Source organism: Glycomyces endophyticus (genome assembly GCF_039531525.1).
Taxonomy (GTDB): Bacteria; Actinomycetota; Actinomycetes; order Mycobacteriales; family Micromonosporaceae; genus Glycomyces; species Glycomyces endophyticus.
In genome coordinates this window covers 112,946-169,024 of record NZ_BAAAQF010000009.1, presented here as the reverse complement: position 1 = coordinate 169,024, position 56,079 = coordinate 112,946, and the positions used below count along the sequence as shown (strand labels likewise).

The window sequence follows — 56,079 nt, the reverse complement described above, 5'->3', positions numbered from 1 at the left end:
CGTCGGCGCCGATCACCTTGGCGACTCCGCTGACGTCGCGGGCGCTGGGATCGGATATCGCGATCACGGTTCCGGATTGGTGAAGCTGGTCGAGGTGTCGCGCGACGTTCGGATTCGTGGGATCGCATACGAATACGATGTCGCAGGTTCCATGCGCAGCAGTGGCTATGTCCACGGGTCCGGCAGCGCCGACGTCGTAGACGACCATGAGTTGATGTTTCATTATGAGTACGCCTTGGGGTTGTTTGGGGCAGCCCAATGGCCGGGATGCGGCGCGGCCGTCAGAACGGCACGCCGATCGCAGGGTCGAGCAATCGTCGGTGTGGGGTTTCCATTTGAGTGCGGGTGCTAAGTGGAAGCTGTCGCGTTCCGAGATAACGGTAGCGCAACAGTCAATCACCCTAGGTGCAAGTCGATAACAACGGTATATACAAACGATAACGAAACGATATACGAAGATCACAGAAAATGATCTTGGAAAGCAATACCAAATACACCGAAGTGCATTCAGTGAATGCGTTGCGATCGCACTCGAATTGCACTTGCAATGCAGAGTGGCAAATGAGTGCAAAGAAATATTCGACGGTATAAGTCCAATATGCGAGAAATATCCATCACTATATTTCTGACTATATGGCGTGATATACGGAAGTGCCCCGTGTTGCCGAGGTGTCGCAGTGGGCCGGGAAATGCGATAGCTTCGCTCCGACGGCTCGACGAGAGGGGACCGCACCGATGCGCGGATATCCACTGCCGCAGGGGAAGCGGTTCCGATGAGGCGGCGCCTGCTGCTCGTCGGCATGGGCCGGGTCGGCCGGCCCTACGCCAGGGCCGCCCGCGAACTGGGCCTCGACCTGGCGGTGCTCGACCACCCCGCGTCCCTCGCGTTCGCCAAGGCGCGCGGCGTCCTCGACGACGACCAGACCGGGTACCCGGTCGTCGGCACGTCGACGGCCGCCTGGTGCTCGGCGCTGCCGGAGGTGCTCGCGGCCGGGCCCGTGCACGGCGTCGTCGCCTTCGGCGAGTCGCACGTGACCGCCGCGGCCCTCATCGCCGACGAGCTCGGCCTCCCCGGCCCCGGCCTGCGGGCCGCCGCGGTCTCGCAGGACAAGGCGCTCCAGCGGAGCCTCTTCGCCCGCCACGGCGTCCGCCAGCCCGCCGCGCTCGCCCCGCCCGACCTCGACGCGGCCGCCGCGTGGGCCGCCTCCCGCTACCCCGTGATCGCCAAGCCCGCCGGCGGCACCGGCAGCCGCGGCGTGCGCCTGGTCGCCGACGAGGCCGCGCTCCGCGCCTGGCACGGCGACCGCCCCGGCGAGCCGTTCCTCGTCGAGCAGTACCTGCAGGGCCCCGAGTACAGCCTCGAATGCGTCGTCCGCGCCGGCGCCCTCGTCTTCGCCGAGCCGACCCGCAAGACCACCACCGACCCGCCGTACTACGTCGAACTCGGCCACACCGTCCCCGCGGGCCTCCCCGACCCCGGCCCGGCCCGCGACCTCGCCGCGGCCGTCGCCCGCGCCATGGGCATGCGCGACGGCCTCATGCACCTCGAGTTCCGCCAGGAGGACACCGGGCCGCACCTGATGGAGGTGGCCGTGCGGACCCCCGGCGATCACATCCTCGAACTCCACGCCCTCGCGCACGGCACCGACCTGTTCGCCGCCGCGATCGCCGTCGCCCTCGGCGACGACCCCGCGATCCGCCGGACCCGCTCCGGCGCCGCCGCGGTCCGCTTCCCCGCGGCCGCACCGGGCACCGTCACCCGCATTGAAGGCCTCCCGGCCCTCCGCCGCCTCCCCGAGACCGTCGACGTCCAGATCGACGTCAGCCCCGGCGACCGCGTCCACCCCGTCACGTCCTCCCGCGACCGCGTCGCGACCGTCCTCCTCAGCGCCGCCGACCCCGAGTCCCTCGACCGCGCCGCCAAGACCGCGGCCGACCTCCTCCGCATCCGCACCGACGCATAAGCCCCCGGAACAGCAAGAAAGCCCCGGCTCCCGCCGAGGCTTTGCTGTGCGTATCTACTGGTACTCCCGAGCGGATTCGAACCGCCGTTTCCGCCTTGAGAGGGCGGCGTCCTAGGCCCCTGGACGACGGGAGCTTGCCTTGTCTTCGCGGCTTGCCGCGGCAACGACGACAACTTTACACGGTGCCGGTGGGGGGTGCGCAAGCGGGATGAGGCTTGTGATGCGGGCTACTGGATCGGGTGGTGAACGGCGGGCCGGACCTGGCGCCGACACCTTCTCAGGTGAACCCCCGTGCGCCCGGCCCGGCCCGCCGAGCGACTGTAACGCGCCGCGCTCACCGGCGCGGCGTGATTCTCACTGGTTGCTCGTGTCCGCCTGTCCGGAGAGGCCGTCGAGCCAGGTGCTGTCGACGCCGTCGTGGTAGTTCACGAGCTTCGCGGTGTACGCGGTGTCGCCGACCTTCGCGGTGACGGAGGCGATGACGCCGACGGTGGTCACGCATACCTCGAACGATCCGACGGGCGCGTCGGCCGCGCCCTGGACGTCGGCGCAGTCGGCGAGCTCGCCGGCGAGGGTGGTGTCCGAGAACTCGGCCGCCGCGGCGCTGTCGGCGGCCGCGGCCGCGAGCCAGGCCGCGACGTCGTCGTCGGTCGGCAGCAGGCCGTCGAGCTTCTGCCCGAGCCAGACCGCGAGCTCGGCCGCGTCCTCGCCCGACCACAGGGCCGGGCGGTCGCCGACGACGACCGCGGCAGTGCCGGCCTCCGGGTCGACGGCCACCAGGAGCGGGTCGTCCGAGCCGTCGAGGAGGTACTCGGCGGTGTAGGCGTGGCCTTCGCCGTCGACCAGGCGCTCGCTCAGCTCGGTGAGCGCGGCCTGGTCCTCCGAGGCCTCTTCCCCGGCGCCGCCGCCGAGGGAGCAGCCGGCGAGCGCGAGCAGCGCCGCCGCGCCGAGCACGGCGCAGCGCCGAAGGGGGTTCTGCACGATCATGGGGCTCCACTTCCATAGTGCTGGGCGTCGGGGATGCCCGGGCGCGTTCGGCGGAGCCCGCGGGCCGCGACTCGCCCGGCGGCATCTGGGGGGCGCGCCTAGCACAGGTGTCTGATCTGAGGTCGGACTCCACCTTATAGCGCCCGGTCCAACCCTCATGTAACACGAGCGGGGGGCGCGAGCGCCATCGCGTTTTCGCGGCTCGGAGGCACTGCCGCCGGGGCCGGGGCGTAGGCTGAACAGCTGTGGCCGACGCAGCGTCGGGTCGGCCGAAATCCTTCGGACACGGCCCCGTAATCGGGCCGATCGTCAAATTCGGCTATTTCAGGAGTGACAGTGGCTGCGATTGAAGACATCCGCGCGAGGGAGATCCTCGACTCCCGCGGGAACCCGACGGTCGAAGTGGAGATCCTGCTCGACGACGACACGCTCCAGCGGGCGGCCGTGCCGTCCGGTGCGTCCACTGGCGCGTTCGAGGCGATCGAGCTGCGCGACGGCGACAAGGGCCGCTACCTCGGCAAGGGCGTCGAGAAGGCCGTCGACAACGTCAACGGCCCGATCCGCGACGCGCTGATCGGCATCGAGGCCTCCGAGCAGCGCCTCGTCGACCAGGCCCTCCTCGACGCGGACGGCACCCCGGACAAGTCCAACCTCGGCGCGAACGCCATCCTCGGCGCCTCGCTCGCCGCGGCCAAGGCCGCCGCAGACTCGGCCGAGCTGCCCCTGTACCGCTACGTGGGCGGCCCGAACGCGCACCTCCTGCCGGTGCCGATGATGAACATCCTCAACGGCGGCTCCCACGCGGACTCGAACGTCGACGTCCAGGAGTTCATGATCGCCCCGATCGGCGCGCCGACGTTCAAGGAGGCCCTGCGCTGGGGCGCCGAGACGTACCACGCGCTCAAGTCGGTCCTCAAGGACCGCGGCCTGTCCACCGGCCTCGGCGACGAGGGCGGCTTCGCGCCGAACCTCGACTCGAACCGCGCCGCGCTCGACCTCATCGCGGTCGCCGTCGAGAAGGCCGGCTACAAGCTCGGCACCGACATCGCCTTCGCGATGGACGTCGCCGCCACCGAGTTCTTCACCGACGGCGCCTACCTCTTCGAGGGCCAGAAGAAGACCGGCGACGAGATGAGCGCCTACTACGAGGAGCTCATCGGCGCCTACCCGTTCGTGTCGATCGAGGACCCGCTGTCCGAGGACGACTGGGCCGGCTGGTCCTCGCTCACCGCGGCCGTCGGCTCGCGCCTCCAGATCGTCGGCGACGACCTGTTCGTCACCAACCCCGAGCGCATCCGCCGGGGCATCGACGAGAAGGCCGCCAACGGCCTCCTCGTCAAGGTGAACCAGATCGGCTCGCTCACCGAGACCACCGACGCCGTCGAGATGGCCCACCGCGCGGGCTTCGGCTGCATGATGAGCCACCGCTCCGGTGAGACCGAGGACACCACGATCGCCGACCTGGCCGTCGCGATGACCTGCGGCCAGATCAAGACCGGCGCCCCGGCCCGCTCGGACCGCGTCGCCAAGTACAACCAGCTGCTGCGCATCGAGGAGGACCTCGGGGACGCCGCCCGCTACGCCGGCGCCTCGGCGTTCCCGAAGTTCGGCAAGTAGGCACCGGACGCGGCCGGCTCGGTTTCGGGGCGCACCGCATCGGCCTCTGGGCTGAGGGCCCCCGGTCGCAACCGTAGCCGGTCGCACCTGAAGGGGACCTGAAGCGAAGCGGCCGGATCAGGGCGCGGCCGATCCGCCTCTGGGCTGAGGGCCCCCGGTTGCAACCGTAGCCGGGCGGTCTTGAAGGGAAGCTGAAGCCGCTCGTGAATCGAAGGCCCCCACGCCGTCCGGCGCGGGGGCCTTCGAACGCCTCGGTCCGGGGGGCGATCGACTAGGCTGGGCCCGTGAACGCGAGCCGCCGACCCAGCCGCCCCGGAGGACGATCCACCGGTCCCGGCCGCACCCGCGCCGCGAGGCGCCCCGCGCCCGGCGCCGCCGGCAGGGCCGAGGTCAAGCGGGTCCGCTACCGGCCCGCCCGCAAGGTCTCCCGCCGCGCCGCCGTCCTCGCCCTCGTCCTCTCCGCGCTCGCCCTCGCGTACGCCTACCCGCTGCGCACCTACGTCGAGCAGCGCATCGAGATCAACCGCCTCGAGACCGAGCAGTCCGCCCAGCAGGACCGCATCGAGGAGCTCGAGGCCGAGCGCCTCAAATGGGACGACCCCGAGTACGTCGAGGCCCAGATCCGCTCCAGCCTCCTGCTCGTGCCCCCCGGCGAGGACCTCGTCATCGTCATCGACGAGGACGACCCCAAGCACACCGGTGGCGAGGACGACGAAACCGGGGCCGACCAGGCCTGGTACGAGGAGCTGGCCGCTACCTTTGAAGACGCCGACCAGCTCGACCCAGAGGAAACCGAGGAACCAGCGGAGTGATCCAGTGAAGCCGGAAGCGTGGCCCCAAGCGCCTCAAGAAGTCACCGAGGCCGACGCGGCCGCCGTCTCCGCCCAGCTCGGACGCCCCATCCGCGGCGCGCACGCCGTCGCCTGGCGCTGCCCCTGCGGGCAGCCCGCGGTGATCGAGACCGAGCCGCGCCTGCCCGACGGCACGCCGTTCCCCACCACGTACTACCTGACCTGCCCCAAGGCCGCCTCCGCCATCGGGCGCCTCGAAGGCGGCGGGGTCATGAAGGACATGAACGAGCGCCTCGGCGCCGACCCCGACCTGGCCGAGCACCACCGGCGCGCGCACGAGGACTACCTCGCCCGCCGCGCCCGCCTCGGCGACGTCCCCGAGATCGCCGGCGTCTCCGCCGGCGGGCTCCCCGACCGCGTCAAGTGCCTCCACGCCCTCGTCGGCCACGCCCTGGCCGCCGGCCCCGGCGTCAGCCCCATGGGCGACGAGGCCCTCGACCTGCTGCCCGAGTGGTGGCGGAACTCCAGCTGCGCCCACCGGGAGGACGGCGAATGATCACCCGACGCGTCGCAGGCATCGACTGCGGCACCAACTCCATCCGACTCCTCATCGCCGATGTCGGCGAGGACGGGCGCCTCCGCGACGTCCTGCGCCGCATGGAGGTCGTGCGCCTCGGCGAGGGCGTCGACCGCACCGGCCGCCTCTCCGAGGCCGCCCTCGAGCGCACCCGCGTCGCCCTCGCCGGCTACACCGCCGAGATCCGCGAGCACGCCGTCGAGTCGGTCCGCATGGTCGCCACCTCCGCCAGCCGCGACGCCGCCAACGCCGCCGACTTCACCGCCATGGTCGAGGCCACGCTGGGCCGCGCCCCCGAGGTCATCACCGGCGACGAGGAGGCCCGGCTGTCCTTCACCGGCGCCGTCGCCACCCTCCCCGCCCACGCCGGCCAGCGCCTCCTCATCGACATCGGCGGCGGCTCCACCGAGTTCGTGCGCGGCACCGGCGCGCTGGTCGCCGCCGCGATCTCCGTCGACGTCGGCTGCGTCCGCATGACCGAGCGCCACCTCCGCTCCGACCCGCCGCGGCCCGAGGAGATCGACGCCGCGGTCGCCGACGTCACCGGCGTCGCCGGCGGCGAGCTCGCCGTCGCCGACCCCGACCGCGCCGCGACCGAGCTGGTGGCCGTCGCCGGGACCGCGACAACGATCGCCGGGATCGCGCTGGGCCTGCCGGCCTACGACCCGGAGGCGATCGACGGCACGCGGCTCACGTACGAGCAGGTCGCGAAGACCACCGCCGACCTCGCCGCGGCCGACCACGCCGCGCGCCTGGCGATCCCGGTGATGCACCCGGGCCGGGCCGACGTCATCGTCGGCGGCGCGCTGGTGCTGCGGACCGTCATGGAGCGCAGCGGGATCGACGCGGTCCTCATCAGCGAGCACGACATCCTCGACGGCATCGCACTGTCCGCTTAGGGGCGGCCGTGCGGCGCCCCTGCCGATACTCTGTTGCGCATACGGCGAGGGCCCCGCGACCACTGGTCGCGGGGCCCTCGCCGTATGCGCTTACGCCGCTTGCGGATCCTTCGCCCGGGTATTGGCGGCGGCCCTCCACAGCTCGGCCGCGAGCCACAGGGCGGCGACGGTCACCAGTGCGCCCCAGGCGATCCGGCCCGCGTGGGGGAGGAAGAACTGCGGCAGGAAGGTCACCATGAGGGCGGCGAACGGCACGCCGCTCCAGCGGTTGAGCGTGCCCGAGCGCCACACCGCGACCGCGGCGGCCACGGCGGCGACCGCGATGAGCGCGAGGCCGATCGCGAAGACGGACATGGCGATCGCGTCGAGGCGGAAGGCGTCGCCGACCTCGGTCATGGTCGCGTCGCCGTCGGCCACGGCCCGCTCGCCGATCGCTCTGAGCCCGTAGACTTCGGCGCCGTAGTACGAGATCGTCAGCCCCGATCCGATGTATCCGATGGTGGCGGCCAGGAACGCGGTCCCCTCGTTGCGGGTGCCTTCGAGGTGGCCGCGCAGGGCCCCGTAGGCGAGGGGGACGAGGATGAGCGCGACGATCGCGGCGAGGTGGGCGACGGCCCATCCGGTGGTCGTCCAGGACTCGGCGCCTTCGAGCGTGGTCTGGTCGGCGCGAGGCGCGACCGCCTCGTAGAGGACGAAGAGGACGCCGGCGAGGCCGAACGCGATGGCGCCGGCACGGGCGCGGGAGTCGGGGGCGTGGGGGACTGGCACGGGTGCTCCTTGTGGGTCCGCCGCTCATCGTTGTGAGCGGCGCTCTCTGTTGCGAGCAATGATTGCATATGGTCCCGGATCGCGCAAGAGCGGTGCTCTCGTTTCTGTACACTGGCCTCATGAACGCGCCGAGAACCGCCAGAGCACGCGCCCGAGCCGAACTCACCAAGGAGATCCTGGCCTCCTCCCGCCGCCAGCTCGGCGAGGTCGGCGCCTCGGGCCTGTCCCTCCGCTCGGTCGCCCGCGACCTCGGCATGGCCTCCTCGGCCGTGTACCGCTACTTCGCGAGCCGCGACGAGCTCCTGACCGCCCTCCTCATCGAGTGCTACAACGAGGTCGGCGAGGCCGCCGAGCGGTCCGACCGCCCCAAGGCCGTCCCCGAGATCCGCTGGCTCGGCGTCTGGCGCGGCGTCCGGAACTGGTCGCTCGCCAACCGCCACGAGTACGCGCTCCTGTTCGGCACGCCCGTGCCCGGCTACGCCGCCCCGCATCTCACCACCGAGATCGCCGCCCGCATGCCGCTCACCCTGGCGCGCGTCGTCGCCGACGCCAAGCACGACCGCGGCCTGCGGCCCCGCACCGGCCCGGTCTGCGACCCCACCGCCATCGAGCCCGCCATGCTCGTCCTCCTGGAGGACGGCGCGTTCACCGCCGAGGACGCCGCGCGGCTCATCCTCGCCTGGAACCGCCTCGTCGGGATCATCGGCTACGAGCTGCACGGCCACCTCGCTAACGTGACCGCCGACGACGACGCGTTCTTCGAGTACTGCGCCCGCGCCGAGGGCGCGAACCTCGGCCTCGAATTCGACTGAGCGTGAACGGCACGAAACCGTGAGAGACGGAGGCGGCGCTCGCGCGTCATGTCAGTGAGGACCACTCACCGCAACGACAAGGAGCACTCCGATGCGACGCCACCCCCTCCGACGCCACCTCGCCACCGCCACCGCCGCGCTCGCGGGCCTCGCGGCCTGCGGCACCGGCGACCCGTCCGACCCCGCCACCTCGGCCACCGCAGAGCCGACCGCCTCGGCCAGCGCGACGGCCGAGCCGACCCCGACCGAATCGGCCACCGAGTCCGGCACCGACCCCCGCCTGGAGGTCCTGGTCGGCACCTGGGAGGCCGACGAGGAGGAGGTCGGCCCCCACGGCTCGACCCTCGTCATCGCCGAGGACGGCACCGCCGAGCTCACCTCGTTCGCCAACCAGCACGGCCCCTACGTCGGCGCCGTCACCCTCGGCGACGCCGACCCGCACCGCTTCGAGGGCACCGAGCCCGAGACCGGCGAGGACATCGTCCTCGAACTCGCCTACGACGCCGAGGCCGACACCCTCGCGGTGACGTACCCCGACGGCGCGGTCTACGTCCACGCCCGCGCATGACCCCGGACGCGCGAAAGGCCGCCCGGTCGCCCGGGCGGCCCGACGCCGAAGTCTCAGAAGTAGTACAGGCCCAAAGCGATCGCGGCCACCACCAGGACCGCGGCGACCGCGGCGAGGACCCACGGCCAGCGCCGCCGCGACCGGTGCTCCGACACGTCCCCGACCACCACGGTGACGTTGTCGGGGCCGCCGCCCTCCAGGGCCAGGCGCACCAGCTCGTCGGCGGCCCCCTGCGGGTCGGCGAAGTCGCGCAGCACGTGCTCGATCACGGCGTCGTCCACGACGTCGCTGAGCCCGTCGGAGCACAGCATGTAGCGGTCGCCGATCTGCGCGGGGCGGGTCTCGAAGTGCGCCGGCGCGGGATTGGCCTGGAGCACGCGTGTGACGACCGACTTGTAGGGGTGGTCCTGGGCCTCCGCGGGGGTGATGGCGCCCTCGTCGACCAGGTGCTGCACGTACGAGTCGTCCACCGTGACCTGCACGAAGTCCTCGCCGCGCACCTGGTACGCCCGGGAGTCGCCGATGTGGACGATGTCGACCGCGTCGTCGCCGAGCCACAGGCCCGTCAGGGTCGTCGCCATGCCCTCGGACTCGGGGTTCTCGGCCACGGCGGCCCGGATGCGGTCGCGGGCGGCCTCCACGACCTCGCCCAGCTCCGCGTGGGCGTCGGCGGGGGAGCGCCGCGCGAGGCGGGTCACCTCGGCGATCGTCACCCCGCTGGCGACCTCGCCCGCGGCGGCGCCGCCCACGCCGTCGGCGACCGCGAGCAGCCGCCGCGACGCGAGGTGCGAGTCCTCGTTCAGGTCGCGGACTTTGCCCACGTCGGTGGCGGCGCCGTAGCGCCAGCGCAATTCGGTCACAGGCGATCACCACTGATTCGGCACTGAGTTTCGGCAGTCTGTTCAAAGCTTGGCCGTACGAGGGACATGGGCGCAAGTGTAGTGGTCCCGCACTCACAGCACGCGACCGTTGAACCCCGGCGGGGGAACCCGGACGGCCCGATGGTGTATCCCCCGTTCGTGCCACGCTGCCATCCCGCCGCTGAGCTGCGGTGACGCCCCGATTACAGTGGATTCAGCCCGCCTCGCCACCACCCCCGGGAGCAGCCATGAAGACGGTTCTGGCCGACCGCTACGTCCTGGAGCACGAGATCGCGCGCGGCGCGGTCGGCGTCGTCTGGCGGGCGTTCGACCGGATCACGGGCGAATGGGTGGCCGTCAAGGTCCTCCGCGAGGAACTGCGCGGCGAGTCGGAGATCTTCGAGTCCTTCCGGGCCGAGGCCGAGATCCTCCGCACGATCGACCACCCCGGGGTGGTCGCCGTCAAGGACTTCATCGTCACCGAGGCGCTGTGCGCGGTCGTCCTGGAGTTCATCGACGGCCTGGACCTGCGCGAGCACCTGCGCGTCCACGGGCCGCTGCCGGCCGCCGAGGCCGCCCTGCGGTGCGCGAGCGCCGCCGAGACCCTCGCGGCGATCCACCGCTCGGGCTACCGCCACTCCGACGTCAAGCCCGGCAACCTCATGCTCGACGGCCCCGAGGGCGTCAAGTTCGTCGACTTCGGCATCGCCCGCGCCGCCGCCTCCCGCACCGCCCCCTCCCACGGCACCCCCGAGTACATCGCCCCCGAGGTCGCCTCCGGCGACTCCGCGAGCACCGGCGTCGACAACTACGCGCTCGGCCTCGTCCTCTACGAGTCCCTGACCGCCCACAGCGCCTACCGCGGCGGCTCCATCACCGACGTCGTCGAGCGCCACCTCACCCGCATCCCCGTCAAGCCCGCCGCCGTCGACCGCGACCTGTGGCAGGTCGTCGAGACGCTCCTCGCGCTCGACCCGCGCGCCCGCGGCGACCTCGACGCGATCGCCGCCGAGCTCCGCCGCCTCGCCCCGCGCCTCTCCCGGCAGGCCACCGCGCCGATCGAACCCCAACTGCGCGAACGGGACTCGAGCAAGTCCTTCGACTACATGCCGGTGACGCCCCACGCTCCGGAGGTGCAGGGGATCGCCGCGCTCATGGCCGCCGAGTCCGAGCCCGGCGACGCCCCGCGGCGCGGCCGCTTCCTCGTCGCCGCGCTGGCGCTGGTCGCCCTCGCGGCCGCGGCGGTCTGGGCCGTCGCGGCACTGACGGGCCCGGAAGTCCCGAATGCGGAGGATGCGGGTGATCCGTCCGAAGAGGCCGGAACGTCCGCTCCTGTCGAGACCTCCGCGGAGCCAACGGCATCCGCGCCGAGTGAGTCGGCGTCCCCGGGGGAGGAGTCCGCCAGTCCTGAAGGGGCGGAGGCGGAGAGCCCCGACCCCGGGGAGGAATCAACTGATTTGTCCGGATCGGACGGCTCCACCGGAGGCTCCACTGAGGGCGGTTCGGACGACGACTCGCCCGGATCGGACCTCATCGGTTCGCCCATGCCGACAAGTGAAATCGGCCGCGACAGTCGATAATGATCCGTGCGCGGCGGGTGACCCCGCTTCACCCGAACCGATGAGGGCGATGGGGATCACACGATTGGAATTCTCCGATCATGCGTTGCAATACCGTATCGCCCGCCGACGGAATCACAAGGCTTGCAGTGCTTTCCGTGGTCACGCAGGTCGAGTCATCGGTCGGGGTCTATCGACACATTGGAGCTGTCCACTTGTCAGGGCGGCATCCACATGGCATCCTGTCGGGCATGGCAGGAAAAGAACTCAACGCGACCTCAGCAGCATTGCTGGGCTTGCTGCACGAAGGACCGATGACCGGCGGACAACTCATGGCGGAGGCGACCCGTCGCCTCGGTCCGTACTGGACCATGACGCGCTCGCAGGTCTACCGTGAACTCCCGGCCCTCGCCGAAGGCGGCCTCGTCCGCGTCGGCAAGCCCGGGCCCCGCGCCTCGGTGCCCTACACGATCAGCGCCAACGGCAAGCGGGCGTTCACCCGCTGGCTCAACGAGCCGGCCCGGATCGGCCAGCTGCGCGACCCCGTCGCGCTGCGCACGGCCTTCCTCGACTACCTCTCGAAGGACACCGCCGACGAGATGTTCTCCGACGCGGTCGAGCAGCACCAGGAGGCCTTGGCAGAGGCCCGTGCCGCCGCGAAGGACTACGCCGACGAGGACCCGAACGCGGCGATCGCGATGGAGTTCGCGATCGGATACCACCGCTCGGCCCTCAGCTGGCTGAAGAAGCGGTAGCGGAGTACACCCGGCGCCGGAGCCGGACGCACGACATCAAGCACGGAACGGGACGCGGCCCTGAGGGGCTCGCGTCCCGTTTCGTATGAGCCCGAATACAGGCGTACCCTGATCTGTTGTGACCAGTGTCGATGTTTCAGCCGATCTCCGCGAACTCAAGGCGACGCTCGCCAGCGTCGAGGCCGTCCTCGACCTCCCCGCGCTGCGGCGCGAGCTGTCCGAGCTCGAGGCCGCGGCCGCCGACCCCGGGCTGTGGGACGACCCCGATCACGCCCAGAAGCTCACCTCCCGCCTCTCCGCCGTGCAGGCCGAGCTCAAGAAGCTCGCCTCGCTGCACGAGCGCATGGACGACGTCGAGGTCCTGTTCGAGCTCGCCGAGGCCGAGCACGACCCGAGCGCGGCGGCCGAGGCCGGCGCCGAGCTCGACTCGATCCGCAAGGCCGTCGACGAGCTCGAGGTCAGGACCCTGCTCTCGGGCGAGTACGACGAGCGCGACTGCGTCGTGACCGTGCGGTCCGGCGCCGGGGGCGCCGACGCCTGCGACTTCGCCGAGCAGCTCATGCGCATGTACCTGCGCTGGTCGGAGCCGCACGGCTTCGGCACCGAGGTGTACGACGTCTCCTACGCCGAGGAGGCCGGCATCCGCTCGGCCACCTTCGCCGTCAAGGGCCCGTACGCCTACGGCCACCTCTCGGTCGAGCAGGGCACGCACCGGGTCGTCCGCATCTCGAAGTACGACAACCAGGGGCGCCGCCAGACCGGGTTCGCCGCGGTCGAGGTCGTCCCGGCCCTCGAGCAGACCGACGAGATCGAGGACATCCCCGAGGACGAGATCCGCGTGGACGTCTACCGCTCCTCCGGCCCCGGCGGCCAGGGCGTCAACACCACCGACTCGGCGGTGCGCCTGACCCACCTCCCGACCGGGATCGTCGTCTCCTGCCAGAACGAGCGCTCGCAGCTCCAGAACAAGGCCACCGCCATGGCCGTCCTCAAGGCCAAGCTCCTCCAGCGCACGCGCGACGAGGAGCGGGCCAAGGTCGACGAGCTGCGCGGCTCGGCCACCGCCTCGTGGGGCGACCAGATGCGCTCCTACGTCGAGCACCCGTACCAGATGGTCAAGGACCTGCGCACGGGTTTCGAGACCGCCGACGTCAAGGGCGTCTACGACGGCAACATCGACGGCTTCCTCGAGGCCGGCATCCGCTGGCGCAAGAGCGGCGAGAAGTCGGCCGGCTAGCACCGGATCGTAGGTCCTGCTTCCTATAGGATCTACGATCCGCTGTGGACCCCTCGTGGCCGCCCCGTGACCCTTCGCGGCCCTCGCATGGGCCTCCTGACCACATGTGCTTCCCCCGTTCGGGCGAAATCGCGTCGTTACCCTCGAACGGTCGTGACATATGGGGTCGAAACCATGGAATATGCCACGCTTGTACTGGAGCCGCCGCCACGGCTGCGAGAATCGGCGGATAGACTCCGCCTCGTGATTCAGCTTGAGGGTGTAACCAAGCACTACCCCCGGTCGAACCGCCCCTCGGTGGAGGACATGAACGTCTTCATCGACAAGGGGGAGTTCGTGTTCTTCATCGGCCCCACCGGTGCGGGGAAGTCGACGATCATCAAGCTCCTGCTGCGGGAAGAGGTCCCGGACAAGGGCAAGATCTCCGTCGGCGACGTCGACGTGACCCGCCTGCGCCGCTGGAAGACACCCGCCTACCGGCGCAGCATCGGCTGCGTGTTCCAGGACTTCCGGCTCCTGCCGAACCGCACCGCCGCCGAGAACGTCGCGTTCGCGCTCGAGGTCATCGGCAAGCCCAAGTCCGTCGCCCGCCGCGTCGTGCCCGAGGTCCTCGAGCTCGTCGGCCTCGGCGGCAAGGAGCACCGGTACCCGCACGAGCTCTCCGGCGGCGAGCAGCAGCGCGTGGCCGTGGCCCGCGCGTTCGTCAACCGCCCCCTGCTCCTGCTGGCGGACGAGCCCACCGGCAACCTGGACCCCGACACCTCGATCGAGATCATGCGGCTCCTCGACCGGATCAGCCGGACCGGCACCACCATCCTCATGGTCACCCACGACTCCAACATCGTGAACCAGATGCGTCGCCGCGTCATCGAGATCGAGAACGGCCAGATCGTCCGCGACCAGGCTCGCGGCGTCTACGGCTGAGCGAAAGGCAGAACCAGAGCTAATGCGCGCGAAGTACGTGATGTCCGAGGTCTTCCTCGGACTGTGGCGCAACATCTCCATGACCGTCGCCATGATCATCACCATGGCCGTCTCGCTGACGATGCTCGGCGCGGGCCTGCTGCTGTACAACCAGGTCGACGTCATCGAGGAGTACTACCAGACCAACCTCGAGGTCGTGGTCTACCTCGACCGCAACATCGACGAGGCGACGACCGAGCAGCTCCGGGCCGAGCTCGAGGCCAGCGGCTACGCCGCCCAGGTCCAGTTCGAGTCCCAGGACGAGGCCTACGAGCGCTTCAAGGACACCTTCGAGGAGTCCGAGGACCTCGTCGCGTCCGTCGACCCGACCGTCCTCCCGGCGGCCTTCCGCATCAAGATGAACGACATCAACGACGCGGACAAGCTCATCGCCGACTTCAGCGAGCGCCCCGGCGTCTACCAGGTCACCAACCAGCGCGACATCCTCCAGCAGGTGTTCGACATCCTCGGCGGGGCCCAGCGCCTCACCCTGATCGTCGCGCTCGTGCAGGGCGTCGCCGCCCTCATGCTGGTCGCCAACACGATCCAGGTCGCCGCCTACTCGCGGCGGCGCGAGGTCGCGATCATGAAGCTCGTGGGCGCGCCGAACTGGTTCGTCCAGGCGCCGTTCGTCCTCGAGGCCGTCTTCGCCGGCGTCATCGGCGCGATCTTCGCGTTCGCGACGCTCATCGCCGCGAAGTTCCTGGTCATCGACGGCGAGTTCAAGGACCTCTTCAGCCTGATGCCGCCGATCAGCATGCAGTCGATCCTGCTGCTCCTGCCGATCCTCACCGGCATCTCGGCCGTGATCTCCGCGATCACCGCCTGGATCACCCTGCGGTTCAACATCAAGGTCTAGCGATGTCACCCGTTCGGGGCGGCGTGTCCCGAACGTCCTGAAGATCCGTCGCAGATGGACTAGATTCAGGCGCTATGAGGCGCATCGGTTGGCTGCTCGCGGCCCTGCTCATCGCAGGGACCGCGAGCAGTCCCGCGTTCGGGGTCTCCCAGTCCGAGCTCGACGAGGTCGAGCGCGAGAAGGCCGAGATGGCCGCCGAGCTGGAGGACGCCTCCGCCGAGGTCCGCGCCGCCGGCGACGTCCTCGCCGAGACCCGGGCCCGCCTCCCCGACGCCCAGTACGAGGTCGACGTGGCCCAGGGCCGCGTCGCGGCGGCCGAGTCCGAGGCCGCCCAGGCCCAGCGCGAAGCGGACGCCGCCCGCGAGGCCCTCGCCGCCGCCGAGGCCGCGTACACCGAGGCCGCCGCCGTCGTCGAGGAGGCCCGCGAGTCGCGCGCCGCCATGTTCAACGCCACCGCGCGCGGCGCCGAACTGCTCACCGTCGACGCGATCCTCGCCTCCGACGAACCCGCCGAGGCCATCGACGGCCTCACCTACCTCGAGTTCCTCATGGAGGGCAAGGACCAGGCCGTCGAGGAGGTGACCCTCGCCCGCCGCGAGGCCGCCAACGCCGAGAACGTCGCCGCCGCCGCCCAGGCGGAGGCCGAGGCCGCCGAGGCCGCCGCCGCGCAGGCCCTCGCCGAGGCCCAGGTCCGCGCCGCCGAGGCCGCGGCCGCCCAGCTCGCCGTCCAGCAGCTCGAGTCCGACCAGGCGGCCGCGCTCGCGGTCGCCGAGGACTCCCGCGACGAGGCACAGTCCGACTACGACGACCTCGAGGCCGAGTCCGAGCGGCTCGCCGACGCGCTCCGCCGCGAGGACGATGACGACGACCGCGACTCCGGCGGGAGCTCGTCCTCCTCCGGCGGCGGTGGCGGCGGCAGCGGGTGGGTCGTGCCGGTCGACGGCTGGAAGTCCTCGGACTACGGCTGGCGGATGCACCCGATCTTCGGGTACGCGCGCCTCCACGGCGGCACCGACTTCGCGGCCGGCTCGGGCACCACGATCCACGCCGCGGCCTCGGGCAAGGTCGTCTACGCGGGCTGGAGCTCCGGCTACGGCAAGCTCACCTGCATCGCGCACGGCGGCGGCGTCACCTCCTGCTACGCCCACCAGTCGAGCATCTGGGTCGACTACGGCGAGCGCGTCGACCGCGACGAGGAGATCGGCGCGGTCGGCACCACCGGCGACAGCACCGGCCCGCACCTCCACTTCGAGGTCCGCGTCCACGGCGAGCGCGTCAACCCCGTGCGGTACCTGCCCTCCTGCCTGTGCCGATAAGGTTTCGACATACAGATGTTCGATCGTTAAGCTTGCGTGGTGCCCAAGAAGAAGCAGGAGAAGGTCAAGCACTCGGGATCCGAGCGCTCGGTGGTCACCACCAACCGGAAGGCCCGCCACGACTACGAGATCCTGGACACCTACGAGGCCGGCATGGTCCTGTCCGGGACCGAGGTCAAGGCGCTCCGACAGGGCCGGGGGAACATCGTCGACGCGTACGCCGAGATCCACGACGGCGAGGCGCGCGTCCACAACTTCCACATCCCCGAGTACGACTACGGGACGTGGACGAACCATCCGCCGCGGCGCATCCGCAAGCTCCTGCTCCACCGCTCGGAGCTGGACAAGCTCGCCCCGAAGCTCGACGAGGCCGGTCTGACGCTGGTCCCGCTCTCGGTGTACTTCCTGAACGGGTACGCCAAGATGGAGCTCGGGCTCGGCCGCGGCCGCAAGAACTACGACAAGCGGCAGGCGATCGCCAAGCGCGAGGCCGACCGCGAGATCGAGCGGGCCGCCGGCGCCGCCGCCAAGCGCGGCCGCCAGGTCTAGGGAATATCGGTTCGCCTCCGCTCGTTGCAGCGGGGTAGAATTCCACAGCACAACTGAACAGGGTGATGAACACTCACTCGACGTTGCACCTGGCACCCATCCAGGGGCTGATCGGTTTCGACTCCGTACGTTGACGTGAGGGAAGCGGGTCGAGGAAGCCAACGCCGTCTCGTAAACCGATGTTGGAAACCAACAAGTGCCAACGCAAAGCAACGCACTGACTTCGCCCTCGCTGCCTAAGCGAGTGTGAAGTTTGCCGCTCCAGGGGCGCATCCGCCCTGGACCAGCGGCATCATCTGAGGATGCTGTGGCCGACGTCTTGATCGCTGGGACGTCGTCCGAGACTTTCGGCGATTAGAGCCCGTCCCACCGACTCGTCCGTGTGATCGGCGGGGCTCGATAAAAGGCACAGCGGACTGCACCCGGAGAAGTCTCACGAAGGCCGCGGAGGACCAGGGTTCGATTCCCTGCAGCTCCACAAGCGACAGGCCGGGACGCGCGAGCGTCCCGGCCTTCGTCGTGTCCGGCGCCCGCCGTTCCGGCGCGTTGTCGGATCGTATGTCCGTAAGATCACACTATGCACACGTTGTTGGTGATCCTGCACGTGCTGGCGGTGGTGATCTGCGTCGGCCCGGCCATGCTGCTGCCCTGGCTCGGCGAGCGCGGCCTGCGCGAGCGCGACGGCGACCGCGTGCACCAGGCGGGCCGCCGCACGATGCTCTTCAACGCCCTGACGCTCGTCGCGGCCCTGTTCGGGGTGCTCGCGACGACCACCAGCGACCGGTACTCGTTCGCCGACGCCTGGCTCATCATCGCCGCGACGCTGTACGTCGTCGCGGTCGTCAACGGCGCGGCCGTCATCCCCGGCGTGCTCGCCCGCATCGGCAAGGAGCTCCAGGACGGCCACGGCGTGATGGACGGCGAGCTGCTGGAGCAGCACCGCGGCCGCCTGCTGGCGCTGTCGGGCCTGAACCTGGTCTTCTACACCGCGGTGGTCGTCCTCATGGCCTGGCGGCCCGGGGCCTGAGCTAGTTCATCGCCGGGTCGGCCGGGTAGTGCGCGACCGCCGAGAGCATGCCGCCCTGGCGGCGCCACACCATCGACCACAGGTCCTCGGGGCTGGCCGAGAACGGGTCCGCCGGGAGCGCGTCGAAGACCATCCAGGCGCCCGCGTCGATCTCCGACTCGAGCTGGCCGGGGGCCCATCCGGCGTACCCGGTGAAGACGCGCATGCCCTCCAGCAGCGGCGCCACCTCGTCGGGGTCGCGGGACAGGTCGAGGGTGCCGAGGCGCCCGAGCACGGGCCGGAAGGCCTCGGAGAAGGGCGCGTCGGCCTTGCGCCAGCCGAGCCCGATGGCGGCGTCCGGCTGGACCGGCCCGCCCTCGAACAGCACGGCCGGGTGCCCGGCGAGCACGGCCCACTGGTCGAGGTAGTGGGCGACCTTGCGCTCGGTGGCGCGGTTGAGGACCACGCCGAGCACGCCGTCGGACTCGTGCCCGACACCGATGACGACGGTGCGGTCGAAGTTGGGGTCCTGGAGCGTAGGCGTGGCGACGAGGAGACTGCCGACGAACGACTTCGTCCGAGCCGGCGAGGTTTCGCGACTGACCATGGGGCCACCTCCGTTCTGCGCCCGCCTCCGCGTGAGAGTGCTGTCGGGGCCCTGGGTGCGGCCCGGTTTTCTCCCGCACGGTATCCCGCGGGAGCGCGCTTGCAGCAAGGTTCTCGCACTTTCCGGAGAAATACACCGTGGTGTCGGGAGCCCGACAGTTGTTTCCTCACTGAGGGTGTTCGCGACGGGACGATCCGGTGTCCCGCAGGGTGTCCAGAGACGCGCGATGGGCCCCAGGTTCCCCTGGGGCCCATGTGCATCGGCGTCTGCGGCTAGCGGAGTCCGGCGAAGAGGTCGTCCTCGGGCAGGCGGGTCTCGATCCGGGACTCGACGAGCTCGTAGTCCTCGGTCGGCCACGCCTTCTCCTGGATCGCGCGCGGCACGGCGAACCAGAACCCGTCGGGGTCGACCTGGGTCGCGTGGGCCTTCAGGGCCGCGTCGCGGATCTCGAAGTACTCGGCGCACTCGACGCGGGTGGTCACCCGCTCGCCCTTGTCGCGGGTCCAGTCGCCGGCGTCCATCCACTCCCGGTACGGGGAGTCCAGGCCGGCGTCGACCATCGCGTAGTGCAGGGCCTCGATGCGCGCCTTGCCGAACGAGTGGTTGTAGTAGAGCTTGAGCGGCTGCCACGGCACGCCGCGGTCGACGTACTGCGAGGGGTCCCCGGCGGCGTCGAAGGCCGCGACGGAGATCTCGTGAGTCTTGACGTGGTCGGGGTGCGGGTAGCCGCCCTCCTCGTCGTAGGTGGTCACCACGTGGGGCCTGAACGAGCGCATGATCTCCACCAGCGGCGCGGCGGCCTCCGCGGTGGGCACCAGGTAGAAGGCGTCCGCGGGGAGCTCGATGCCGGAGTCGGGGAGCCACCCGTCGGGCAGGCCCGAGTCGGTGAAGCCGAGCCAGTGCTGCTCGACCCCGAGGATCTCGCGGGCGCGGGCCATCTCCTCGCTGCGGACGCGGGCCAGGTTCGCCTGGACCTCGGGCCGGTCCATCTTCGGGTTGAGGACGTCGCCGCGCTCGCCTCCGGTGCACGTGACCACCAGGACCTCGATGCCTTCGCGCACATAGCGCGCCATCATCCCGGCGCCCTTGCTCGACTCGTCGTCGGGGTGGGCGTGCACGCACATCAGACGCAGTGTGCTTCGATTCGTCACAGCAGTCGACCTCGCTGGCTGGTAGACAGGGATCCAGGGCGCTCGGACCGACTCGCGCGCAGCGGTAGTTGTCGGCTCCGGCATTCTGTGCAACGATACTCGATAATCAATGCTTCCCGGTTTCTCCCGGAATCCGGACTCCCGGCGGCGAAGCCGCTGATCGCGAAGGAAAGCCGCGCAGATGACTGAGACGCAGACCACGGACGGGCGCGTGCCGGAAGCACCTTCGGGTGCCGCCGACGTGTCCTTCCCCGACGGTCGCTACGGTCGCCGCCGCGAGCCCTCGCGCCGCCGCCCCGCGGTGACCGCGGTCTTCACCGCCGGCGTCATCGCGGCCGGCGTCGTCACCGCGTGGCTCCTCACCGAGTCGTACGGGCAGGACGAGGTCTCCGAGCGCCTGCTCGCGTTCGACGACTCGGTGCCCGGCCAGGTCGAGGTCGTGTTCGAGGTCTACAAGCCGGCCGGCGAGGGCGCCACGTGCGCCGTCCGGTCCCGCGACCTCGCCGGCGCCGAGATCGGCTACGCCGAGGTGGAGGTCCCGGCAGACGCGTCCACGCACGTGGAGATGACCTACGTCCTCCCGGTGGAGGGCGACGTCAACACCGGTGAAGTACTGAGGTGCTGGCAGGCGGACTGATCGCAGACTCACGGCCCGTCGCACCGCATTCCGGTCGGCGGGCCTTTCGCTATCCGGGGCATGCGCGTGACGCGCGGCGGGACTCCACACTACGGATCGCACTAATCGGAGGATTGAGAACACATGGCTACCGACGCTAACCAGGGCACATGGCTGACCCAGGAGGCCTTCGACCGCCTCAAGAGCGAGCTGGACGAGCTCGTCGCGAACCGGCCGCTCATGGCCGCTGAGATCAACGCCCGCCGCGAGGAGGGCGACCTCAAGGAGAACGGCGGCTACCACGCCGCGCGCGACGAGCAGGGCAAGCAGGAGGGGCGCATCCGCCAGCTCCAGGACCTGCTGCGCAACGCGAAGGTCGGCGAGGCGAAGGAGAGCGACGAGATCCAGATCGGCACCGTCGTCACCATCGCCTTCGACGGCGACCCCGACGACACCGAGAAGTTCCTCCTCGGCTCGCGCGAGATCGCGGCGACCACCGACCTCACGGTGTACAGCCCCGACTCGGCGCTGGGCGCGGCGATCCTCGGGCACAAGATCGGCGACACCGTCGCCTACAAGACCCCCAAGGGCCTCGACATCTCCGTGAAGATCGTCGAAGCCGAGAAGTTCCTCGGATAGCGGACGCGCGGGAAGGGGGCCCTCCGAGGAGGGCCCCCTTCGCCGTGTCTAGGCGCGCTGCGTCCAGCCGACGTCGATCCGCTTGCCGTACTTGTCGAAGTAGTGCAGGGCGTCCATGTGGACGGCCACGGTGATCGGCTGCCCGGCGGACACCGGGATGTGCGGGGGGAGCCGGAACACGAGGTCCGCGGGCTTGCGGATCGGCCCGTTGTCGGTCTCGCGGCGCTCGGCCGGCGCCTGCCCGAAGCCGGAGAACAGGCCGCCGAGGCGGCGGCGCGGCTTCGAGCCGCTGCGCGCCAGGTCGGGCTTGTCGCCGATGCCGTCGGGGACGACCGCGGTCGCGCCGATGTCGAGGAACACGAGGGTCTCGTGGCCGTGGTGCTCGTAGAACCGGACGCGGCCCTGGATCGACTGGCCCGGGTGGCCTTCGGCGACCGGCGCGAGCGCCTCGGCGCGCATGCCGACGACGATGTTCTCCCCGTGGTAGCGGGCGACGGCCCGGCCGCGCAGGTCGTGCCAGGGCAGGCGCAGCTCCTGGTCGCCGAAGTCGAGCGCCACGTACCGGTCGAGGAACACGTTCACGCGGGCCTCGAGGAGGTTCATGCGCGGGGTGCCGAGGAACGCCGCGACGTACATGGTCGCGGGCCGCTCGTAGACCTCGTCGGGGGTGCCGACGTCCTGGAGGACGCCCTTGCGCATGACGGCGACCCGGTCGGCCATGGTCAGGGCCTCGGTCTGGTCGTGCGTCACGTACAGGGTCGTGGCGTCGTGGCGGCGCACCAGTGAGGAGATCTCCGTGCGCAGCTCGGCGCGCAGGCCCACGTCGAGGTTGGACAGCGGCTCGTCCATGAGGAACAGCTTCGGGCGCCGCACCAGGGCGCGGCCCATGGCGACGCGCTGCTGCTGGCCGCCGGAGAGCTGGCTGGGCTTGCGGTCGACGAGGTCGGAGATGCCGAGGGCGCCGGCCATGTCGCCGACGGCGTCGGGCACCGACTGGGCGCCGTTGCTCCTGCCGAGCTTCAGGGGGAACCCGATGTTGTCGCCGACGGACATGTGCGGGTAGAGCGCGAAGGTCTGGAAGATCATCGCGGCGTTGCGCTCGCGCGGGGGCAGGTCGTTCGCGTACTCGCCGTCAAGGAGGATCTCGCCGTCCGAGGGCGTCTCGAGTCCGGCGACCATGCGGAGCACGGTGGACTTGCCGCAGCCGGAGGGGCCGAGCAGGACGAGGAACTCGCCGTGGTTGACCTCCATGCTGAGCGAGTCCACGGCCAGGGTGTCGCCGGGGAACACCTTCGAGACGTTCTTCAGCGTGACAGCAGTCACCGTTGACTCCAGGGGTTCGAGGGTATGGACGGGTGGTCGGGCGGCGGCGCTGGGCGGACGTTGCCGGGCGGTGACTCGCGAGCTTCGCCATGGTTACGGGCTGACTGCTCGTAGCTTAAGCCTTCCGGTCTCCTTGAGTAACGGGGGTCACCCGCTGTTTCGAATAGCGCAGTCGCGCGGGGTGAACGCCGGTTCACAGGGTGCCACCTGCGGTTTCAGCTAATCGGGAGAGTCGCCCAATGGGCATCGGAATCGACATTTCGGTCGGTGGCAATCGTTTTCGGGGCGTTTTGGCGACACCCCGCACCGGCGTGCGGCCGCCCTCCCCGCGGCGGGCACTACGATCGAGGCGTGACGGAGCTCGTGACCCTTTCCGACGTCCGCAGAGCCGCGGACGCGCTCGCCGGCATCGTCCGGCGCACCCCGCTGGAACCCTCGCGCGACCCCGTCCTCGACGGCGTCCACCTCAAGTGCGAGAACCTCCAGCGCGCCGGGTCCTTCAAGATCCGCGGCGCCTACATGCGCGTCTCCGGCCTCAGCGAGGCCGAGCGCCGGCACGGCGTCGTCGCCGCCTCCGCCGGCAACCACGCCCAGGGCGTCGCCCTCGCCGCCTCCACCCTCGGCATCCGCTCCACCGTGTTCATGCCCGAGTCCGCGCCCCTCCCGAAGGTCGCCGCCACCAAGGGCTACGGCGCCGAGGTCATCCTCGGCGGCCTCACCGTCGACGACGCCCTCGAATCGGCGCACCGCTTCGCCGACGAGACCGGCGCGACCCTCATCCACCCCTTCGACCACCACGACATCGTCGCGGGCCAGGGCACCATCGCCCTCGAGATCCTCGAGCAGCTCCCCGAGACCGCCACCATCGTCACCTCCGTCGGCGGCGGCGGCCTCATCGCCGGCATCGCCGCCGCGGCCAAGCAGCTCAAGCCCGGCATCCGCCTCGTCGGCGTCCAGGCCGAGGGCGCCGCCTCCTACCCCGACTCCCTCACCGCCGGGAAGCCCGTCAAGCTCGAGAAGATGCACACCATCGCCGACGGCATCGCCGTCGGCCGCCCCGGCGACGTCCCCTTCGCCCACGTCGCCACCCTCGTCGACGAGATCGTCACCGTGACCGAGGAGGACATCAGCCGCGCGCTCCTCTCCCTCCTCGAGCGCAACAAGCTCGTCGTCGAGCCCGCCGGCGCCACCGCCTACGCCGCGCTCCTCAACTACTCCGTGGACTACGAGGGCCCCGCCGTCGCCGTCCTCTCCGGCGGCAACATCGACCCGCTCCTGCTGATGCGCCTCATCGAACACGGCCTCGGCGCCTCCGGCCGCTTCATGCGCGCCAGCCTCCGCTGCGCCGACCGCCCCGGCGCCCTCGCCTCCGTGCTCCGGCTCGTCGGCCGCTACGGCGGCAACATCGTCGACGTCTACCACCAGCGCTCCGACCCCCGCCTCAGCGTCGGCGAGGTCTCCGTCGACCTCTCGATCGAGACGCGCGGTTCCGAACACACGACCGAAATCGTTGCGGCCCTGCGCGACGCGGGATACTTCGTGTCGGTGGAGGGTCCTAGCATCTGAGGCATGACCAAAACGCTTGACGAACTCATGGAGCCCGGCTGGGCCAAGGCCCTCGCCCCCGTCGCCGACGACGTGACCAAGATGGGGGAGTTCCTCCGCACCGAAGTCGCCGAGGGCCGCAAGTACCTCCCCGCCGCCGAGCACATCCTCCGCGCCTTCCAGCAGCCCTTCGACGACGTCAAGGTGATCATCGTCGGCCAGGACCCCTACCCCACCCCCGGGCACGCCATCGGCCTGTCCTTCGCCGTCGCCCCCGACGTGCGCCCCCTCCCCAAGAGCCTCGTCAACATCTTCAACGAGTACCGCGACGACCTCGGCCACCCGCTCCCCGCGAACGGCGACCTCACCCCCTGGGCCGAGCAGGGCGTCCTCCTGCTCAACCGCTCCCTCAGCGTCGCCCCCGGCACCCCCGCCTCCCACCGCGGCAAGGGCTGGGAGCCCGTCACCGAGCAGGCCATCAAGGCCCTCGCCGAACGCGGCGGCCCCGCCGTCGCCGTCCTCTGGGGCGCCGACGCCCGCAAGCTCAAGGACCTCCTCGGCCCGATCCCCTCGATCGAGTCCGCCCACCCCTCCCCGCTCAGCGCCCGCCGCGGCTTCTTCGGCTCCAAGCCGTTCAGCCGCGTCAACGCGCTCCTCGCCGAGCAGGGCGGTGAGCCGGTCGACTGGCGGCTCCCGGCGCTGAACGAGTCCTGAGCGGCCGGGATACGCTCGGGTCGTGGGAATCGAGATCCTGGCACAAGAGTTCGGGCCGGAACGCGACCAGGCGATGGCCGGGCCGCTCGGGCTGTTCGTGACCGTCTTCCTCGTCGTCGTGACGATCTTCCTCATCCGGGGGATGAACAAGCACGTCAGGCGGCTCAACGAGCGCGTCGCGCGCGAAGCGGCCGCTGAGGCCGCCGCCGCGGCCGACGACGACAAGCCGCGCGCCTAGGCCCGACCGTGCCCCGAAAGAACCGCCGCCGGGACCAGCCCCGGCGGCCGACCTCCGGCGCCCAGGACCCGAGCCTCGTGGACGGTCCCGGGGGACCCGTCCGCGTCCGCCGCATCACCGGCGAGGGCGCCGAGAAGATCTACCGGTGCCCCGGCTGCGACCTCGAGATCCAGCCGGGCACACCGCATGTCGTCGCCTGGGCTGACGACGGCGACGGCGACGACCGCCGCCACTGGCACACCGGCTGCTGGAACGCCCGCGACCGCAGGCGCCCCGGCCGCTGGCGCTGAGGCCCGCCGGCCCCGCGAGTGCTGCGACACAGCGGGTGGTGCCGCACCCCCGCCACCGGGGATAATTCCGGCGTGGCTGTCATCAGATCCGCGAGCATGCTCCCCGCACGACGCGAGGCGCTCACGCTCCACACCGCCGACGGGCTCGAACTCGTCGGCGAACTCGCCCTGCCCGCCGACCGCGAGCCGGAGGCGACCATCGTGTGCGTCCACCCGCTGCCCACCCACGGCGGCATGATGGACTCGCATATCTTCCGCAAGGCCGCCTGGCGGCTCCCCGCGCTGGCGAACACGGCCGTGCTGCGCTTCAACACGCGCGGCACCGAGTCGCAGCAGGGGACGAGCCAGGGCGCCTTCGACCACGGCGTGGGCGAGCGCTTCGACCTCGCCGCCGCGGTCGAGTACGCCGAGTTCGCGGAGCTGCCGCGGGTGTGGCTGGTCGGCTGGTCCTTCGGCACCGACCTGACCCTCAAGTACGGCCTGGAGCCGGGCGTCGAGGGCGCGGTCCTCCTCTCCCCGCCGCTCCGGTACTCCAAAGAGGAGGATCTGGAGCGCTGGGCCGACGACGGCCGCCCGCTCCTGGCGCTCATCCCCGAGCAGGACGACTACCTCCAGTACCCCGAGGCGAAGCGCCGCTTCGCCGCGGTGCCGCAGGCCGAGGTCGAGGAGATCGCCGGCGGCGGGCACCTGTGGGTCGGCAAGGCCGAGGAGGCGCTGGACCGCATCGTGTCCCGGATCCTCCCGCAGTACGCCCCGCTGCCGACCACTTGGGACGGTCCGATGGAGCGCGGCGACACCTCCGCCTACGCGAACAAGACCGTCGCGGCATTCGGCGGATTCCTTCCCAAACCGGAACGGGAATAGCGGAGTGCGCAATTCCTGAAGCCGCCTTCAGGCGGCTTCAGGTCCCCTTCAGCATGCGCGCCGCACCATTGCCTCCACGCCCGGCGAACGGCCGGCGAAGCGGAGGAGGCGACGATGAGCACCTGTGAACACCACCGGAACCCGAAGCGGCGGCACCGGTCCGGCGCGGCGACCGCCCGGCCCGCCGGGGGCGCCCCGGTCGCGGCCGGCGATCCGGGCGCGGTCCGCGGGCCGGGCGCGGCCGCGGTGCGCCGGGCAGGCATCGCGCATCGCCCGCGACCTGCGGATCGAGCGGGGCGTGGGAGCGCCGTTCCGAGCCGAGTCGAATGCGCGCACCGCTTGCGGGCGACGGCCTTCGGGGCTCACGCGCAGTCGAGGAACTCGCGGATGCTCGTGGGCATGGCGCTGTCGGTGCAGCCGAACACGGCCACGAGCTCGTCGCCCTCGATGCGCCAGACGCGGCGCTCGGTCGAGCCCTCGCCGTCGCCGCCCGAGCCCCCCTGATAGTCCACTGTGGCGGCCACGTAGCCGCCGCCGTCGGCGCACCAGCTCTCGATGATCTCGCCGTCCTCCAGCTGCTCGCTGATGCGGCCGCCGAGCACGGCCGGGTCGGTGCAGACGGTGCCGGTGCTCTCGGGGTTGGTCGCGGCGTAGGTGGCGAGGGCGGCGCCGCCGAGGAGCGCTCCCGTGAGGGCGATGCCGGCCGTCGCGGTGGCGATCGACCGCAGCCGCGGGCGCAGTCCGACCCGCTCGCGGCCGGGGCGGTAGGGCGCGAGCTCGGTGGAGCTCGCGACGCTGACGGGGCGGAGCCCGCGGCGGGGGAGGAGGCCGGCGGCCACCGACTCGGGGCGCGGGCCGGGGGCGAGCGGGGCGCCGAGGGGGATGCGGGTGAGGTGCTCGCGGAAGACGTCGGCGGTGGGGCGGCGCCGGGGGTCGGCGCTGAGGGCGGCGCCGATGAGGTCGGTGAGGTCGGCGTCGACGCCGGGCACGTGCGGCACGGGGGCGGCGCGCAGCAGCGGGTCGGCCGCGTCCTCGCGGGCGTGGCGCACCCACGGCAGCCGCCCGCCGAGGGCGGCGTAGAGCACGGTGGCGAGGGCGTACACGTCGCCGGCCGGGCTGGCCGCCACCTCGCCCGCCACGGCGGCGTCGAGGTGCTCAGGGGCGGTGTAGGGGGAGGGGGGGAGGGGGGCGGCCAGGACGGGGGCGGTGACGTCGTAGGCGGTGAGCTGGAGGTGGTGCCCCGAGCCCGCCAGGATGTGCGAGGGCTGGATGGCGCCGTGGATGAGGCCCCCGCGGTGGTAGACCGTGACGGCGTCGCTCAGGGCCACGCCGAGGGCGCGCACCTGCCCGGGGGGCATGGGCCCCTGCTCGGCCAGGTGGTCGGCGAGGGTGCGCCTGGCGGTGCCCACCGCCAGGTACGGGCGTCCGTTCTCGGTGAGGCCGACGGCGGCGCAGGGGGACAGATGGGGATGGGCGGGGAGGCCGGTGAGCTTCGCGGCCCATTCGAGGAAGACTTCGCGCCGGGAGCCGTCGACCCGCTCGTGCGCGACGGTCACGCACAGGAGGTCGGTGGGGTCGGCCGCGACGGTGCCGCTGAACACGCTGCACACCGCGTCCCGGTGCAGTAAACGGTGGACGGCTGCGGGTCCGACGGTCGTCGTGCTCGACATCCTCACCTCCTCAGGGGGTCATCTGATCGGTGTCGTGATTTGGCACTAAATGTGAGGCTATCCCATCCGATCGGTCGAGCGGTAGTCGGCCGTAGGGATGTGGCACGAACAGGTGACCAAGCCGGTACTCATGGTCATATTCTGAAGGCTCGCCGGAGTCCGATGTGCCCTGTGGGGATCGAGTGTCGGAATTCGGTGAACTGGAAAAGCAACGATTCGGACACGAGACGCATTCGCTGTTGACGGTTGTGGAAAAACGTTGAACTATCGAATCCGTCTTGACCCCAGGGCGACGTCGGTCATGCCCCGGCAGCGCCCGGTACGAAGGAGTACTAACAGATGAACGTCAACCGACGCCACCTGCTTACCGGAACCGTCGGCGCGGCCGCCGTGGCTCTCACCGCGTCCGCTTGCGCCTCCGAGGACGGAGACTCGGGCTCCGGCGGCGGCAAGAAGGTCGGCATCGCGATGCCCACGAAGACCTCCGAGCGCTGGATCTTCGACGGTGACAACCTGAAGGCCTCGTTCGAGGAGCAGGGTTACGAGGTGACCCTCCAGTACGCGAACGACGTGGCCGCCGACCAGGTCTCCCAGATCGAGACCATGATTGGCCAGGGCGTCAACGTGCTGGTCATCGCCGCGATCGACAACAAGTCCCTGAACGGTGTCCTGGCCCAGGCGAAGGAGTCGGACATCACCGTCATCGCCTACGACCGCCTGATCCTGGACACGCCGGACGTCGACTACTACACCAGCTTCGACAACACCAAGGTCGGCACCCTGCAGGGCACCTACCTCGTCGAGAAGCTCGGCCTGGACGCCGGCGAGGCCGGTCCGTTCAACATCGAGCTCTTCGCCGGCGCGTTGACCGATAACAACACCAAGTACTTCTTCAACGGTGCGATGGAGGTCCTCCAGCCCTACATCGACGGCGGCCAGCTCGTCGTCCTCTCGGGCCAGACCGACCTGGAGCAGGTCGCCACCGAGAACTGGGACGGCGCCGTCGCCCAGGACCGCATGGAGACCATCCTGACCTCGTTCTACACCGGCGGTCAGCAGGTCCAGGCCGTGCTCGCGCCCTACGACGGCATCAGCCGCGGCATCATCGCCGCGCTGGACGGCCAGGGCTACACCACGATGCCGCCCGTGACCGGCCAGGACGCCGAGGTCGACTCGGTGAAGTACATCATCGACGGCAAGCAGGCGATGACGGTCTACAAGGACACCCGCGCCCTCGCCGACGTCACCGTCGACATGGTCGTCGCCGTGATCGACGGCAAGGAGCCGGAGATCAACGACGACAGCACCTACGACAACGGCGACCACGTCGTCCCGGCGCACCTGCTGGAGCCCGTGAGCGTCGACGTCACGAACTACCAGGCCGAGCTCATCGACTCGGGCTACATCGACGAAGCCGACCTGGCCTAGTCGACCCGCGAGACCCTTCTCTCGGGGGCGCCCCGTCCGCCTCGGGCGCCCCCGAACCTCTCCCCAGAGCAGTCCATTCAGTCAAATAGGACGAATCCATGTCTGAAGACATCCTCCGAATGCGGGGGATCACCAAGCGGTTCCCGGGCGTGCTCGCACTGTCCGGGGTCGAATTGGGGGTCAAGCGGGGCACGATCCACGCGCTCGTCGGCGAGAACGGCGCCGGCAAGTCGACCCTGATGAAGGTCCTGTCGGGCGTGTACGCCCACGGGGACTTCGAGGGCGAGATCGAGTTCGACGGCAGGCCCGCCGAGTTCCGCAACATCCGCGACTCCGAGGCCGCCGGCGTGGTGATCATCCACCAGGAGCTGGCCCTCGTCGGCGAACTCTCGATCGCCGAGAACATCTTCCTCGGCAACGAGCAGAAGAAGCGCGGCGTCATCTCCTGGGACCGCACCAACGCCGAGGCCGTGCGCCTCATGGCCCAGGTCGGCCTCCAGGACAACCCGGCGACGCTGGTCGAGAAGATCGGCGTCGGCAAGCAGCAGCTCGTCGAGATCGCGAAGGCGCTCTCGAAGGACGTCAAGCTGCTGATCCTCGACGAGCCCACCGCGGCCCTGAACGACACCGACTCCGAGAACCTCCTCGACCTGCTGCGCCAGCTGCGGGAAGAGGGCGTCACCAGCATCATCATCTCCCACAAGCTGGGCGAGGTGCTGGCGGTGGCTGACCAGATCACCGTGCTGCGCGACGGCAAGTCGATCGAGACGCTCGACACCGTCGGCGACGGCGTCACCCAGGACCGGCTCATCAAGGCCATGGTCGGCCGCGACCTCGAGCACCTGTTCCCGCCGCACGAGCCGAAGATCGGGAAGGTCTTCTTCGAGGTGAAGGACTGGACGGTCCACCACCCGGAGCAGCGCCACCGCGTCATCGTCAACGGCGCGTCCCTGAACGTCGCCCGCGGCGAGATCGTCGGCCTCGCGGGGATCATGGGCGCCGGGCGCACCGAGTTCGCGATGAGCGTGTTCGGCCGCAGCTGGGGGTCCAACATCTCCGGCACGGTCGAGCTCGACGGGAAGCCGCTCGCCCTGCGGAACGTCCCCGACGCGATCGAAGCCGGCCTGGCCTACGCCACCGAGGACCGCAAGCACTACGGCCTGCACCTCGACTACGACCTCCGCGAGAACTTCACCCTCCCCGGCCTCGGCAAGCTGTCGAAGCGCGGGGTCGTCGACCAGGACAAGGTCAACCTGGTGTCCGAGCGGCTCCGCAAGGACTTCGGAGTGAAGGCCCCGTCGGTCTACCAGCTCGCCGGGAACCTCTCCGGCGGCAACCAGCAGAAGATCGTGCTCGGCAAGTGGGTGTTCACCGAACCCGAGCTGCTCATCCTCGACGAGCCGACGCGAGGCATCGACGTCGGCGCGAAGTACGAGATCTACGAGCTGATCCACAAGCTGGTCGACCAGGGCAAGGGGGTCCTCATGATCTCCTCCGAACTGCCCGAGCTGCTCGGCATGTGCGACCGCATCTACGCGATGAGCGCCGGGCACATCACCGGTCAGGTCGACCGCGAACATGCCACACAGGAAGAGCTGATGCGCCTCATGACCCTTGAGACCGCCAGCGGGGGAGAAGAGCAACGCCAATGAGCACCGTCCAGAACAAGCCGCGCCCGAGCCTGCTCGACGCGCTGCGCAACATCAACCTGCGCGCCTACGGCATGATCATCGCGCTCGTGCTGATCATGATCCTGTTCCAGGTGCTCGACGTGGCACTGCAGAACCAGAACTTCATCACCGCGCAGAACCTCACCAACGCGATCCTCCAGAACTCGTACATCCTGATCCTCGCGATCGGCATGATGCTGGTGATCGTCAACGGGCACATCGACCTGTCGGTCGGCTCCGTGCTCGCGTTCTGCGGGGCCGTCTCCGCGATCGCGCTCTCGCACTGGGACCTGCCCTGGTACCTCGCGGTGCTCGTCGCCGTCGGCCTCGGCGCCCTCATCGGCGTCTGGCAGGGCTTCTGGATCGCGTACGTGCGCATCCCGGCGTTCATCGTGACGCTCGCGGGCATGCTCATCTTCCGCGGCCTGACCCTGAAGGTGCTCGACGCCGAGACCATCGGCACCTCCGGCACGTTCAACAGCCTGGCCTCGGGCTACGACGTCCTCGGCGCGGACCTGCGCCTCCCGACGCTCGTGCTCGGCATCCTCGGCGCGGCCCTGTTCGTGTTCTTCCAGGTGCGCGGGCGCGCCCGCCAGGCGAAGGCCGGCATCGTCGGCTCCTCGCAGGCGGCGTGGCTCGTCAAGACCGTCCTGGTCGCCGCGGTCATCGTCGTCGCCGCGTACACGTTCTACTCGTACAAGGGCCTGCCGATCATCGGCTGGATCCTGCTGGCGCTGGTCATGCTGTTCACGTTCATCGCGAACCGCACCGTCTTCGGCCGCCACATCTACGCGGGCGGCGGCAACGAGAAGGCCGCGCTGCTCTCCGGTGTGAAGACCAAGCAGACCACGTTCTGGGTCTTCGTCATCATGGGCGCGCTGTCCGGCCTGGCCGGCGTCATCGTGACCGCCCGTCTGCACTCGGCGACCCCGGGCGCCGGCGAGGCGCTCGAGCTCAGCGCCATCGCCTCGTCGTTCATCGGCGGCGCGTCGGTCACCGGCGGCGTCGGCACCATCATCGGCGCCGTCATCGGCGGCCTGGTCATGGGCATCATGAACCAGGGCATGACCGTCCTGGGCATCGCGACCGACACCGTCCAGGTCGTCCTGGGCCTCGTCGTCCTCGCGGCGGTCCTGTTCGACGTCTGGAACAAGAAGCGCTCGACCGGCGGCGGCAACGTCCCGCTCGTGGGGATCACCCCGGGCGGCTCGGGCGAGGCCAAGCGGGCGGCGACACCGGACTCCGGCAAGGAGCCCGAGAAGGCGTCCACCAGTTAGGGGCCCGCGAGGCCCCCGGCCGCGGCGGCGCTCGCGCGCCGCGCACNGGCCCGCCCGGCGAACGCCGGGCGGGCCCTTCCCTGGAACGACGCGGGCCCCGCACCGACACCGGTGCGGGGCCCGCTCACTGCGTCGCTACGAGGACGAGACCTTCTCGGCCGCCTCGCTGCTGCTGGCCTGCTTGCCGCCGTTCTGCGGGCGCTTGCGGGCGTTCGCGGGCTTGTTCACCGCGGCGTCCGCGGCCGGCTCGGCGCCCTCGGCGCGGCCCGCGCGGGCCTCTTCGAGGAGCTTCTTCGCCTGGGCGCGCGCGGTGGAGAGGATGGCCTCGGAGTCGCGCCGCGCGGTCTGCTTGGCGGACTTGGAGAGCTCCTCGGCGCGGCGCTTGGCGGTCTCGGCCTTCTTCTCGGCCTCGGCCACGTACGTGTCGCGGTCGGTGCGGATCTGCTCGGCGTCGAGGTCGGCCTTCGCGAGGATCTCCTCGGCCTTGGCCTTGGCCTCGGCGAGCAGGCGCTCGCGCTCGGCCTCGATCTCGGCCAGTTCGGCGCGGGCCCGCTCGACGTCGGCCTCGGCCTCGACCTTGGCGCGGTCGGCGTGCTCGCGGAGGCGGGACGCCTCGGCGGCCGCGTCGGCGGTGATCTGCTCGGCCTCGGCCGCGGCCCGCCCGCGGAGGCGCTCGGTCTCCTCGGCGGTCTCCTCGGTGAGCCGGCGCGCGGCGGTCTCGGCGGCCTCGCGCTCCTGGCGGCCCGCCGTGGCGGCGTCGTCGCGCAGGCGCTGCGTCTCGCGCTCGGTCTCCTCGGTGAGGCGCAGGGCCTCGGCCTCGGCGGTCTCGCGCTGCGCGCGGGCGGCCTCGTCGGCCTCCGCGGCGAGCGCGGCGATCTTCGCTTCGGTCTCGGCGGTGAGCCGCTGCGCCTCGGCCTCGGCCTCCTCCAGGCGCCGCTGGGCGTCCTGGCGGAGCCGCTTGGCCTCGTCGGCGGCCTCGGTGCGGGTCAGAGTCGCGTTGTCGGCGGCCTCGGCGCGCAGGCGCGTGGCCTCGTTCTCGGCCTCGGTGCGGACGGTCTGCGCGAACGTCTCGGTCTCCTGCTTGAACCGCTCGAGGTTCTCGACGGCCTTGGTGCGCAGGTCCCGCAGCTCGGCCTCGTGCTCGGCGTGCTTGCGCTCGGCCTCGGCCTCCGCCTCGGCGGCGATCCGGTCGGCCTTCTCGCGGGCCTCGGCGACGGCCTGCTCGGCGTTGACGGTCGCGTCGTCCTTGAGCTGCTGGGCCTCGGCGCGCAGGCGCTCGACGTGGGCGACCAGCTGCCGGGTCTGCTCGTCGGCGGCGGCGCGCTTGTTCTCGGCGTCCTGCTCGGCCTCGGCCACGAGCGACGCGGCCCGCTCCTTCGCCTGGTCCACCATGGTCTGGGCCTCGCGGGCCCGCTTGTTGATCTCGGCGTCGATGATCGCGCGCCGGTCGGCCTCGGCCTTCTCGGCGGCGGCCCGGCGCGCCTTCAGCGTGGTCTCGAAGTCCTTGCGGGCCTGCTCGATCTGCGCTTCGGCGTCGCGCAGGCGCTGGTCGGCACGCTGGTGCAGGTGCTGGGTCTGCGCATGCGCGTTGGACTTGATCTCCTCGGCCTGCTCCTCGGCGAGGGTGAGCATGTGCTCGATGCGCACGCCGAGGTGCCGGTAGGAGGCGTTGTCGCCCGCGGCGGAGCGCCGTCGCAGCTCCTGGATCTGGGCCTGCAGCTGCTGGATCTGGACCACGAGCCGGTCGATCTGCGCGAGCGCCTCGGCGCGTTCTCCGGCGAGCGTGTCCATCTGGAGCTGCATCTGCTGGAGGTACCGGTCCACCTGCCGCTTGTCGTAGCCGCGCAGGGCGGTCTCGAACCCCCGGTCGATGGGTCCGCCCTCATCGAAGCCGGTCAGGAGTTCGGAATCGTCGAGTCTGTCTTCACGCGCCATGCCCTCATCCTCACGTAAGCCGCGTCCCGCCACCTCCGGATAGGGACCGGATGTGACGGGACGCGGCCGAGCTGTGGTTCCTCCACCGTCGACCTACGCCTACGATCATTCTTCACTGTCGTAGGTTTCGACGGTAACGCGGATTCGCCAGGTTTACTTGTTCGTCGGGTTTTTCTACTTGTCGCCGTCCTGCTGCCCGAGCGCCCCGCCGAGGGCGCCGCTGACCAGACCGCTGAGGTTCCGCAGGGTCTCCTGCACCTGGTCACGCTTCGCGGTGAGCTCGGACACCTTGGTCTCGGCGTCCTTGGTGACCCGCTCCGCGTCGGACTTGGCGTCGGCGAGCAGGCGCTCGGCCTCGGACTTGGCGTCGCTGACGAGCTTGTTCGCGTCCTTCTTCGCCTTGGACGTGGTGTCCTCGGCGTACTTGTCGGCCTCGGAGCGCTTCTCCTCGCCGCGGGTCTCCGCGGACTTCGCGCGCTCCTCGGCGTCGCGGGCGCGGTTCTCGGCGTCGGACACGAGCTTCTGGGTCTCGGCGACCGCGCGGGTGTGGCGGTCGGACTCCTCGCGCTCGGCCTTCTCCTTGCGCTCGGCCAGTTCGAGGTCGAGGGCCTGGAGGTCCTTGTCGCGCTTCTCCTTCGCCTCGGCGAAGAGCTTCGCGGCCTCGGCGCGCTTCTCCTCCGCCTCGCGGGCGGCCTTGGCGCGCAGCTGGGTGATCTCGCGGTCCGCCGTGGCGCGGAGGGTCGCGACCTCGCGCTCGACGGAGGCCTTGAGCTCGGCGACCTCGTGGCCGGTCGCGGTGCGCAGCTGCTTGGTCTCGCGCTCGGCGTCGGCGCGCAGGGTCTCGCATTCGCGGCGGGCGTTGGTCCGCAGCTCCGCGACCTCGCGCTCCACCTGGGTGCGGAGGGCGTTGGCCTCGCGCTCGGCGTTCTGCTTCAGGCTGCCGGCCTCGCCGCGGGCGGCGTCGGTGATCTCGCGCGACTCCAGGCGGGCGGCCGAGAGGATGCCCTCGGTCTCGCGCTTCGCCTCGGCGCGGTGCTCGTTGGCCTGCTCCTCGGCCAGCCGCAGGATCTGCTCGACGCGGGTCCCCAGACCGGACAGGGTCGGGCGCGTGTTCTCCTCGAGCTGCTTCTGCTGCTCGGCGAGGCGCTGCTCGAGACCCTGGATGCGCTGCTCGGCCTGGCGCAGGCGACGCTGCGCGTCGGTCATCCGCTGCTCGGCCTCGGTCCGCTGCGACTCGGTCTGCTTCTGCTTCGCCAGGTTCTTCTGGATGAACTCATCCACCTGGTGCCGGTCGTAACCCCGCAACTGCACGGGGAATTCCGGCACCGATTGGTCGTTGTCGAAAAAGGTACTGCTGGAGGGCTGCTGCGACATGGACCAATACTTGCAGACGCGAATGGGAATGTCGACAGCAAGGTCAGGGGTTTGTGGAGGTCGAACCACCCGCAACACTAGCCGCAAATCGGGCGAATCCCTTGGAACGACACGGAAGTGGAACGGGGTAAACTTTCGGTAATCTCCAGGTATCACCCGAATGGCGTCGCCTATCCGACACTCCCGGTGAACCGCGCCCCTGACCTGCGAAGCGCCCTAAGCGGGTTCGACGAGCTCGACCAGCACGCCCCCCGCGTCCTTCGGGTGCACGAAGTTGATCCGCGACCCCGCGGTGCCCTCCCGCGCCTCGTCGTAGAGGAGCCGCGCGCCCCTCGCCCGGAGCGCGTCCGCGGCGGCGTCGACGTCCTCGACGATGAACGCCAGCTGCTGGAGGCCGGGGCCCTTGGTCCCCAGGAACCTCGCGATCGTCGACTCCGGGGTCAGCGGGGCGAGCAGCTGCACCTGCGCGCCGCCCTCGGGCCACGCGACCATCACCTCGACGACGCCCTGCGCCTCGTTGACCTCGCGGTGCACCGCCTTCCCGCCGAGTGCGCCCTCGTACCACTCCAGGGCCGCGTCGAGGTCGGGCACCGCGATGCCGATGTGATCGATGCGCCGCAATCCGATTCCGTCCGTGAACGTCATACGATCGAGCCTATCGAGCGAATCGACCAACGGAGGTCCGCCATGAACGACCACTCGGCCCTTGACGACACGACCGTCATCCTCGCCGCCGCCCGGACACCCATCGGGCGCTTCAACGGGGCCCTCGCCGACACCCCGGCCACCGACCTGGCCGGGACCGCGATCCGAGCCGCCATCGAACGCGCGGGCGTCAGCCCCGACCTGGTCGACCAGGTCCTCCTCGGACAGGTCCTGTCCGCGGGGTGCGGCCAGAACCCCGCGCGCCAGGCCGCCGTGGCCGCCGGGCTCCCCATGCGCGTGCCCGCGCTGGCGATCAACAAGGTGTGCCTGTCGGGCCTCACCGCCGTCGGATTCGCCGACCAGCTCATCCGCGGCGGCGCCGCGGACGTGGTCGTCGCCGGCGGCATGGAGTCGATGAGCCGCGCCCCGCACCTGCTGCCCGGCTCGCGCCGCGGCTTCAAGTACGGCGACGCCGTCCTCCTCGACCACCTCGCCCACGACGGCCTCACCGACGCCTACGACGGCATCTCCATGGGCGAGTCCACCGAGCGCCACCTCAAGGGCCGCTCGCTCACCCGCGAGCAGCAGGACGCCTTCGCCGCCGACTCGCACCGGAAGGCCGCCAAGGCCGCCGAGCGCCTCGCCGAGGAGATCACCCCCGTCGAGACCCGCCGCGGCTACGTCGACGCCGACGAGGGGGTCCGCCCCGAGTCGACCCCCGAGAGCCTCGCGCAGCTGCGCCCGGCCTTCACCGAGAACGGCACCATCACCGCCGCCTCCGCCTCCCAGATCTCCGACGGCGCCGCCGCGCTCGTGCTCACCCGCCGGTCGCTCGCCGAGGCCAACGGCTGGGCCTGGACCGCCGAGATCCTCGCGTACGCCGCCGTCGCCGGCCCCGACAACTCCCTCCTGGACCAGCCCGCCAACGCGATCGCGAAGGCCCTCGCCCTCGCCGGCGCCACCGCCGCCGACCTCGACGTGGTCGAGATGAACGAGGCCTTCGCCGCCGTCGTCCTCGCCTCCGCCGAGACCCTCGGCGTCGACCTCGACCGCGTCAACCCCGACGGCGGCGCGATCGCCCTCGGCCACCCGATCGGCGCCTCCGGCGCCCGCCTCGCCCAGACCCTCGCCCGCCAGCTCGCCCCCGGCGCGCTCGGCGCCGCCGGCCTGTGCGGCGGCGGCGGGCAGGGCGACGCCATCGTCCTCAAGGGAGCCTGATGGCGCCGCTCGACCGCCCCCTGGAGGACACCGTCGCGGCGGCCCGGGCGGGCGACCGCCGGGCCACCGCCCGCCTCCTCACCGTCGTGGAGAACAGCACCGCCGACGCCCCCGCGCTCGCCGCCCTCGTGAAGGGCGGCGACGCGCAGGTCGTCGGCGTCACCGGCTCGCCCGGCGTCGGCAAGTCCACGCTCGTCTCCGCCCTCATCGCCGCCTGGCGCTCCCAGGGCCTGCGCGTCGGCGTGCTCGCCGTCGACCCGTCGAGCCCGTTCTCCGGCGGCGCGATCCTCGGCGACCGCGTCCGCATGGCCGACCACGCCCTCGATCCCGAGGTCTACATCCGCTCGATCGCCACCCGCGGCCACCTCGGCGGCCTCGCCGCCACGACCGGCGCGGGCGTGCGCCTCCTCGAAGGGCTCGGCTTCGACGTCGTCATCGTCGAGACCGTCGGCGTCGGCCAGGCCGAGGTCGAGATCGCCTCGCTCGCCGACACCACCCTCCTGCTGCTCGCCCCCGGCATGGGCGACGGCATCCAGGCGGTCAAGGCCGGCGTCGTCGAGATCGCCGACGTGTACGTCGTCAACAAGGCCGACCGGCCCGGCGCCGACGGCACCGTCCGCGACCTGCGCGCCATGATGAGCCTCGTGCGCCGCGACCCCGGCGAGTGGCGCCAGCCCGTCTGCACCACCATCGCCTCCGAGGCGAAGGGGATCGACGACCTCGTCGCCGCCGTCGCCAAGCACCACGACTGGCTCGCCGAGGGCGACCGCCTCGCCGACCAGCGGCGCCGCCGCGCCGCCGCCGAGATCCGCGCCCGGGTCGACGCGGCCCTGCGCGAGCGGTACAAGGTGACGGAGGCGCTGGCCGAGGCCGTCGCGAGCGGCGAGACCGACGTGGCGTCGGCGGCGCGGAGCGTTCTCGGCGACACCGGCTAAACCTCTTCGCCTTCCCACCGCGCGGCTTCGTAGACTGGAGCGGTGACAGACGCAGCTGAGCAGACACCGGCCCCGGAAACCCACCTGCCGAAGACGTACGCGCCCGTAGAGGTAGAGGCGCGACGCTACGCGAAGTGGGTAGCCGACGGCCGGTTCAAGGCTGCCGACGACTCCGACCGCGAGCCCTACGCGATCGTGATCCCCCCGCCGAACGTGACGGGGCAGCTCCACCTCGGGCACGCGCTCGACCACACCCTCATCGACACGCTGGTGCGGCGCGAGCGCATGCGCGGCAAGGAGGCCCTGTTCCTCCCCGGCACCGACCACGCCGGCATCTCCACCCAGAACGTGGTGGAGCGCCAGCTCGCCGACAAGGAGGGCCTGTCCCGCCACGACCTCGGCCGCGACGCGTTCGTGGACAAGGTGTGGGAGTGGAAGGACGTCTACCACGAGCGCATCACCTCGCAGATGAAGAAGATCGGCGACGGCGTCGACTGGGACCGCGAGCGGTTCACCCTCGACGACGGGCTCTCGGCCGCCGTCCAGACCATGTTCAAGCGCATGTACGACGACGGCATGATCTACCGCGCCGAGCGCATCATCAACTGGTGCCCGCGCTGCATGACCGCGCTCTCGGACATCGAGGTGGAGCACCAGGAGGACGCGGGCGAGCTCGTGTCGATGCGCTACGGGGACGGCGACGCGTCGATCGTGGTCGCCACGACCCGGCTGGAGACGATGCTCGGCGACACCGCCGTGGCCGTCCACCCCGACGACGAGCGCTACCGGCACCTCCTCGGCACCACCGTCGAGGTGCCGTTCACGGGCCGCCGCATCCCGATCGTGGCCGACTCGCACGTCGACCCCGAGTTCGGGACCGGCGCCGTCAAGGTGACGCCCGCGCACGACCCGAACGACTTCGCGATCGGCCAGCGCCACGGCCTGGAGTCGATCCTCATCATGGACGAGCGCGGCGTGATCACCGCGCACGGCCCGTTCCAGGGGCTCGACCGGTTCGAGGCCCGCTCGGCGATCGCCGCCGCGCTGCGCGCCGAGGGCCGCATCACGGCCGAGAAGCGCCCGTACATGCACGCGGTCGGGCACTGCGAGCGCTGCGACACCACGGTGGAGCCGCGCCTGTCGAAGCAGTGGTTCGTGAAGGTGGAGCGCCTCGCGAAGTCCGCGGGCGACGCGGTGCGCTCGGGCGAGACGAAGATCCACCCGCCGGAGATGGAGAAGCGGTTCTTCTCGTGGGTCGACAACCTGCTCGACTGGTGCATCTCGCGCCAGCTGTGGTGGGGGCACCGGATCCCGATCTGGTACGGCCCGAACGGCGAAGAGGTGTGCGTGGGCCCGGGGGAGACCGCCCCCGAAGGCTACGTGCAGGACCCCGACGTGCTCGACACGTGGTTCTCCTCGGGCCTGTGGCCGTTCTCGACGTTCGGCTGGCCCGAGGACACGAAGTCCCTGGAGAAGTTCTATCCGACGGCGGTGCTCGTCACCGGCTGGGACATCATCTTCTTCTGGGTGGTCCGGATGATGATGTTCGGGACGTACGCCATGGGGAGGGCCCCGTTCGCGGAGGTGTTCCTGCACGGCCTCATCCGCGACAAGCACGGCAAGAAGATGTCGAAGTCCTCCGGGAACGGCATCGACCCGTTGGAGGTCGTGGACCAGTACGGGGCCGACGCGCTGCGGTTCATGCTCGCGCGCGACGCGAACCCGGGCGCGGACTCGATCGCCTCGATCGAGCTGGCCGAGCTGTCGCGGAACTTCTGCAACAAGCTGTGGAACGGGACCCGGTTCGCGCTCATGAGCGGCGCCACGGTCGAGGGCGAGCTGCCCACCGACCTGTCGCTGATCGACCGGTGGGTCCTGTCGCGCCTGTCGGCGACGATCACCGCCGTCGACGGCCTGTTCGAGCAGTACGAGTTCGCGAAGGCGATGGACGCGCTCTACCACTTCGCGAAGGACGACGTCTTCGACTGGTACCTGGAGCTGACCAAGCCCGTGCTCGCCGCGGGCGGCCGGCGGGCCGACGACACCCGCCGCGTCATCGGCCACGTCTTCGACCAGCTGCTGCGCCTGCTGCACCCGGTGATCCCGTTCGTGACCGAGGAGCTGTGGCTGACGCTCACCGGCACCGAGGAGCAGGGCGGCTCGCTCACCGTCGCGGCCTGGCCGGTCGCGGCCGGCACCGACGAGGAGGCCGAGCGGGCCGTGGCCGCGCTCCAGCACCTCGTCACCGAGGTGCGGCGCTTCCGCTCCGACCAGGACCTCAAGCAGAGCCTGCCGCTCCCGGCCCGCCTCACGGGCCTCGACGCGGTGGGCCTCGCCGACGAGGAGCCGTTCATCCGCGGGCTCGTCAAGCTGGAGCCGGCCGGGGAGGGCTTCGCGCCGACCGCCGAGCTCGCCGTGTCCGACCAGTTGACGGTCGCGCTCGACACGTCCGGCTCGATCGACGTCGACGCCGAGCGGGCCCGCCTCGACAAGGCCCTCAAGGCCGCCGAGAAGGAGCTCGAGGGGACCGTGAAGAAGCTCGGCAACGAGGCGTTCCTGGCGAAGGCGCCCGACGCCGTGGTCGACAAGATCAAGGCGCGCAAGGCGACCGCCGAGGCCGACATCGCGCGCGTCACCGCGCAGCTCGCACGACTCGCGTAGCAGGGGCCGGGGCCGCACGCGGCCCCGGCCACCTCATTCTCACTGGGGGACAACCACATTGAACGCCGAACTGGCGCAGGTCGAAGCGGCGCTCGAGTCCCGCGGGTTCTCCCGCTGGGACTTCACGCTCGACCGCATCAAGCAGCTGCTCGACCTCATGGGGGACCCGCAGCGCTCCTTCCGGGCCGTCCACATCACCGGGACGAACGGCAAGACGTCGACCACCCGCATGATCGAGCGGCTCGTGCGCGGCCACGGCCTGCGCACCGGCATGTTCACCTCGCCGCACCTGAACGACGTCACCGAGCGGATCTGCATCGACGGCGAGCCGATCAGCCCCGAGCGGCTCGCCCAGCAGTACTACGAGATCGCGCCGCTGGCCGAGCTCGTCGACCGGGAGGCCACCGAGTCGCTCACCTACTTCGAGATGACCGTGGCGCTCGCCATGGGCGCGTTCGCGGACACGCCCGTCGACGTCGGGATCGTCGAGGTCGGCCTCGGCGGCGAGACCGACTCCACGAACGTCCTCGGCGCCGAGGTCGCGGTCGTCACCCCGATCGGCATCGACCACACGAAGTGGCTCGGCGAGACCATCGCCGAGATCGCGACCATGAAGGCCGGGATCGTCCACGAGGGCTCGACGCTCGTCACCTCGGTCCAGGAGCGCTCCGCGATGGAGCCGCTGCTGCGCCGCGCGCAGTCGGTGGGCGCGAAGCTCGTGCCCGAGGGCCGCGGCTTCGAGGTCACCTCCCGCGAGGTCGCCGTCGGCGGCCAGCTCGTCACCGTCGAGACCCGCGCCGCCCGCTACCAGGACCTGTTCCTGCCGCTCCACGGCGAGTACCAGGCGCACAACGCGGCGCTGGCGCTCGCGGCCGTCGAGGTGCTCATGGGCGCGGGCGAGCCGAAGGCCCTCGACGCGGAGGTCGTGGGGCAGGCGTTCGCGGAGTTCACCTCCCCGGGCCGCCTGGAGGTCGTGCGCAGCGAGCCCGCGGTCATCCTCGACGCCGCGCACAACCCCGCGGGCGTGGAGGCCATGACGAAGGCCGTCGAGGAGGGCTTCAACTTCCGCAAGCTCGTCGGCGTCGTCGGGATGCTCGCCGACAAGGAGGTCGACCACATGCTCGAACTCCTCGAGGGCGTCCTCGACGAGATCGTGATCACGAAGTCGTCGTCGGACCGGGCGATGCCCGCGGCGACGCTCGCGAAGCTCGCCGTCGAGGTCTTCGGCGAGGAGCGGGTCCACGTGCACCCGCACCTGCGCGACGCGATCGCCCGCGGCATCGAGCTCGCCGAGGAGGCCGACGACCTGTACGAGTCCGGCGGCGGCGTCCTCGTCACCGGCTCGGTGTTCACCGTCGCCGACGCCCGCCGCATCCTGGTCGGCCGCCGTGGCTGAGCACGAGACCCCCGAAGAGGCCGAAGCCCCCTGGGAGGAGCCGGACGAGTCCCGCTCGGGCCTGCGCGACCCGGCCCGCGCCGCGCGCAGCCTCGCGGCGATGGCCCTCGCGTTCGAGGCGCTGGCGCTGCTGCTGGCGATCGTTCCGATGCGGATGATCCTCGACGACCCCGCGCCCGCGACGATCGCGATCGGCGTCCTGGTGCTCGCGTCGATCGTCCTGGCGGGCATGGCGAAGCGCCCGTGGATCTGGCCCGCCGGGGCGGTGCTCCAGGCCGCGGTGATCGCGTGCTGGCCGATCCACTGGTCCCTCGGCGTCGCCGGGATCGTGTTCGCGCTCGTGTGGCTCTACTGCTGGTACGTCAAGCACCAGCTGTCCCGGCCCCCGAGGCGGTGACCGTGGAACTCGAGACCGAGCGCCTGCTCCTGCGGCCCCTCGCGGCCGCCGACGCGGCGGCCCTCGCCCCGATCAACGCCGACCCGGAGATCATGCGGTACATCGGGACCGGCGATCCGCGCACGCCCGAGCAGACCGAGGCGCTGTGCGCGAAGGCCGCCGCGCACTGGGACGAGCACGGCTGGGGCGCGTTCGCGGTGTGCGAGCGCGCGACCGGCGAGCTCGTCGGGCTCGGCGTCCTCGCGACCCCGTCGTTCCTGCCGGAGATCCTGCCCGCCACCGAGGTCGGCTGGCGCGTCGCGCGCAGCCGCTGGGGCCGCGGGTACGCGCCCGAGGCCGCGCGCGCCGTCATCGGCTTCGCGTTCGGCGAGCTCGGCCTCGACCGGGTCGTCTCCTGCATCCACGCCGAGAACGCCGCGTCGGTGCGCGTCGCCGAGAAGCTGGGCATGGTCCTCGAACGCGAGACCGTGGTCCCGCGCCTCGAGGTCCCCTGCCGCGTCTACGAGCGCAAGGCCTGAGCGCTCAGTCGCTTCCCGCGTCCATGCCGCTGGTGATCCCGGGGTTGTGGGTCCCGGCGGCGTGCCAGCCGGCGGGGATCGGGGCGGGGTTCGCGCTGTCGAACTCGTCGTCGTCGCGCAGGCGGCGGCGCATGCGCCGGTCGCGCGCACCGGTGATGACGGCGGCGGTGACCACCGCGCCGACGAGGACGCCGGCGAAGATCATCTCGACCATGGGGACTCCTCATGCCAGGGGCGGTCCGCGGGCTCCGGTCCGCCGTCCTACTGGTAAGACGCTTCAGGAGCCGTCCGCGGACGCTCCGTGACTGTCGGGTAGCCGACACAACGCGTTCTACGAGGCCGGTTGCGTCACTTGGGCATGCAATAGTGAAGCTGTCCGTTTCGGTCCCCGAGCGTACGGCGGTGGTCCCTGTGAAGATGCAGCCTCGGCAACAGCTCCTCGACATCTGGCGGGCGCAGATCGCCTACAGCTGGCGGCCCGCCGGGGACGGCTCCCGCCGCGGCGAGTGGCACTGGGGCGGGCGCAACCCCTCCGACGCCGTCGGCGACGCCCAGCAGCTCCTGTGCCTGCTCTACCCCGCCCAGGAACTCCCCGACCTGCGCTACGCCGACCCCGACGCCACCAGCGACGCCGTCCTCGAAGCCCTCGCCGGCCTCGGCGACGCCGTCGAGATCCCCATCCGGATCATGCGGCTCGTCAAGGACTACATGGAGCGGCACGTCGACGCCGGCGGCGTCCCCGTCTACTCCGGCGGCGCCAACATGCACCGCGTCGACAAGTCCGTCAAGGCCACCGCCGAGCAGCGCGCCATCGACGTCACCGAGGGCTTCGCGCTCGCGATCCCCCTCAGCCTCACCGCGCTCACCTTCCTCGCCGACTTCGCGCCCACCGTCGACCGCATGGGCCGCTCCGACCTCGTCGAGGAGCTCCGCCACGTCGAGCAGGTCGTCCACCGCCGCCTCCTCGGCGCGATCACCGGCCTCCTCCGCTCCTTCGCCGTCTCCACCTTCGACGCCGACGACGACTTCGGCCGCCAGCTCATCGCCCTCATCAACGTCGACGGCCAGCCCGACCGCAAGATCGTGCGCCGCTTCAGGGACGAGGCCGCGGAGATCATCGCGACCCTGCGCACCATCACCGTCGGCTCCGGCGGCACCGCCGGCGTCGAGGCCCCCACCAAGCTCTTCGAGATCGGCTGGTCCTGGTCCGTCGTCGAGAAGGCCCCCGACATCCCCGAGGTCTCCGACACCTCCACCCAGCGCATCGGCCGCGCCGAGGACGCCCCCTACCTGTACTTCACCGTGGTCGCGCTCGAAGCCATCGCGACCCTCTTCTCCGACCGCGTCATGCGCCGCAACCTCCTCACCGAGGAGGAGCGCCGCCTCGCCCAGTCCCTCCAGATCCGCCTCGACGTCACCCGCCGCTACTGGGCCATGGTCGCCTCCTTCGGCGGCGGCTCCAAGTGGCCCCTCGAAGACGTACCCTGGCGCACCACCGACGGCCTCGAGTACGACTACTACAGCCTCCTCGTCTGCGCCGTCGCCACCGAGACCTTCGGCTCCCAGCGCGGCGGCGACGACGACCTCATCCGCCTCGCGAACGTCCTCGTCGAACTCGCCAACCGCGGCCGCATCACCCGCCGCCCCCTCGTCGGCGACCGCGCCATCGAGATGCACTACCCCGGCGTGACGGCCGAACTCGCCGGCATCGAGAAGCTCGACGGCCCGGCCATGATCTGGAACATGGTCGACTTCGCGCCCCTGCTCCTCAAGCGCATCTACGACGCCGCCGGCCTCCTCGTGACCATCGAGGCCCGCGCCGACCTCCTCCAGGTCGCCGACCTCGTGTGGGACCACCTGGCGCGCAGGCGCATCCGCGACGGCGGCGCCTCCCGCCTGTGGGACCAGCCGCAGCAGGTCTACACCGAGCTCGACAAGGCCTTCACCGACCCGTCCTGGCACTTCACCATCCGCGTCGTCGAGGCCATGGTGCTCGCCGCCCAGTTCGCCGGGTCCGAGCCCGCCCGCTCGCGGAGCCTGGAGGAGCTGGCGCACGAACTGCTCGTGGAGGCCGAGCACATCTACGACCAGGAGCTGCTGCGCGGCTCGGGGAACGCCGGCCCCGCGCTGGCGCAGGAGATCCGCTCGGTGGGGCTGACGATCCGCCACGCCAAGGAGGTCGTCGACGAGCGGCCCGGCACGGCGTTCTCCCTGGGCGTCAAGGCCCTCATCGACCTCGACCGGCTCATCTCCGCCGGCCGCGACGCCGAGACCGGAGTGTGACGATGCTGCTGTTCGCGACCTCGGACAAGGGCGGCACGGGCCGGTCGGTCTCCTCGTGCAACCTCGCGTACCGGCGCGCCGTCCAGGGCATGAACGTGTGCTATGTGGACTTCGACTTCGGGTCGCCCACGGCCGGCGCGATCTTCGGCATCGACGACCTCGAGCACGGCACCCACGGCAACGGCGTCCACGAGTACCTCCAGGACCTCGCCTCCGAGCCCGAGCGGCACTCGGTGTGGGCCGTGAGCGACCGCGCCGAGCTCCAGGCCCGCCCCGACGGCGCCGGCGAGCTCGTCCTCTGCCCCGGCGACGCCGACGGCTCCGAGTTCCCTGGCGACGAGCACACCGTCGACCGCTGCGTCAAACTCCTGCAGGAGCTCTCGCGCGAGTACGACCTCGTCATCGTCGACCTCTCCGCGGGCCGCTCGCACGCCACCGAGATGGTCATGGCCGCCACCGCCCGCGCCGAGCTCGCGAACCTGCCGTGGCGGTGGATCGTCTACCACCGCTGGACGAAGCAGCACGTCATCGCCGCCCACTCCCTCGTCCACGGCGAGCGCGGCCTCGTGGAGACCGCGAAGTCGTACGGCGAGGACTACCAGCGCAAGCTCCTCTCCTCGATCCGCTACGTGCGCACCGCGGTCGTCGACCCCGACGGCGCCGACCTGTCGGGCCTGGAGGCCACGCAGATCCGCTGGCTGCGCAAGATCGACGCCGACCTCCACCAGATGGCGGCCCGCCTCAAGCTGGGCCGCATGAACCTCCTCGGGTCCGTCCCCCTCGACCCGGTCCTCCAGTGGCGCGAGCAGATCATCACCGACGCCGACACGGTGACGCTGCGGATCGCGAACCAGGAGACCGTCCGGGCCTTCGCCGACCTGGCCGCGCGCTCGGCCGAGGAGCTGTTCGTGCCGGGACTCGAAGCGAGCGTGCGGGGGATCGAATGACGTACGAGGAGACCAGCGCCAAGCAGCGCACCGAGCGGTTCGGCATGTCGCACCTGTCGATCGAGGTCGGGCACCTCTACGCCGACGACCTCGCCCGGCCCGACGCCCTCAAGGAGGAGATGGCGTCCGCGGCCGCGTGGGTCCACGGCACCACCGAGGCCCTGACCAAGCGCCTTGGCGGGCGCACGCCCCGCGTCTCCACCTGCTACCTCGTCGACGACTACTTCCACCAGGACCTGCCCGAGCCCGGCCGGCTCGTCAGCACCGTGGTCGAGGCCGCCGCCGACGCGGGCCTGCGCATCGACTACCTCGCCCGCGAGTCCTCCTGCGACCGCATGGGGCCCCTGGACCTCGCGGGCCTCGTGGCCGACCGGATCGTGTTCGAGCCGCCGCCGGGCACCACCGGCGGCCGGCCGCCGGTCTCCGACCTCGGCTGGCTGCCCAACGGCGTGCCCACGCCGAAGCCGCGCGGCATCGCGATGGGCGCGCCGCTGCGGTGGATCCCGCCGAGCCAGAACGCGAAGCGCGAGCACTCGGTGTTCCTCGACGTGGAGCTGTGGAACGACGGCCCGGCCGGCCGGCGCTGGTCCTGCCCGATGCTCGCCGCGGTCTGGCAGCTGATGCGCCTGGGCGTGCTGCGCAACCAGGGGCGGCGCATCGGCGTGCCCGAGCTCGTCGACTCGCTGGTGCCCGCCGAGCACGGCCACGCGCCCGTGCGCCGCCACCCGGGGAGCCGGTTCCCCGACGCGTGGGCGGAGATGCCGCCGATCCTCCAGCTCAACTCGAAGGCGTTCCCGTTCCCCGCGTACCGGACCGTCTCGGTCCTGTCGGTGGACTTCCTGGAGGTCGAGCACGCGGTGCGGGTGATCTGCGGCAGCGTGCGGCCCGACCCCGGTGCGCTGGAGTCGATCCGCAAGTCCGCCGAGCGGGAGGGCATGACGCTCCCGGCCGAGCTCGTCGACCGGCTCAGCTACATCTTCCAGGGACCGCTGTAGGGCCCGGACCAGGCCGCAGGTCGGGCCCGCGGCCGCTCACCGCAGGAACTGGTCGGGCCCGCCGCCGCGGCGCTGGCCCTGCTCCATCATGTCGAGCATCTTCGCGGCGAGGTCCGCCGCGCCGTAGTCGATCTGGGACCTGACGCGCTCGGTCATGGTCGCCCACTGCCGCGACAGGCCGGGGCGCCGCTCCAGGGAGTCCCACATGAACTCCAGGTCCCGGGAGGTGCGGGCGCCCGCCGACCACAGGTGCAGGAGGTGGTCCACGACCGGTCGGAGCGTGCGCAGCGTGTGCCGGGGGTCCTCGCCGATCTTCGCGAGCGCGATCCGGGCGGCGACGGCGGTGAGGAGCCAGTCGTGGACGGCGAGGTCCTCGGCCGCCGCGGCCACGGACTCGGGGTCGACGACGCCGGTCACCATGCTCATGCGCCGCCGGTCGTTGCCGACGAGGCGGAACGCGACGGCCCGGCCCCTGGCCGGGTCGGCGATGGCCGCCCACCGCAGCCGGGTCGACCCGGTCTTGACGGGCGGGCGCTGGTCGAGGACGGGGCGCGCGAGCACGTCGTGGATGGAGTGCCGGGCGATCGCGGCGGTGTCGAGGAGCTCGGACCGGTCGCGGCGGGTCTCGGCGGCGAGGAACGCGCGGGCGAGGCGCTCGGCCTCGAAGTTCCCGATCGTCTCCAGCGTGCCGGGCCGGGCCAGGTAGTACGACCAGGGCATCCGCCGCGGCCGGCGGGGCGGCGCGACCGCCGTCCACGCCGAGCCCTGGAGGAGGTGCCCGCCGGTGAGGACCGCGCGGGAGCAGACGGTGCCGACGGCGCGTACCGACCCGTTCGCGGACCGGTCGTCGGCGTGCTCGTTGTCCGGTTTCGGGGCGAGCGGCAGTCGGCAGTCCACGCCGTGGAGGAGCGTCGGCGACGCGGTGTGCGGGACGGGCCGCGCCCATTGGACGACGGTCTCGCCGACCGCGAGCGACAGGGCCGCGCGGGCCTCCTCGGGCGTGAGCGGCCGCGAGTGCGGCAGCAGTGCGGTGTGGATCTCGCCGACGATGAGCATGGGCACTCCCCTTCGCAAGGGCGGGAACGGGTCTCGGTGGGCCGCTAGTCGCGCTCCCGGTGCTCGGTGATCGCCAGGCCGTGCCCGTCGGGGTCGCGGAACGCGGCGGCCCGCATCTCGTAGTTCTGTCCCAGCAGCGCGGTGCGCGGCAGGTGCAGGAACTGGACGCCGGCCTCGTTCATCTGCGTGAACGCGGCGTCGATGTCGCCGACCTCGAAGGTGAGGTGCATGATCCCGGTCTCGCCGGGCGGCGCGTCGGGGCGCTCCCACAGCAGGATCTTCCCGAACCCGGCGTCGAGCACGGCCGCTTCGGCGGTGCGGTCGGAGATCGCCAGTCCCAGTGCGTCCGTGTAGAACTCGACCGAGCGCTGGAGGTCGGTGACGACGAGGGTCGCGGCCACGTCGGTGACGTCGGCGCCGCCGAGGCGCTCCTCGGACAGGAGCAGTTCGGCGAGGTCCCTGGCGAGGCTGCCGCCCTCCTCGGACTCGCGCGGGCGCGGCGGGGACGGCGAGCGGAGCTTCGACGCGGCTTCCGCGATGGGGCCCTTCGCCGGCGGCTCCTCGTCGAGCGGCATGTCGACGATCTCGACCACGGCGGCGCCGCCGATCTGCTCGCTCGGCAGCGTGAACGCCGCGGGCGGGTCGGCGGGCAGTGGCGCGGACTCCGAGGACGCCGAGTCGACGGGCGACTCGGCGAGCGGGGGCGCCTCGGCCGCCGCGGGCGGTGTCGGCTCCTCGACGGGCGGGGCCTCGACCGGGAGCGTCTCGGTCGACTGCGGGGACTGGACCGGGACGGTCGCGGCGGGCGGGGGCGCCTCGGCCGTGCCGTTCGCGACCAGGTCGTCCTCTGCAAAGTCGTCCTCGACCGGGCTGTCCTCGACCTCGATCTCGGCCCTCGGGGGCGGCGCGGACGCGGCCTTCAGAGCCTCGGAGACCACGAACAGCGGGGGAGCGGGGGCCGCCGCGTCCGCGACGGTCTCGCGCCGCGGGAGCTCCTCGACCGGTTCGGCCGCAACGGGTTCGACCGCCACGGGGTCGGACACGACGGGCTCGGACACCAGGACCGCCGGGGGCGGGACCGGGGGCTCGGCTCTCGCGGGCTCGGCGGCCGCCGTCGTCACCGGCGGTTCGGCTCTCGCGGGTTCGGGCTCGGGCTCGGCCGCGGGGGCCGCGACCGGCGGCACCTCGGTCACCACCGTGGCCGCGGGGGCCGCGGCCGGCGGTTCGGGGAGCGGGGCGGTCTCGGGCCGGTCCGGTTCGAACAGGTCGTCGAGTGAGCCGCGCTCAGGCTGCTTCACCGCGGCACCGCGCGGCGGGTCGTCCTCGACGATGAGGTCCTCGAGGCGGTGCTGCCCGATGAGCGGCGGCGCGGGGACCGGCTGCGGGAAGCGCCGGGCCGAGTGCTCGACCGTGAAGAACGCGATCGTGCCCGCCAGGCACAGGAACGCGAGCACGGCGATGCCGACGCTCTGCGCGCCGATCGCCATGGAGGTGAAGAAGAACGCGAGAATCAGTAAAGTGATGGCGCCGATCGCCCGCGAGGTGCGCCAGCGCATCCGCCTGTCCGCGTTGAGGACCGTCCCGATGGCCTCGCCGCCCGCCGCATGGTGCTGGCGCGAGTGCAGGTCCTTCATGGCGTGCTGGTTGATCGCCCACCAGCGGGCCTGGTTCTGGCGGCGCTGCTGGTCCATCGCGAGCCGCTGCTGGCGCAGCTGCTCGGCGGTCATGCCCCGGGCCTGCTGCTGCCGCACACCGCGCGGCTGCGCCTTCGCGGGCGCCGCCTTGCGGGCTCCGGCGCCGCCCTTGACGGCCGCGCCTTTCGCCCCGCCGCGGGCGGTGCCGCCCTTGGCGCCGCCCCGGCTGGGGGCCTTGGAAGGCCGCGGGGCGGGACGGGGTGGCTGTCTCGAGGGCATCTGGGACACCTCATCCGCAACTGGGAAACCGGGTTTCAACGTGAATCGTACGTGGGTGAGGCAACAGACACAACATCGCTTACGATGGCAGCCACTAATCCGACAGTCGTTCCCAAGGAGTCTCCAGTGGCCGAACAGCGCACGCTCGTGCTGATCAAACCCGACGCCGTCCGGCGCGGACTCATCGGCGAGGTCCTGGCCCGCCTGGAGCGCAAGGGCCTGCGCGTGGAGGAGCTGCGGCTGCGGACCATGGACGCGGCGCTGTCGGACGCGCACTACGCCGAGCACGTGGGCCGGCCGTACTACGAGGGCCTGAAGGACTTCATGACCTCGGGCCCGCTGGTGAGCCTGGTCGTGTCCGGGGACGAGGCGATCCCGGTGGTGCGCAAGCTCGCCGGCGCCACCGACGGCCGCAAGGCGGAGCCGGGGACGATCCGCGGCGACTTCTCGCTGTCGAACCAGCAGAACCTGGTCCACGCCTCGGACTCGGAGGAGTCCGCGAAGCGCGAGATCGACCTCTGGTTCTGAGGTGTTGACGCACCGCTGACGACGCTGGCAGCAGTGCGCGTGCGCCTTCCCGCGGCTAGGCGGGGCTCGGGTGCTGGAGCGCGGCGAGGTCGGCCGGGGTGTCGACGTCGATCGGGTCGCCCGGGCACGCGATCTCGCGCACCAGGTCCGGGTTCGCGGCGATGAAGTCGCGGGCCCCGCGGTCGCCGGTCGCGCCCTCGGCGATGCCGTCGAGGTGCTCGCGCGCGAAGTACATCGGGTGGCCGCGCCGGCCGGCGTACGTCGCGATCGCGACCGTGGCCCCCTCCGCGGCGGCCGCGATGAGCAGCCGGACGGCCTCGGCCTCGACGCGCGGCTGGTCGACGAGGGTCACGACGACCCCGTCGTACCGGGCCGGAACGGCGGCGAGCCCGGCCTTCAGCGACGTCGACAGCCCCTGCCCCCAGCGCCGGTTGAGCACCGGCGTGAACGCCTCCGTGGCGGCCGACAGCGCCTGCTCGGCCCCGGCGCCGAGCACGGCCAGGACCTGGCGGCAGCCGCCGTTGCGGAGTGTGGCGACGGCGCGGTCGAGCAGGCTCTCGCCGTCGTACTGGACGAGGGCCTTGGGCTGGCCGAAGCGCCTTCCGGCGCCTGCGGCGAGCACGAGCCCCGCGGTGTTCCCCATGTGCGTGATCCCCCTTCGATGGTCCCGCCTCGCGGCGGGAGGTGCGGCGGCGCCCCCTGCGCCGCCCGCTTCCGGGGCGGTCAGTCCAGGCTGACCGCCAGTGCGAGGTCCATCCGGTCGAGGGGATTGCGCAGGTCGCGGCCGGTGAGCTCCTCGACGCGGCGCATGCGGTACCGGACGGTGTTGACGTGGACGTGGAGGCTCACGGCGCACTGGCGCCAGGAGCCGTCGCATTCGAGGAACCGCCGGAGGGTCGGCAGCAGGTCGGAGCGGTGCCGGGCGTCGTACTCCAGGAGCGGGTCGAGGACGCGGGTGCGGAACGCCTTGGAGACGTCGGGGGGGACGGCGGCCAGGAGCATCCGGTGGGAGACGAGGTGGTCGGGTTCGGCGACCTCGATGCGGCCGGGGCGGGGCTGGGCGAGCGCGGCGGTGTGCCGGGCCTGCTCGAGGGCGCCCCGCAGGGCGCCGTGGGTGCGGACGGGGTCGGCGAGGCCGATGCCGACGGCGTCCGGCCCGCCCGGGTGGGCGGCCTGGAGGGCCGCGGCGCAGCGGCGGGCCCAGGCGACGAGGCGGGCGCGCTCCTCGGGGGCGGCGGCGGGGCCGGTGAGGATCGCGACGGTCTCGCCGCCGCAGGTCGCCCAGGCGGCGACGGGCGGGCGCAGCGTGTCGTCGAGTCCGTTCCCGCCGGGGTCGAACTGGAGGGTCTCGGCGACGACGGCCTCGCGCAGCGCGGCGGGTTCGCCGGTCGCGGCGATCACGGTCGCGGGGCCGTCGGCGGGGAGTCCGGCCGAGCGCATCAGGTGGGCGTCGACGCGGCCCTCGCGGAGCGCGGTGACGAGTTCGACGTGCGGGGCGGGGCGCTGCGACGGGTCGTCGAGTTCGAGCATGAGCAGGGCCGAGAGCTGCTCGGCGACGAGCCGGCGCTCCGGCGGCCACCGGGTGTGGTCGTCGCCGACGACGAGGAACCGTCCAGTATGGATCGTGGAGCCGATGCCGAACACGGAGTAGCAGCGGTGCCGGTCGAGGGTCGCCTTCTGCGGCAGGCGGTCCGCGGCGTGCGCGCGGGCGACGATCGCGGTGCGGTCCTCCTCGCAGAGCTCCAGGCTGCCGCGCAGGGCGCGGCCGCTCGGCGACAGCACCAGGCACTCCATGCCCAGTTCGCGATCGATGAGTTCGAGGATCTGCCCGATGCCGTCGGCGGCGATGAGCCGCCGGTGCCGGTCCAGGAGCGAGGCGAGGTCCCCCGAGCGGCCCGCGGAGAGCCGCTGCACGATCCGCTCGGTGATCTCGGCGAACGCGACCTCGGCGTCCACGGCGAACAGCGGCAGGTCGTGGCGGGCGCACGCGTCGACCAGATCGGACGGCACGGTGTGGAACTCGGGGTGGTCGCCCGCGCCGAGCGCGGTCACGCCGGCGGCGGTCAGGTTGCGCACGAACGCGTCCGAGTCCCGCTCAGCCCGGCGCCACATCATCCCGGTGAGCACCAGCTCCCCGCCGGACAGGTACCGGCGCGGGTCGCGCAGGTCGGTCGGCACGACCCACCGGATCTCCCGGTCCAGGTGATGCCCGCCCGAGACCAGGGTCAGGCCCAGTTCGGGCATCTGGAGCAGTGAACGGAGTCGCATGGTGGCCCCCAGGGGGTCCGGCCTTCGCAGGCGGGTTCGGGACGCGGTGGGTACCTCGCCACCATAACCCCGCCGCTCGACCGACTTTGGACGATCCTCCAGCATTTAACGGCCGGGAAACGAAGGTTTCATAGCCGGTGACAATGCCTTCTGCCTCGCGTTTCGGCTTCAATTGCCCGACGGGGCCGCAAACCTGCGACCCTGGGGGGACACTGCCCGGAACGGGACGCGAACGGGAGGCGCCGATGTGGACGCTCGAAGGGTTCGACACGGCCGCCCCCGGCAGCGCCGCGGCGGTCCTCACCGCCTGCTGCGCCTCGCCCTCCTGGGCCGAGAAGCTCACCGCCGGAAGGCCTTACGGCACCCTCGCGGCCCTCCGCGCCGCCGCCCTCGCCGCGTTCGACGCCCTCGACGACGCCGAGATCGCCGTCGCGATCGCCGCCCACCCCCGCATCGGGGGACAGGACGGGAACCGGGGCGGCACCGCGGCGGGGAGGCGCGCCGCCCGGCCCGGTACGGCGCCCCCGCCGACCGCCGAAGCGGCGTGGTCCCGCGGCGAGCAGTCCCGGGCCATGACCGCCGCCGCACCGGTGCGGGCCGAACTCGCCGCGGCCAACGCCGCCTACGAGCGCCGCTTCGGCCGGGTCTTCCTCATCTGCGCCACCGGCCTCACCGCCGAGGAGATCCTCGCCGAGGCCCGCCGCCGCCTCGCCAACGACGACGCGACCGAACGCGCCGAAGCCCGCGCCGAACTCCGCGCGATCGTCGCGCTCCGCCTCGACAAGGCCTTCGGCGCCGCACCGGGCGGCCCCGCGACCACCACGACCGCCGAGCCCGGGGAGGCCCGATGAGCAGCGTGTCCTCGCACGTCCTGGACGCCACCACCGGGCGGCCCGCCGCCGGCGTCCACCTGACGCTGTCCCGCCTCGACGACGACGGCGCGTTCACCGTCGTCCACTCCGGGATCACCGACGCCGACGGGCGCGTGGGCGGCTGGAACACCGGGCCCGGGCTCCACCGGCTCCGCTTCGACACCGGCGACTGGTTCGCCGACCGCGGCACCGACACCTTCTACCCCGAGGTCGAGATCGTCTTCACCGCCGACGACGGCCACCACCACGTCCCGCTCCTGCTCAGCCCCTTCGCCTACTCCACGTACCGAGGCAGCTAGATGACCGCACCGACACCAGGGTTCACACTGGGGCCCAACAGCTACGGCAAGTCCGGTGTGCGCCTCGTCCACGTCGACCGCGACACGCCGCGACACGTCCTCCGCGACCTCACCGTGCACACCGCGCTCTCCGGCGACCTCGACGCCACCCACTACACCGGCGACAACACCGGCGTCCTCCCCACCGACACGCAGAAGAACACCGTGTACGCCTTCGCCCGCGACGGCATCGGCGCCGTCGAGGCCTTCGCCGAACGCCTCGCCCGGCACTTCGTCGACACCGCCCCCGCGATCGCGCACGCCCGCGTCCGCATCGACGAGCACGCCTGGACCCGCATCGGCGACCACTCCTTCGCCTCCGGCGAAGGCGGCGAACTCCGCACCGCCGAGGTCCGGTACGGCGGCGGCGACGCCCAGGTCGCCGCCGGCGTCAGGGACCTCCTGCTCCTCAACACCACCGACTCCGAGTTCAGCGGCTTCCTCGCCGACGAGTACACGACCCTCCCCGCGACCGACGACCGCATCCTCGCCACCGCCGTCACCGCGACCTGGGACTACGCCACCGCGCCCGCCGACCCCGACACGGCCTTCCGGACCGCCCGCGCGGCCCTCCTCGACGCGTTCGCCGACACCTACTCGCTCTCGCTGCAACAGACCCTCTACGCCGTCGGCGAGCGCATACTGAAGGCGGTCCCCGAGGCCCGCGAAGTGCGCCTGTCCCTGCCGAACCGCCACCACTACCTGCAAGACCTCGGGAGGTTCGGCCTCGACAACCCCGGCGTGGTCTTCCAGGCCGGAGACCTGCCGTACGGGCTCATCGAGGGCACCGTCCGAAGGGAGGCGCCATGAGCACCGCCGCCCCCGCCCGGTTCGACTTCCACCGGCCCGCGGCGCTGGCCGACGCCGTGCGGCTCCTCGCGGAGCACCCCGAGGCCGTGCCCGTCGCCGGCGGCACCGACCTCATGGTCGCCGTCAACTACCGCCACACCCGGCCCGAGGCCATGCTCGACCTCACCGGCCTCGCCGAACTGCGCGAATGGTCCGACGACGGCGACGCCGTCCGCATCGGCTCCGGCGTCCCGTACGCCCGCATCACCGCCGAACTCGCCACGGTCCTCCCGGGCCTGGCCGCCGCCGCGCGCACCGTCGGCTCCCCGCAGATCCGCAACCGCGGCACCCTCGGCGGCAACCTCGCCACCGCCTCCCCGGCCGGCGACGGCCACCCGCCGCTCCTCGCCACCGGCGCGAGCATCGAGATCGCCTCCACCGCGGGCGTGCGCCACGTCCCCGTCGCGGAGTTCTACCTGGGCCCCAAGCGGTCCGCGCTCCGACCGGGCGAGCTCGTCACCGCCGTCACCGTCCCCAAGGCCGCAGGCCCGCAGCAGTTCCTGAAGGTCGGCACCCGCAACGCGATGGTCATCGCCGTCTGCTCGTTCGCACTCGCCCTCGACCGCGACGCCCGCCGCCTCGGCACCGGCATCGGCTCCGCCGGACCCGTCCCCCTCACCGCACCCGACGCCGAGGCCATCGACCTGCCCTGGACCGACCCGGCCCGCCTCACCGACGCCACCGCCACCGAGTTCGGCCGCCGCGTCGCCGCCGCCTCCCGGCCCATCGACGACGTCCGCGGCACCGCCGACTACCGCCGCCACGCCCTCGCCGTCTGCGCCGCCCGCGCCCTCCGCCGAGTCTGGACCGCCGCCCACGAGAGGACCGCACC

The 56,079-nt window shown here is 71.7% G+C and carries 55 protein-coding genes, 1 tRNA gene and 1 other RNA gene (2 of these 57 only partly in view); 41 read left to right on the top strand and 16 right to left on the bottom strand.

Annotation, left to right across the window (positions count from 1 at the left end):
* Positions 1-352 carry the 3' portion of a hypothetical protein gene (locus tag ABD419_RS13590; protein ID WP_344487236.1) on the top strand. Its footprint begins 74 nt before the window's first position, so only the last 352 of its 426 coding nucleotides appear in the window; its start codon lies off the left edge, out of view; it ends in the stop codon at positions 350-352.
* 421 nt (positions 353-773) lie between these two features.
* Positions 774-1,964, top strand: coding sequence for an ATP-grasp domain-containing protein (locus tag ABD419_RS13585; protein ID WP_344487235.1), 1,191 nt, complete (start codon positions 774-776; stop codon positions 1,962-1,964).
* Between the two features lie 58 nt (positions 1,965-2,022).
* Here the strand turns inward: ABD419_RS13585 and ABD419_RS13580 are convergent.
* Both ABD419_RS13580 and ABD419_RS13575 read right to left on the bottom strand, forming a co-directional pair.
* Positions 2,023-2,098, bottom strand: a tRNA-Glu gene (locus tag ABD419_RS13580).
* 220 nt (positions 2,099-2,318) lie between these two features.
* Positions 2,319-2,945 carry a hypothetical protein gene (locus tag ABD419_RS13575; protein WP_344487233.1) on the bottom strand — a complete coding sequence of 209 codons (627 nt, stop codon included), beginning with the start codon at positions 2,943-2,945 and terminating at the stop codon, positions 2,319-2,321.
* Positions 2,946-3,287: 342 nt separating this feature from the next.
* Between ABD419_RS13575 and eno the strand changes: the two genes are divergently transcribed.
* From eno to ABD419_RS13555, 4 genes are all read left to right on the top strand, one after another.
* The gene (gene eno, locus ABD419_RS13570; protein WP_344487231.1) at positions 3,288-4,568 is read left to right on the top strand and encodes a phosphopyruvate hydratase; all 1,281 of its coding nucleotides are present in this window, start codon (positions 3,288-3,290) and stop codon (positions 4,566-4,568) included.
* Positions 4,569-4,852: 284 nt separating this feature from the next.
* Positions 4,853-5,380, top strand: coding sequence for an FtsB family cell division protein (locus ABD419_RS13565; protein ID WP_344487229.1), 528 nt, complete (start codon positions 4,853-4,855; stop codon positions 5,378-5,380).
* Positions 5,381-5,384: 4 nt separating this feature from the next.
* Positions 5,385-5,915, top strand: coding sequence for a DUF501 domain-containing protein (locus ABD419_RS13560; protein WP_344487227.1), 531 nt, complete (start codon positions 5,385-5,387; stop codon positions 5,913-5,915).
* Entirely contained in the window at positions 5,912-6,835 is a 924-nt protein-coding gene (locus tag ABD419_RS13555) for a Ppx/GppA phosphatase family protein (RefSeq protein ID WP_344487225.1), read from the top strand. Before ABD419_RS13560 ends, ABD419_RS13555 begins: the two co-directional genes overlap by 4 nt.
* Before the next feature lie 90 nt (positions 6,836-6,925).
* On the opposite strand, the gene ABD419_RS13550 is transcribed toward ABD419_RS13555, so the two are convergent.
* Positions 6,926-7,603: a hypothetical protein gene (locus ABD419_RS13550; RefSeq protein ID WP_344487223.1), complete on the bottom strand. Its 678-nt coding sequence runs from the start codon at positions 7,601-7,603 to the stop codon at positions 6,926-6,928.
* A gap of 119 nt (positions 7,604-7,722) precedes the next feature.
* Here ABD419_RS13550 and ABD419_RS13545 point away from each other — a divergent pair, with 119 nt between their 5' ends.
* Both ABD419_RS13545 and ABD419_RS13540 read left to right on the top strand, forming a co-directional pair.
* A complete protein-coding gene (locus ABD419_RS13545; protein WP_344487219.1) occupies positions 7,723-8,415 on the top strand; it encodes a TetR/AcrR family transcriptional regulator in 693 nt (230 codons plus the stop codon).
* A 91-nt stretch (positions 8,416-8,506) separates the two neighbouring features.
* Entirely contained in the window at positions 8,507-8,983 is a 477-nt protein-coding gene (locus ABD419_RS13540; protein WP_344487217.1) for a hypothetical protein, read from the top strand.
* 53 nt (positions 8,984-9,036) lie between these two features.
* Here ABD419_RS13540 and ABD419_RS13535 read toward each other — a convergent pair whose 3' ends face one another.
* Positions 9,037-9,843, bottom strand: coding sequence for a PP2C family protein-serine/threonine phosphatase (locus ABD419_RS13535; protein ID WP_344487215.1), 807 nt, complete (start codon positions 9,841-9,843; stop codon positions 9,037-9,039).
* 248 nt (positions 9,844-10,091) lie between these two features.
* Between ABD419_RS13535 and ABD419_RS13530 the strand changes: the two genes are divergently transcribed.
* The 9 genes from ABD419_RS13530 to ABD419_RS13490 all read left to right on the top strand — a co-directional run bounded on the left by ABD419_RS13530 (position 10,092) and on the right by ABD419_RS13490 (position 18,108).
* Positions 10,092-11,423 (top strand): serine/threonine-protein kinase, encoded by a 1,332-nt coding sequence (locus tag ABD419_RS13530; protein WP_344487213.1) that lies wholly within the window; start codon positions 10,092-10,094, stop codon positions 11,421-11,423.
* Between the two features lie 230 nt (positions 11,424-11,653).
* Positions 11,654-12,157, top strand: a complete 504-nt coding sequence (locus ABD419_RS13525) for a PadR family transcriptional regulator (RefSeq protein WP_112133518.1) — start codon at positions 11,654-11,656, stop codon at positions 12,155-12,157.
* A gap of 118 nt (positions 12,158-12,275) precedes the next feature.
* Complete coding sequence (gene prfB, locus ABD419_RS13520; protein WP_344487210.1) at positions 12,276-13,394, top strand: peptide chain release factor 2; 1,119 nt, start codon at positions 12,276-12,278, stop codon at positions 13,392-13,394.
* Between the two features lie 243 nt (positions 13,395-13,637).
* Positions 13,638-14,318, top strand: a complete 681-nt coding sequence (locus tag ABD419_RS13515; protein ID WP_344487208.1) for a cell division ATP-binding protein FtsE — start codon at positions 13,638-13,640, stop codon at positions 14,316-14,318.
* A 22-nt stretch (positions 14,319-14,340) separates the two neighbouring features.
* Positions 14,341-15,216, top strand: a complete 876-nt coding sequence (ftsX, locus tag ABD419_RS13510) for a permease-like cell division protein FtsX (protein ID WP_344487206.1) — start codon at positions 14,341-14,343, stop codon at positions 15,214-15,216.
* A 74-nt stretch (positions 15,217-15,290) separates the two neighbouring features.
* Positions 15,291-16,532, top strand: coding sequence for a peptidoglycan DD-metalloendopeptidase family protein (locus ABD419_RS13505; protein WP_344487204.1), 1,242 nt, complete (start codon positions 15,291-15,293; stop codon positions 16,530-16,532).
* 39 nt (positions 16,533-16,571) lie between these two features.
* Positions 16,572-17,081: an SsrA-binding protein SmpB gene (gene smpB, locus ABD419_RS13500; protein ID WP_344487202.1), complete on the top strand. Its 510-nt coding sequence runs from the start codon at positions 16,572-16,574 to the stop codon at positions 17,079-17,081.
* A gap of 103 nt (positions 17,082-17,184) precedes the next feature.
* Positions 17,185-17,562, top strand: a transfer-messenger RNA (tmRNA) gene (gene ssrA / locus ABD419_RS13495).
* 96 nt (positions 17,563-17,658) lie between these two features.
* Positions 17,659-18,108 carry a DUF2269 family protein gene (locus ABD419_RS13490; RefSeq protein WP_344487200.1) on the top strand — a complete coding sequence of 150 codons (450 nt, stop codon included), beginning with the start codon at positions 17,659-17,661 and terminating at the stop codon, positions 18,106-18,108.
* A 1-nt stretch (position 18,109) separates the two neighbouring features.
* Here the strand turns inward: ABD419_RS13490 and ABD419_RS13485 are convergent, their stop codons facing one another.
* Both ABD419_RS13485 and mca read right to left on the bottom strand, forming a co-directional pair.
* Positions 18,110-18,694 carry a YqgE/AlgH family protein gene (locus ABD419_RS13485; RefSeq protein WP_344487198.1) on the bottom strand — a complete coding sequence of 195 codons (585 nt, stop codon included), beginning with the start codon at positions 18,692-18,694 and terminating at the stop codon, positions 18,110-18,112.
* 272 nt (positions 18,695-18,966) lie between these two features.
* The gene (gene mca, locus ABD419_RS13480) at positions 18,967-19,818 is read right to left on the bottom strand and encodes a mycothiol conjugate amidase Mca (RefSeq protein ID WP_344487196.1); all 852 of its coding nucleotides are present in this window, start codon (positions 19,816-19,818) and stop codon (positions 18,967-18,969) included.
* 208 nt (positions 19,819-20,026) lie between these two features.
* Here mca and ABD419_RS13475 point away from each other — a divergent pair, with 208 nt between their 5' ends.
* Entirely contained in the window at positions 20,027-20,482 is a 456-nt protein-coding gene (locus ABD419_RS13475; protein ID WP_344487194.1) for a DUF4307 domain-containing protein, read from the top strand.
* 123 nt (positions 20,483-20,605) lie between these two features.
* Positions 20,606-21,100 (top strand): transcription elongation factor GreA, encoded by a 495-nt coding sequence (gene greA, locus ABD419_RS13470; protein WP_344487192.1) that lies wholly within the window; start codon positions 20,606-20,608, stop codon positions 21,098-21,100.
* Positions 21,101-21,148: 48 nt separating this feature from the next.
* Here the strand turns inward: greA and ABD419_RS13465 are convergent, their stop codons facing one another.
* The gene (locus ABD419_RS13465) at positions 21,149-22,423 is read right to left on the bottom strand and encodes an ABC transporter ATP-binding protein (protein WP_344487190.1); all 1,275 of its coding nucleotides are present in this window, start codon (positions 22,421-22,423) and stop codon (positions 21,149-21,151) included.
* Between the two features lie 351 nt (positions 22,424-22,774).
* On the opposite strand from ABD419_RS13465, the gene ilvA reads away from it, so the two are divergent.
* From ilvA to ABD419_RS13440, 5 genes are all read left to right on the top strand, one after another.
* A complete protein-coding gene (gene ilvA, locus ABD419_RS13460) occupies positions 22,775-23,989 on the top strand; it encodes a threonine ammonia-lyase (RefSeq protein WP_344487188.1) in 1,215 nt (404 codons plus the stop codon).
* A gap of 3 nt (positions 23,990-23,992) precedes the next feature.
* The gene (locus ABD419_RS13455) at positions 23,993-24,682 is read left to right on the top strand and encodes a uracil-DNA glycosylase (RefSeq protein WP_344487186.1); all 690 of its coding nucleotides are present in this window, start codon (positions 23,993-23,995) and stop codon (positions 24,680-24,682) included.
* Between the two features lie 22 nt (positions 24,683-24,704).
* Positions 24,705-24,920 carry a hypothetical protein gene (locus tag ABD419_RS13450; RefSeq protein WP_344487184.1) on the top strand — a complete coding sequence of 72 codons (216 nt, stop codon included), beginning with the start codon at positions 24,705-24,707 and terminating at the stop codon, positions 24,918-24,920.
* Positions 24,921-24,928: 8 nt separating this feature from the next.
* Entirely contained in the window at positions 24,929-25,210 is a 282-nt protein-coding gene (locus tag ABD419_RS13445; RefSeq protein WP_425556043.1) for a hypothetical protein, read from the top strand.
* A gap of 96 nt (positions 25,211-25,306) precedes the next feature.
* Positions 25,307-26,074: an alpha/beta hydrolase gene (locus ABD419_RS13440; protein ID WP_344487312.1), complete on the top strand. Its 768-nt coding sequence runs from the start codon at positions 25,307-25,309 to the stop codon at positions 26,072-26,074.
* A gap of 362 nt (positions 26,075-26,436) precedes the next feature.
* Here the strand turns inward: ABD419_RS13440 and ABD419_RS13435 are convergent, their stop codons facing one another.
* Positions 26,437-27,744 (bottom strand): protein kinase domain-containing protein, encoded by a 1,308-nt coding sequence (locus ABD419_RS13435; protein WP_344487182.1) that lies wholly within the window; start codon positions 27,742-27,744, stop codon positions 26,437-26,439.
* A gap of 339 nt (positions 27,745-28,083) precedes the next feature.
* On the opposite strand from ABD419_RS13435, the gene chvE reads away from it, so the two are divergent.
* From chvE to mmsB, 3 genes are all read left to right on the top strand, one after another.
* The gene (gene chvE / locus ABD419_RS13430) at positions 28,084-29,172 is read left to right on the top strand and encodes a multiple monosaccharide ABC transporter substrate-binding protein (RefSeq protein WP_344487180.1); all 1,089 of its coding nucleotides are present in this window, start codon (positions 28,084-28,086) and stop codon (positions 29,170-29,172) included.
* Positions 29,173-29,270: 98 nt separating this feature from the next.
* Positions 29,271-30,824, top strand: a complete 1,554-nt coding sequence (gene mmsA / locus ABD419_RS13425) for a multiple monosaccharide ABC transporter ATP-binding protein (RefSeq protein ID WP_344487178.1) — start codon at positions 29,271-29,273, stop codon at positions 30,822-30,824.
* Positions 30,821-32,119, top strand: coding sequence for a multiple monosaccharide ABC transporter permease (gene mmsB, locus ABD419_RS13420; protein WP_344487176.1), 1,299 nt, complete (start codon positions 30,821-30,823; stop codon positions 32,117-32,119). The genes mmsA and mmsB overlap by 4 nt, the downstream gene beginning before the upstream one ends.
* A 135-nt stretch (positions 32,120-32,254) precedes the next feature.
* Here mmsB and ABD419_RS13415 read toward each other — a convergent pair whose 3' ends face one another.
* The 3 genes from ABD419_RS13415 to mce form a co-directional block, all read right to left on the bottom strand.
* Positions 32,255-34,054, bottom strand: a complete 1,800-nt coding sequence (locus ABD419_RS13415; protein ID WP_344487174.1) for a DivIVA domain-containing protein — start codon at positions 34,052-34,054, stop codon at positions 32,255-32,257.
* A gap of 174 nt (positions 34,055-34,228) precedes the next feature.
* Positions 34,229-35,428: a cell division protein DivIVA gene (locus tag ABD419_RS13410; protein WP_344487172.1), complete on the bottom strand. Its 1,200-nt coding sequence runs from the start codon at positions 35,426-35,428 to the stop codon at positions 34,229-34,231.
* A 216-nt stretch (positions 35,429-35,644) separates the two neighbouring features.
* The gene (gene mce / locus ABD419_RS13405; protein WP_344487170.1) at positions 35,645-36,073 is read right to left on the bottom strand and encodes a methylmalonyl-CoA epimerase; all 429 of its coding nucleotides are present in this window, start codon (positions 36,071-36,073) and stop codon (positions 35,645-35,647) included.
* A gap of 42 nt (positions 36,074-36,115) precedes the next feature.
* On the opposite strand from mce, the gene ABD419_RS13400 reads away from it, so the two are divergent.
* The 6 genes from ABD419_RS13400 to ABD419_RS13375 are packed head-to-tail and all read left to right on the top strand — an operon-like array spanning position 36,116 to position 43,198.
* Positions 36,116-37,291, top strand: a complete 1,176-nt coding sequence (locus ABD419_RS13400; protein WP_344487168.1) for an acetyl-CoA C-acyltransferase — start codon at positions 36,116-36,118, stop codon at positions 37,289-37,291.
* Positions 37,291-38,226: a methylmalonyl Co-A mutase-associated GTPase MeaB gene (gene meaB, locus ABD419_RS13395; protein ID WP_344487166.1), complete on the top strand. Its 936-nt coding sequence runs from the start codon at positions 37,291-37,293 to the stop codon at positions 38,224-38,226. The genes ABD419_RS13400 and meaB overlap by 1 nt, the downstream gene beginning before the upstream one ends.
* Before the next feature lie 42 nt (positions 38,227-38,268).
* Positions 38,269-40,887, top strand: a complete 2,619-nt coding sequence (locus ABD419_RS13390; RefSeq protein ID WP_344487164.1) for a valine--tRNA ligase — start codon at positions 38,269-38,271, stop codon at positions 40,885-40,887.
* A 58-nt stretch (positions 40,888-40,945) separates the two neighbouring features.
* Positions 40,946-42,283, top strand: coding sequence for a bifunctional folylpolyglutamate synthase/dihydrofolate synthase (locus ABD419_RS13385; protein ID WP_344487162.1), 1,338 nt, complete (start codon positions 40,946-40,948; stop codon positions 42,281-42,283).
* Positions 42,276-42,680, top strand: a complete 405-nt coding sequence (locus tag ABD419_RS13380) for a DUF4233 domain-containing protein (RefSeq protein ID WP_344487160.1) — start codon at positions 42,276-42,278, stop codon at positions 42,678-42,680. Before ABD419_RS13385 ends, ABD419_RS13380 begins: the two co-directional genes overlap by 8 nt.
* A 2-nt stretch (positions 42,681-42,682) precedes the next feature.
* A complete protein-coding gene (locus ABD419_RS13375; RefSeq protein WP_344487158.1) occupies positions 42,683-43,198 on the top strand; it encodes a GNAT family N-acetyltransferase in 516 nt (171 codons plus the stop codon).
* A gap of 4 nt (positions 43,199-43,202) precedes the next feature.
* Here the strand turns inward: ABD419_RS13375 and ABD419_RS13370 are convergent, their stop codons facing one another.
* Positions 43,203-43,412, bottom strand: coding sequence for a hypothetical protein (locus ABD419_RS13370; RefSeq protein WP_344487156.1), 210 nt, complete (start codon positions 43,410-43,412; stop codon positions 43,203-43,205).
* Positions 43,413-43,615: 203 nt separating this feature from the next.
* Between ABD419_RS13370 and ABD419_RS13365 the strand changes: the two genes are divergently transcribed.
* The 3 genes from ABD419_RS13365 to ABD419_RS13355 are packed head-to-tail and all read left to right on the top strand — an operon-like array spanning position 43,616 to position 47,423.
* On the top strand, positions 43,616-45,481 hold the full coding sequence (locus ABD419_RS13365) for an SCO2524 family protein (protein WP_344487154.1): 1,866 nt from the start codon (positions 43,616-43,618) through the stop codon (positions 45,479-45,481).
* A gap of 2 nt (positions 45,482-45,483) precedes the next feature.
* Positions 45,484-46,428, top strand: a complete 945-nt coding sequence (locus ABD419_RS13360; protein ID WP_344487152.1) for an SCO2523 family variant P-loop protein — start codon at positions 45,484-45,486, stop codon at positions 46,426-46,428.
* Positions 46,425-47,423 carry an SCO2522 family protein gene (locus ABD419_RS13355; RefSeq protein WP_344487150.1) on the top strand — a complete coding sequence of 333 codons (999 nt, stop codon included), beginning with the start codon at positions 46,425-46,427 and terminating at the stop codon, positions 47,421-47,423. The genes ABD419_RS13360 and ABD419_RS13355 overlap by 4 nt, the downstream gene beginning before the upstream one ends.
* Positions 47,424-47,459: 36 nt before the next feature.
* Here ABD419_RS13355 and ABD419_RS13350 read toward each other — a convergent pair whose 3' ends face one another.
* A complete protein-coding gene (locus ABD419_RS13350; protein ID WP_344487148.1) occupies positions 47,460-48,479 on the bottom strand; it encodes an SCO2521 family protein in 1,020 nt (339 codons plus the stop codon).
* Positions 48,480-48,523: 44 nt separating this feature from the next.
* Positions 48,524-50,392: a VOC family protein gene (locus tag ABD419_RS13345; RefSeq protein ID WP_344487146.1), complete on the bottom strand. Its 1,869-nt coding sequence runs from the start codon at positions 50,390-50,392 to the stop codon at positions 48,524-48,526.
* Between the two features lie 84 nt (positions 50,393-50,476).
* Here ABD419_RS13345 and ndk point away from each other — a divergent pair, with 84 nt between their 5' ends.
* Positions 50,477-50,920, top strand: a complete 444-nt coding sequence (gene ndk, locus ABD419_RS13340) for a nucleoside-diphosphate kinase (RefSeq protein WP_344487144.1) — start codon at positions 50,477-50,479, stop codon at positions 50,918-50,920.
* 55 nt (positions 50,921-50,975) lie between these two features.
* Here the strand turns inward: ndk and ABD419_RS13335 are convergent, their stop codons facing one another.
* Together ABD419_RS13335 and ABD419_RS13330 are read right to left on the bottom strand one after the other, a co-directional pair.
* Positions 50,976-51,563 (bottom strand): nucleotidyltransferase family protein, encoded by a 588-nt coding sequence (locus ABD419_RS13335; RefSeq protein ID WP_344487142.1) that lies wholly within the window; start codon positions 51,561-51,563, stop codon positions 50,976-50,978.
* A gap of 80 nt (positions 51,564-51,643) precedes the next feature.
* Complete coding sequence (locus ABD419_RS13330) at positions 51,644-53,188, bottom strand: PucR family transcriptional regulator (RefSeq protein WP_344487140.1); 1,545 nt, start codon at positions 53,186-53,188, stop codon at positions 51,644-51,646.
* 245 nt (positions 53,189-53,433) lie between these two features.
* Here ABD419_RS13330 and uraD point away from each other — a divergent pair, with 245 nt between their 5' ends.
* The 4 genes in view from uraD to ABD419_RS13310 are tightly spaced (each overlapping or abutting the next) and all read left to right on the top strand, a layout consistent with a single transcriptional unit that may run on beyond the window.
* Positions 53,434-54,039: a 2-oxo-4-hydroxy-4-carboxy-5-ureidoimidazoline decarboxylase gene (gene uraD, locus ABD419_RS13325; RefSeq protein ID WP_344487138.1), complete on the top strand. Its 606-nt coding sequence runs from the start codon at positions 53,434-53,436 to the stop codon at positions 54,037-54,039.
* Positions 54,036-54,359 carry a hydroxyisourate hydrolase gene (gene uraH / locus ABD419_RS13320; RefSeq protein WP_344487136.1) on the top strand — a complete coding sequence of 108 codons (324 nt, stop codon included), beginning with the start codon at positions 54,036-54,038 and terminating at the stop codon, positions 54,357-54,359. The genes uraD and uraH overlap by 4 nt, the downstream gene beginning before the upstream one ends.
* The gene (pucL, locus tag ABD419_RS13315; RefSeq protein ID WP_344487134.1) at positions 54,360-55,208 is read left to right on the top strand and encodes a factor-independent urate hydroxylase; all 849 of its coding nucleotides are present in this window, start codon (positions 54,360-54,362) and stop codon (positions 55,206-55,208) included. It abuts the gene before it with no gap.
* On the top strand, positions 55,205-56,079 hold the 5' portion of the coding sequence (locus tag ABD419_RS13310; protein WP_344487132.1) for an FAD binding domain-containing protein. The gene runs 4 nt beyond the window's last position; 875 of the gene's 879 nt are visible here — the first part of the coding sequence; its start codon is at positions 55,205-55,207; its stop codon lies off the right edge, out of view. Before pucL ends, ABD419_RS13310 begins: the two co-directional genes overlap by 4 nt.

Excerpts from the sequence above, each read along its gene's own strand:
- ABD419_RS13410 (WP_344487172.1), bottom strand. The coding sequence starts at position 35,428 with ATGTCGCAGCAGCCCTCCAGCAGTACCTTTTTCGACAACGACCAATCG.
- ABD419_RS13335 (WP_344487142.1), bottom strand. The coding sequence starts at position 51,563 with ATGGGGAACACCGCGGGGCTCGTGCTCGCCGCAGGCGCCGGAAGGCGC.
- ABD419_RS13475 (WP_344487194.1), top strand. The coding sequence starts at position 20,027 with ATGACTGAGACGCAGACCACGGACGGGCGCGTGCCGGAAGCACCTTCG.
- ABD419_RS13525 (WP_112133518.1), top strand. The coding sequence starts at position 11,654 with ATGGCAGGAAAAGAACTCAACGCGACCTCAGCAGCATTGCTGGGCTTG.
- ABD419_RS13540 (WP_344487217.1), top strand. The coding sequence starts at position 8,507 with ATGCGACGCCACCCCCTCCGACGCCACCTCGCCACCGCCACCGCCGCG.
- ABD419_RS13350 (WP_344487148.1), bottom strand. The coding sequence starts at position 48,479 with ATGCTCATCGTCGGCGAGATCCACACCGCACTGCTGCCGCACTCGCGG.
- ABD419_RS13455 (WP_344487186.1), top strand. The coding sequence starts at position 23,993 with ATGACCAAAACGCTTGACGAACTCATGGAGCCCGGCTGGGCCAAGGCC.
- ABD419_RS13345 (WP_344487146.1), bottom strand. The coding sequence starts at position 50,392 with ATGCCCTCGAGACAGCCACCCCGTCCCGCCCCGCGGCCTTCCAAGGCC.
- pucL (WP_344487134.1), top strand. The coding sequence starts at position 54,360 with ATGACCGCACCGACACCAGGGTTCACACTGGGGCCCAACAGCTACGGC.
- ABD419_RS13440 (WP_344487312.1), top strand. The coding sequence starts at position 25,307 with ATGCTCCCCGCACGACGCGAGGCGCTCACGCTCCACACCGCCGACGGG.
- ftsX (WP_344487206.1), top strand. The coding sequence starts at position 14,341 with ATGCGCGCGAAGTACGTGATGTCCGAGGTCTTCCTCGGACTGTGGCGC.
- mce (WP_344487170.1), bottom strand. The coding sequence starts at position 36,073 with ATGACGTTCACGGACGGAATCGGATTGCGGCGCATCGATCACATCGGC.
- mca (WP_344487196.1), bottom strand. The coding sequence starts at position 19,818 with ATGTGCGTGCACGCCCACCCCGACGACGAGTCGAGCAAGGGCGCCGGG.
- ABD419_RS13490 (WP_344487200.1), top strand. The coding sequence starts at position 17,659 with ATGCACACGTTGTTGGTGATCCTGCACGTGCTGGCGGTGGTGATCTGC.
- meaB (WP_344487166.1), top strand. The coding sequence starts at position 37,291 with ATGGCGCCGCTCGACCGCCCCCTGGAGGACACCGTCGCGGCGGCCCGG.
- ABD419_RS13365 (WP_344487154.1), top strand. The coding sequence starts at position 43,616 with ATGCAGCCTCGGCAACAGCTCCTCGACATCTGGCGGGCGCAGATCGCC.
- ABD419_RS13415 (WP_344487174.1), bottom strand. The coding sequence starts at position 34,054 with ATGGCGCGTGAAGACAGACTCGACGATTCCGAACTCCTGACCGGCTTC.
- ABD419_RS13505 (WP_344487204.1), top strand. The coding sequence starts at position 15,291 with ATGAGGCGCATCGGTTGGCTGCTCGCGGCCCTGCTCATCGCAGGGACC.
- ABD419_RS13330 (WP_344487140.1), bottom strand. The coding sequence starts at position 53,188 with ATGCGACTCCGTTCACTGCTCCAGATGCCCGAACTGGGCCTGACCCTG.
- ndk (WP_344487144.1), top strand. The coding sequence starts at position 50,477 with ATGGCAGCCACTAATCCGACAGTCGTTCCCAAGGAGTCTCCAGTGGCC.
- uraH (WP_344487136.1), top strand. The coding sequence starts at position 54,036 with ATGAGCAGCGTGTCCTCGCACGTCCTGGACGCCACCACCGGGCGGCCC.
- ABD419_RS13360 (WP_344487152.1), top strand. The coding sequence starts at position 45,484 with ATGCTGCTGTTCGCGACCTCGGACAAGGGCGGCACGGGCCGGTCGGTC.
- ABD419_RS13370 (WP_344487156.1), bottom strand. The coding sequence starts at position 43,412 with ATGGTCGAGATGATCTTCGCCGGCGTCCTCGTCGGCGCGGTGGTCACC.
- ABD419_RS13485 (WP_344487198.1), bottom strand. The coding sequence starts at position 18,694 with ATGGTCAGTCGCGAAACCTCGCCGGCTCGGACGAAGTCGTTCGTCGGC.
- chvE (WP_344487180.1), top strand. The coding sequence starts at position 28,084 with ATGAACGTCAACCGACGCCACCTGCTTACCGGAACCGTCGGCGCGGCC.
- greA (WP_344487192.1), top strand. The coding sequence starts at position 20,606 with ATGGCTACCGACGCTAACCAGGGCACATGGCTGACCCAGGAGGCCTTC.
- ABD419_RS13585 (WP_344487235.1), top strand. The coding sequence starts at position 774 with ATGAGGCGGCGCCTGCTGCTCGTCGGCATGGGCCGGGTCGGCCGGCCC.
- ABD419_RS13355 (WP_344487150.1), top strand. The coding sequence starts at position 46,425 with ATGACGTACGAGGAGACCAGCGCCAAGCAGCGCACCGAGCGGTTCGGC.
- mmsA (WP_344487178.1), top strand. The coding sequence starts at position 29,271 with ATGTCTGAAGACATCCTCCGAATGCGGGGGATCACCAAGCGGTTCCCG.
- uraD (WP_344487138.1), top strand. The coding sequence starts at position 53,434 with ATGTGGACGCTCGAAGGGTTCGACACGGCCGCCCCCGGCAGCGCCGCG.
- mmsB (WP_344487176.1), top strand. The coding sequence starts at position 30,821 with ATGAGCACCGTCCAGAACAAGCCGCGCCCGAGCCTGCTCGACGCGCTG.
- ABD419_RS13530 (WP_344487213.1), top strand. The coding sequence starts at position 10,092 with ATGAAGACGGTTCTGGCCGACCGCTACGTCCTGGAGCACGAGATCGCG.
- ABD419_RS13435 (WP_344487182.1), bottom strand. The coding sequence starts at position 27,744 with ATGTCGAGCACGACGACCGTCGGACCCGCAGCCGTCCACCGTTTACTG.
- ABD419_RS13545 (WP_344487219.1), top strand. The coding sequence starts at position 7,723 with ATGAACGCGCCGAGAACCGCCAGAGCACGCGCCCGAGCCGAACTCACC.
- ABD419_RS13400 (WP_344487168.1), top strand. The coding sequence starts at position 36,116 with ATGAACGACCACTCGGCCCTTGACGACACGACCGTCATCCTCGCCGCC.
- ABD419_RS13555 (WP_344487225.1), top strand. The coding sequence starts at position 5,912 with ATGATCACCCGACGCGTCGCAGGCATCGACTGCGGCACCAACTCCATC.